Origin of the sequence: Providencia huaxiensis (genome assembly GCF_002843235.3) — a bacterium.
GTDB classification, from domain to species: Bacteria; Pseudomonadota; Gammaproteobacteria; order Enterobacterales; family Enterobacteriaceae; genus Providencia; species Providencia huaxiensis.
Genome location: NZ_CP031123.2, coordinates 3344951 through 3402621 on the forward strand (window position 1 = coordinate 3344951; position 57671 = coordinate 3402621).

The 57671-nt window shown below is 42.4% G+C and carries 56 protein-coding genes and 1 pseudogene (2 of these 57 running past the window's edge); 28 read left to right on the forward strand and 29 right to left on the reverse strand.

The genetic code is table 11. From position 1 onward, the window contains the following. Together ampH and CYG50_RS17060 are read left to right on the forward strand one after the other, a co-directional pair. A protein-coding gene (gene ampH / locus CYG50_RS17055) for a D-alanyl-D-alanine-carboxypeptidase/endopeptidase AmpH (protein WP_102138165.1) crosses the window boundary here: on the forward strand, positions 1–739 show its 3' portion. 485 nt of this gene lie to the left of the window's left edge; the window shows 739 of its 1224 coding nt (coding positions 486–1224); its start codon lies beyond the left edge, outside the window; the stop codon is at positions 737–739. Positions 740–1108: 369 nt separating this feature from the next. Beyond that, positions 1109–1555, forward strand: coding sequence for a hypothetical protein (locus CYG50_RS17060; RefSeq protein ID WP_102138166.1), 447 nt, complete (start codon positions 1109–1111; stop codon positions 1553–1555). Positions 1556–1611: 56 nt separating this feature from the next. On the opposite strand, the gene lptG is transcribed toward CYG50_RS17060, so the two are convergent. Together lptG and lptF are read right to left on the reverse strand one after the other, a co-directional pair. Next, complete coding sequence (gene lptG / locus CYG50_RS17065; protein ID WP_102138167.1) at positions 1612–2688, reverse strand: LPS export ABC transporter permease LptG; 1077 nt, start codon at positions 2686–2688, stop codon at positions 1612–1614. Then, on the reverse strand, positions 2688–3785 hold the full coding sequence (lptF, locus tag CYG50_RS17070) for an LPS export ABC transporter permease LptF (RefSeq protein WP_102138168.1): 1098 nt from the start codon (positions 3783–3785) through the stop codon (positions 2688–2690). The genes lptG and lptF overlap by 1 nt, the downstream gene beginning before the upstream one ends. A gap of 339 nt (positions 3786–4124) precedes the next feature. Between lptF and pepA the strand changes: the two genes are divergently transcribed. The 5 genes from pepA to CYG50_RS17095 all read left to right on the forward strand — a co-directional run bounded on the left by pepA (position 4125) and on the right by CYG50_RS17095 (position 12392). After that, entirely contained in the window at positions 4125–5636 is a 1512-nt protein-coding gene (gene pepA / locus CYG50_RS17075; protein ID WP_102138169.1) for a leucyl aminopeptidase, read from the forward strand. A 349-nt stretch (positions 5637–5985) separates the two neighbouring features. Then, the gene (locus CYG50_RS17080) at positions 5986–6435 is read left to right on the forward strand and encodes a DNA polymerase III subunit chi (protein ID WP_102138261.1); all 450 of its coding nucleotides are present in this window, start codon (positions 5986–5988) and stop codon (positions 6433–6435) included. Between the two features lie 37 nt (positions 6436–6472). Further along, positions 6473–9343 carry a valine--tRNA ligase gene (locus CYG50_RS17085; RefSeq protein WP_181490177.1) on the forward strand — a complete coding sequence of 957 codons (2871 nt, stop codon included), beginning with the start codon at positions 6473–6475 and terminating at the stop codon, positions 9341–9343. Positions 9344–9501: 158 nt separating this feature from the next. Continuing rightward, positions 9502–9996, forward strand: a complete 495-nt coding sequence (locus CYG50_RS17090; RefSeq protein ID WP_102138171.1) for a GNAT family N-acetyltransferase — start codon at positions 9502–9504, stop codon at positions 9994–9996. Positions 9997–10535: 539 nt separating this feature from the next. Continuing rightward, positions 10536–12392, forward strand: coding sequence for a glycerophosphodiester phosphodiesterase family protein (locus CYG50_RS17095; RefSeq protein WP_102138172.1), 1857 nt, complete (start codon positions 10536–10538; stop codon positions 12390–12392). 37 nt (positions 12393–12429) lie between these two features. On the opposite strand, the pseudogene CYG50_RS17100 reads toward CYG50_RS17095, so the two are convergent. The 3 genes and pseudogenes from CYG50_RS17100 to CYG50_RS17110 form a co-directional block, all read right to left on the reverse strand. After that, positions 12430–13118: pseudogene (locus tag CYG50_RS17100) on the reverse strand (MgtC/SapB family protein). Between the two features lie 21 nt (positions 13119–13139). Then, complete coding sequence (locus CYG50_RS17105) at positions 13140–14390, reverse strand: MFS transporter (RefSeq protein ID WP_102138173.1); 1251 nt, start codon at positions 14388–14390, stop codon at positions 13140–13142. A 10-nt stretch (positions 14391–14400) separates the two neighbouring features. Next, positions 14401–15222, reverse strand: a complete 822-nt coding sequence (locus tag CYG50_RS17110; RefSeq protein WP_102138174.1) for an MBL fold metallo-hydrolase — start codon at positions 15220–15222, stop codon at positions 14401–14403. A 302-nt stretch (positions 15223–15524) separates the two neighbouring features. Between CYG50_RS17110 and CYG50_RS17115 the strand changes: the two genes are divergently transcribed. Next, on the forward strand, positions 15525–17705 hold the full coding sequence (locus CYG50_RS17115) for an extracellular solute-binding protein (protein ID WP_102138175.1): 2181 nt from the start codon (positions 15525–15527) through the stop codon (positions 17703–17705). 37 nt (positions 17706–17742) lie between these two features. On the opposite strand, the gene CYG50_RS17120 is transcribed toward CYG50_RS17115, so the two are convergent. Continuing rightward, positions 17743–18792, reverse strand: coding sequence for a UDP-glucose--hexose-1-phosphate uridylyltransferase (locus CYG50_RS17120; RefSeq protein WP_102138176.1), 1050 nt, complete (start codon positions 18790–18792; stop codon positions 17743–17745). 8 nt (positions 18793–18800) lie between these two features. After that, entirely contained in the window at positions 18801–19841 is a 1041-nt protein-coding gene (gene galE / locus CYG50_RS17125) for a UDP-glucose 4-epimerase GalE (RefSeq protein ID WP_102138177.1), read from the reverse strand. Between the two features lie 384 nt (positions 19842–20225). On the opposite strand from galE, the gene CYG50_RS17130 reads away from it, so the two are divergent. Continuing rightward, positions 20226–21794 carry a hypothetical protein gene (locus tag CYG50_RS17130; protein ID WP_102138178.1) on the forward strand — a complete coding sequence of 523 codons (1569 nt, stop codon included), beginning with the start codon at positions 20226–20228 and terminating at the stop codon, positions 21792–21794. A gap of 246 nt (positions 21795–22040) precedes the next feature. Here the strand turns inward: CYG50_RS17130 and rraB are convergent, their stop codons facing one another. Then, complete coding sequence (rraB, locus tag CYG50_RS17135) at positions 22041–22454, reverse strand: ribonuclease E inhibitor RraB (RefSeq protein WP_004907524.1); 414 nt, start codon at positions 22452–22454, stop codon at positions 22041–22043. Between the two features lie 169 nt (positions 22455–22623). Here rraB and argF point away from each other — a divergent pair, with 169 nt between their 5' ends. Beyond that, positions 22624–23649, forward strand: coding sequence for an ornithine carbamoyltransferase (argF, locus tag CYG50_RS17140; protein WP_102138179.1), 1026 nt, complete (start codon positions 22624–22626; stop codon positions 23647–23649). 47 nt (positions 23650–23696) lie between these two features. Here the strand turns inward: argF and phnX are convergent, their stop codons facing one another. Beyond that, positions 23697–24506: a phosphonoacetaldehyde hydrolase gene (phnX, locus tag CYG50_RS17145; protein WP_102138180.1), complete on the reverse strand. Its 810-nt coding sequence runs from the start codon at positions 24504–24506 to the stop codon at positions 23697–23699. 9 nt (positions 24507–24515) lie between these two features. Further along, complete coding sequence (gene phnW, locus CYG50_RS17150) at positions 24516–25619, reverse strand: 2-aminoethylphosphonate--pyruvate transaminase (protein ID WP_102138181.1); 1104 nt, start codon at positions 25617–25619, stop codon at positions 24516–24518. A gap of 138 nt (positions 25620–25757) precedes the next feature. Between phnW and phnR the strand changes: the two genes are divergently transcribed. The 13 genes from phnR to nrdG all read left to right on the forward strand — a co-directional run bounded on the left by phnR (position 25758) and on the right by nrdG (position 37256). Continuing rightward, the gene (gene phnR / locus CYG50_RS17155; protein ID WP_102138182.1) at positions 25758–26477 is read left to right on the forward strand and encodes a phosphonate utilization transcriptional regulator PhnR; all 720 of its coding nucleotides are present in this window, start codon (positions 25758–25760) and stop codon (positions 26475–26477) included. Positions 26478–26603: 126 nt separating this feature from the next. Beyond that, entirely contained in the window at positions 26604–27617 is a 1014-nt protein-coding gene (locus tag CYG50_RS17160; RefSeq protein WP_102138183.1) for a 2-aminoethylphosphonate ABC transporter substrate-binding protein, read from the forward strand. A gap of 6 nt (positions 27618–27623) precedes the next feature. After that, on the forward strand, positions 27624–28733 hold the full coding sequence (phnT, locus tag CYG50_RS17165) for a 2-aminoethylphosphonate ABC transport system ATP-binding subunit PhnT (protein WP_102138184.1): 1110 nt from the start codon (positions 27624–27626) through the stop codon (positions 28731–28733). A gap of 1 nt (position 28734) precedes the next feature. Then, positions 28735–29595: a 2-aminoethylphosphonate ABC transporter permease subunit gene (phnU, locus tag CYG50_RS17170; protein ID WP_102138185.1), complete on the forward strand. Its 861-nt coding sequence runs from the start codon at positions 28735–28737 to the stop codon at positions 29593–29595. 2 nt (positions 29596–29597) lie between these two features. Further along, complete coding sequence (gene phnV, locus CYG50_RS17175; protein ID WP_102138186.1) at positions 29598–30395, forward strand: 2-aminoethylphosphonate ABC transport system, membrane component PhnV; 798 nt, start codon at positions 29598–29600, stop codon at positions 30393–30395. 403 nt (positions 30396–30798) lie between these two features. Continuing rightward, positions 30799–31302, forward strand: a complete 504-nt coding sequence (locus CYG50_RS17180; RefSeq protein WP_102138187.1) for a fimbrial protein — start codon at positions 30799–30801, stop codon at positions 31300–31302. A 109-nt stretch (positions 31303–31411) separates the two neighbouring features. Further along, positions 31412–31927: a hypothetical protein gene (locus CYG50_RS17185; RefSeq protein WP_102138188.1), complete on the forward strand. Its 516-nt coding sequence runs from the start codon at positions 31412–31414 to the stop codon at positions 31925–31927. 192 nt (positions 31928–32119) lie between these two features. After that, positions 32120–32251, forward strand: coding sequence for a hypothetical protein (locus CYG50_RS23275; protein ID WP_256372920.1), 132 nt, complete (start codon positions 32120–32122; stop codon positions 32249–32251). 34 nt (positions 32252–32285) lie between these two features. Next, positions 32286–33221: an aspartate carbamoyltransferase gene (pyrB, locus tag CYG50_RS17195; RefSeq protein ID WP_102138190.1), complete on the forward strand. Its 936-nt coding sequence runs from the start codon at positions 32286–32288 to the stop codon at positions 33219–33221. A 13-nt stretch (positions 33222–33234) separates the two neighbouring features. Continuing rightward, entirely contained in the window at positions 33235–33699 is a 465-nt protein-coding gene (pyrI, locus tag CYG50_RS17200) for an aspartate carbamoyltransferase regulatory subunit (protein ID WP_102138191.1), read from the forward strand. A gap of 162 nt (positions 33700–33861) precedes the next feature. After that, complete coding sequence (gene ridA, locus CYG50_RS17205; protein WP_004907508.1) at positions 33862–34248, forward strand: 2-iminobutanoate/2-iminopropanoate deaminase; 387 nt, start codon at positions 33862–33864, stop codon at positions 34246–34248. 400 nt (positions 34249–34648) lie between these two features. After that, complete coding sequence (gene nrdD, locus CYG50_RS17210) at positions 34649–36787, forward strand: anaerobic ribonucleoside-triphosphate reductase (RefSeq protein ID WP_102138192.1); 2139 nt, start codon at positions 34649–34651, stop codon at positions 36785–36787. Between the two features lie 4 nt (positions 36788–36791). Further along, positions 36792–37256 (forward strand): anaerobic ribonucleoside-triphosphate reductase-activating protein, encoded by a 465-nt coding sequence (gene nrdG, locus CYG50_RS17215; RefSeq protein ID WP_102138193.1) that lies wholly within the window; start codon positions 36792–36794, stop codon positions 37254–37256. Here nrdG and CYG50_RS17220 read toward each other — a convergent pair. Next, a complete protein-coding gene (locus tag CYG50_RS17220; protein WP_102138262.1) occupies positions 37253–37690 on the reverse strand; it encodes a YhbP family protein in 438 nt (145 codons plus the stop codon). The genes nrdG and CYG50_RS17220 overlap by 4 nt on opposite strands. A gap of 306 nt (positions 37691–37996) precedes the next feature. Then, positions 37997–38248 carry a multiple stress resistance protein BhsA gene (gene bhsA, locus CYG50_RS17225; RefSeq protein ID WP_102138194.1) on the reverse strand — a complete coding sequence of 84 codons (252 nt, stop codon included), beginning with the start codon at positions 38246–38248 and terminating at the stop codon, positions 37997–37999. A gap of 269 nt (positions 38249–38517) precedes the next feature. Between bhsA and CYG50_RS17230 the strand changes: the two genes are divergently transcribed. Continuing rightward, positions 38518–38856, forward strand: coding sequence for a GIY-YIG nuclease family protein (locus tag CYG50_RS17230; RefSeq protein WP_102138195.1), 339 nt, complete (start codon positions 38518–38520; stop codon positions 38854–38856). Here the strand turns inward: CYG50_RS17230 and CYG50_RS17235 are convergent. Then, positions 38829–39332, reverse strand: a complete 504-nt coding sequence (locus CYG50_RS17235; protein WP_102138196.1) for a GNAT family N-acetyltransferase — start codon at positions 39330–39332, stop codon at positions 38829–38831. The genes CYG50_RS17230 and CYG50_RS17235 overlap by 28 nt on opposite strands. Then, the gene (gene ubiT / locus CYG50_RS17240) at positions 39326–39850 is read right to left on the reverse strand and encodes a ubiquinone anaerobic biosynthesis accessory factor UbiT (protein WP_102138197.1); all 525 of its coding nucleotides are present in this window, start codon (positions 39848–39850) and stop codon (positions 39326–39328) included. The genes CYG50_RS17235 and ubiT overlap by 7 nt, the downstream gene beginning before the upstream one ends. A gap of 513 nt (positions 39851–40363) precedes the next feature. Here ubiT and ubiU point away from each other — a divergent pair. Next, a complete protein-coding gene (ubiU, locus tag CYG50_RS17245; RefSeq protein ID WP_102138198.1) occupies positions 40364–41359 on the forward strand; it encodes a ubiquinone anaerobic biosynthesis protein UbiU in 996 nt (331 codons plus the stop codon). Positions 41360–41376: 17 nt separating this feature from the next. Beyond that, on the forward strand, positions 41377–42252 hold the full coding sequence (locus tag CYG50_RS17250; RefSeq protein WP_102138199.1) for a U32 family peptidase: 876 nt from the start codon (positions 41377–41379) through the stop codon (positions 42250–42252). 39 nt (positions 42253–42291) lie between these two features. Here the strand turns inward: CYG50_RS17250 and CYG50_RS17255 are convergent, their stop codons facing one another. From CYG50_RS17255 to CYG50_RS17275, 5 genes are all read right to left on the reverse strand, one after another. Then, positions 42292–42609, reverse strand: coding sequence for a type II toxin-antitoxin system YafQ family toxin (locus CYG50_RS17255; RefSeq protein WP_102138200.1), 318 nt, complete (start codon positions 42607–42609; stop codon positions 42292–42294). After that, on the reverse strand, positions 42590–42877 hold the full coding sequence (locus tag CYG50_RS17260) for a type II toxin-antitoxin system RelB/DinJ family antitoxin (RefSeq protein ID WP_004905876.1): 288 nt from the start codon (positions 42875–42877) through the stop codon (positions 42590–42592). Before CYG50_RS17260 ends, CYG50_RS17255 begins: the two co-directional genes overlap by 20 nt. A gap of 130 nt (positions 42878–43007) precedes the next feature. Beyond that, positions 43008–44162, reverse strand: coding sequence for an ABC transporter permease (locus CYG50_RS17265; RefSeq protein WP_102138201.1), 1155 nt, complete (start codon positions 44160–44162; stop codon positions 43008–43010). Further along, entirely contained in the window at positions 44162–45307 is a 1146-nt protein-coding gene (locus CYG50_RS17270) for an ABC transporter permease (RefSeq protein ID WP_102138202.1), read from the reverse strand. Before CYG50_RS17270 ends, CYG50_RS17265 begins: the two co-directional genes overlap by 1 nt. Positions 45308–45318: 11 nt before the next feature. After that, positions 45319–46290: an HlyD family secretion protein gene (locus CYG50_RS17275; RefSeq protein WP_102138203.1), complete on the reverse strand. Its 972-nt coding sequence runs from the start codon at positions 46288–46290 to the stop codon at positions 45319–45321. 633 nt (positions 46291–46923) lie between these two features. Between CYG50_RS17275 and CYG50_RS17285 the strand changes: the two genes are divergently transcribed. Next, entirely contained in the window at positions 46924–48609 is a 1686-nt protein-coding gene (locus tag CYG50_RS17285) for a sensor histidine kinase (RefSeq protein WP_102138263.1), read from the forward strand. Positions 48610–48628: 19 nt separating this feature from the next. After that, positions 48629–49345 (forward strand): two-component system response regulator BtsR, encoded by a 717-nt coding sequence (gene btsR / locus CYG50_RS17290; protein ID WP_102138205.1) that lies wholly within the window; start codon positions 48629–48631, stop codon positions 49343–49345. A 4-nt stretch (positions 49346–49349) separates the two neighbouring features. On the opposite strand, the gene CYG50_RS17295 is transcribed toward btsR, so the two are convergent. From CYG50_RS17295 to infB, 10 genes are all read right to left on the reverse strand, one after another. Continuing rightward, entirely contained in the window at positions 49350–49679 is a 330-nt protein-coding gene (locus CYG50_RS17295) for a helix-turn-helix domain-containing protein (RefSeq protein WP_102138206.1), read from the reverse strand. Beyond that, positions 49669–50178, reverse strand: a complete 510-nt coding sequence (locus CYG50_RS17300) for a type II toxin-antitoxin system RelE/ParE family toxin (RefSeq protein WP_311136305.1) — start codon at positions 50176–50178, stop codon at positions 49669–49671. Before CYG50_RS17300 ends, CYG50_RS17295 begins: the two co-directional genes overlap by 11 nt. A gap of 33 nt (positions 50179–50211) precedes the next feature. After that, positions 50212–52152: a DEAD/DEAH family ATP-dependent RNA helicase gene (locus tag CYG50_RS17305; protein WP_102138207.1), complete on the reverse strand. Its 1941-nt coding sequence runs from the start codon at positions 52150–52152 to the stop codon at positions 50212–50214. Continuing rightward, positions 52142–52222 (reverse strand): hypothetical protein, encoded by an 81-nt coding sequence (locus CYG50_RS23700; protein WP_490049685.1) that lies wholly within the window; start codon positions 52220–52222, stop codon positions 52142–52144. The genes CYG50_RS17305 and CYG50_RS23700 overlap by 11 nt, the downstream gene beginning before the upstream one ends. Positions 52223–52322: 100 nt before the next feature. Next, on the reverse strand, positions 52323–53189 hold the full coding sequence (gene nlpI / locus CYG50_RS17310; protein WP_102138265.1) for a lipoprotein NlpI: 867 nt from the start codon (positions 53187–53189) through the stop codon (positions 52323–52325). Between the two features lie 144 nt (positions 53190–53333). Continuing rightward, positions 53334–55457 carry a polyribonucleotide nucleotidyltransferase gene (pnp, locus tag CYG50_RS17315; protein WP_102138266.1) on the reverse strand — a complete coding sequence of 708 codons (2124 nt, stop codon included), beginning with the start codon at positions 55455–55457 and terminating at the stop codon, positions 53334–53336. 279 nt (positions 55458–55736) lie between these two features. Then, positions 55737–56006 (reverse strand): 30S ribosomal protein S15, encoded by a 270-nt coding sequence (gene rpsO, locus CYG50_RS17320; RefSeq protein WP_004905890.1) that lies wholly within the window; start codon positions 56004–56006, stop codon positions 55737–55739. A gap of 112 nt (positions 56007–56118) precedes the next feature. Continuing rightward, positions 56119–57072: a tRNA pseudouridine(55) synthase TruB gene (gene truB, locus CYG50_RS17325; RefSeq protein WP_102138208.1), complete on the reverse strand. Its 954-nt coding sequence runs from the start codon at positions 57070–57072 to the stop codon at positions 56119–56121. After that, the gene (gene rbfA / locus CYG50_RS17330) at positions 57072–57482 is read right to left on the reverse strand and encodes a 30S ribosome-binding factor RbfA (RefSeq protein WP_004905894.1); all 411 of its coding nucleotides are present in this window, start codon (positions 57480–57482) and stop codon (positions 57072–57074) included. Before rbfA ends, truB begins: the two co-directional genes overlap by 1 nt. Before the next feature lie 86 nt (positions 57483–57568). After that, positions 57569–57671, reverse strand: the final stretch of a protein-coding gene (gene infB, locus CYG50_RS17335) for a translation initiation factor IF-2 (RefSeq protein WP_102138209.1). 2636 nt of this gene lie beyond the right edge of the window; only the last 103 of its 2739 coding nucleotides appear in the window; its start codon lies off the right edge, out of view; it ends in the stop codon at positions 57569–57571.

A 57671-nucleotide genomic window follows, 5' to 3' on the forward strand; every position in this document is an offset into this window, starting at 1 on the left:
CCATACCAGTGGGTTACCTCGTGAACAACCCGGTGGGAAATGGGGACGTCCTGTTTTTATTTGGCCAACTCAAGATAACCGCTGGACATGGCTAAAAACTGGCAAGTTAGATGCAACACCGGGTACAGAAGCCTCCTACTCCAACCTTGCATATGATTTACTCGCTGATGCGATGGTTAAAGCGTCAGGGCACTCATACCCACAGTTATTTAGCCATTACGTGACTTCTCCGGCTAAGATGACAAATACCACTTACACGCCAAATAATGCTCAATGTGCCCGCTTAATGGAAGGAACGAAACCCAGCCCTTGCCATAACACACTCGCAGCAGCAGGCAGTGGTGGCGTGTATTCTACCCCTGCAGATATGCAAAAATGGATGCAACAATTTTTATCGACAGACAGTAACTTAAGAAAAGTCACCGCAGCCCGTGAACAAGGTATCTATTTCCCACGTGAAAAGCTTTTAGAAATTAAAGGGATGGATGTTGCAGGCCATGCTGATGGACTCGGCCTTGGGTGGGTGTATATGAAACCTAAAAATGGCACTCCGGGAATTTATCAGAAAACCGGTGGTGGCGGTGGGTTTAATACCTATATGGCGATGATCCCACAGCAAAACATTGGGGTATTTGTGGTAATGACCCGAAAAGATAACAGTAAATTCAGTAAATTAACGATTGGCGTTAACGAACTAGTCGCTTCATTGTCTACTAACCATGCGTATGGGAAACATTGAAGGAGTACCGCCGAAGCGTTACAAGCAATGGCGAGTTACACCCCAACCTTAAAACGTGGATTTACCCGTGTTATCACGTTAATTGCGACAACAGCCTGAGATATTCAGGCTGTTGAGGTTGTTGACAAAGCGGGATAAAAGCGTGGTTTTTCCCACTTTGTGTTATCAGCCGAAAATCAATAATTTGATTTTCCTAGTTTATTTTAAAAACCTATTCGACTTGCAGCCAAACATTATATGTTTGGCTGCAGTCTGGACAGCCTGAGATATTCAGGCTGTTTTTAATAAATTTACTATCCATTTTTAAAATCAATTCTCTAATCTTCTCGGTAATCTTTTAGCTACTTTATCCACAACCGCAAAGCTAAAATGAGAACTAAAAATTACGCTACATCACCCAGTAGCCATTCCACTCTGGCCCATAAAACAAGTCAATCAGAATTGGCGAGTATCCTAAATGACATTAAAAGCCATAAAGTTAAATATTCCCAACAGATAGAAGATAAATCAATTAACCCTCAATTTACCTGTAAGTATTTAGGCGATTTTGAAATGCAGGCTATCCGAGCTTATCGGCAAGAAGAGAGACGAATTTATCGTGAAAAATGTCAGAAAGCGTTTAAATTCAAAACCCATAATAGCCTATGCGGGGGAATGTTTTCTCTTGCTCAACAACTAGCTAATCGCAGTGGCGAAAATATTTTAGCTATTATTGATAACCCAGCAAATACATCTATCGTCAGGAAAAAGTTATTCCAACCACAAACTGGGTTATTAACCTATATCAGCGCTCTAGGTTACGCACTGTTTGGCTAAAAAAAAACGGTAGATTTTCAATTTACTACCGTTTTTTATTTTTCATTGGCCTACCGTTATTTTCGCTTAACTAGCAAAACAATACTCACTATCAAAAATAGCAAGCTCGGTAAAACAGCAGCAATGATAGGGGGAACCGAATAGACTAAACTCCAGTTACCAAACCCTTGGTTAAGTACGTAGAAGAGGAACCCCCCCACGATACCTGAAATAACACGAACACCCATAGGAACGGTACGCAGTGGCCCAAAAATAAATGAAACTGCCATTAGCATCATGACGGCTGCGGATAATGGCGCGAGTATTTTTTTCCACATACTAAGCTCATAAACAGCAGCCACTTGGCCACTCTCTTTTAAATACGAGACATATTGATACAAGCCGCGAATGGATAGCGAGTCCGCATTCAGTGAAACTATTCCCAGTTTTTCTGGGGTCAGATTAGTTTTCCAATCTACTGTTAGTCGCTGTGAACCTGTGATTTTTTTCTCACTACTTAAAATTGACTCATCCACTTGAGATAACACCCAAAGTTGATTTGTTGAGTCGTACTCGCCATTTGCGGCAAACATGACTGACTTCAACTTGCGTTGTTCATCAAAGCGATAAACCGATACATCTTGAATCGAGGTCGCATTATTAATCCGCTGAATATGGATAAAATCATTGGCATCTTTTGCCCACATCCCCTCATCTGTCACCACTAATGAGTTACCCACAATTTTTTCTGCCCGATAGTTTCTTGCCCACTGCTCTCCCGCAGGCGCAATCCACTCACCGATAAACATCGCGACAATGACCAATGGAACAGCCGTTTTCATCACCGATAATGCAATTTGTAAACGGGTAAAGCCGGAAGCTTGCATGACCACCAGCTCACTACGTGAAGCCAGTGCGCCTAACCCCATTAGTGCTCCCAACAATGCCGCCATTGGGAAGAAAATATCAATATCTTTTGGGACAGTTAATAAGGTGAATACACCTGCACTCAATGCCGTGTAGTCGCCATCGCCCACTTTGCGAAGCTGCTCGACAAATTTAATGATCCCTGCCAGTGAAACGAGCAGAAATAGCGTCACTAAAATCGAATTTAAGATGGTTCGACCGATATACCTATCTAAAACACCAAACATCAGGCAACCCCTTTACTCAATTTAAGACGCATACGGCGCATTGGGACAGTATTCCACGCATTTAAAACTATCGCTAATATCAAATACCCCACATTTACCGCCCACATGGTATACCTTGGGTCGAGGTCGCCTTTATCGGCACTATTCCGCAATGTGCTCTGTAATAGAAAGAAAATAAGGTACAGCAGCATCGCAGGAAGCATACTCAACACCCGCCCCTGACGTGGGTTAACCTCGCTTAACGGCACAACCATCAAAGCCATGACAACAACAGAGAAAACAATCGTTAAACGCCAATGGAACTCCGCGTTTACTTCAGGCGTATTTTCAGACCACAGTTGCAACATATTTTTTTGCTCGACTCGGTCACTACGCGTTTCTGCAGTTTGGTGATCAACAATGGCTTGGTAATTAACAAAGTCCGTTATGCGAAAATCGCGCAGTAGCGCTGTTCCTTCATAACGAGTTCCTTCATTTAGAACAACGACTTGACGGCCATCAGGGTCTTCTTTCATATAGCCGCTATCAGCTACCACAACAGAAGGTCGTTGTTCATTTGCAGCACGTAACTGAGCAAGAAAAACGTTCTTGAAGTTATTCCCTTTTACATCACCGATATACAGCACATAGTTGCCATCTTTAGTGGTTTTAAATTGCCCTTCCACCATGGCTGCTAGCCCAGGATTCGCTTTCGCATCCGCCAATACTTGCTCTTGATATTGAGATGACCATGGCAGCATCCATGTAATGTTAGCAACGGCGACCATCGCGGTAATCACCGCAAGGACTAACGCGGCTTTCACTAAAACACTTTTGCCTAAACCGCAGGCGTGCATTACCGTGATTTCACTTTCAGTATAAAGTTTACTGTAAGTCATCAAAAGCCCAAGGAATAGGCTCAAAGGCAAGATAAGCTGCGCCATTTCAGGCACACCTAACCCCAGCAAAGGAAGTACTAAGTTTGAAGGAATGTTACCCTGAACCGCTGCGCCAAGAATATCTATCGACTTCTGACTAAAAAAGATTAGCATCAATACAAAAAGTATGGCTAACTGACTTTTCAGGGTTTCCCGTACCAAATATCTAATAATGATCACGCTTATTACGCCTGTGAAAACTTGTCTTTTGGGAAGAAAATGGCTAAGTTCGTTCGATGTCTGCCATTTACTAACATATACTCTAGTTTATTGTATGGCTACAATGATATAAAAGCATTCTCTGTACTGATAGAAATATCAGAACATGCTTAATATTCGAGAAACCAGATATACCCGCCATACTTCATGGTGTATCGCAATTAACAGCATACAACGTGAGCTATTTCGCGTATAGATGGTTAGTTTAACATAAAGAGTTCATTCTCTATGAGGTAGATCATGCGAAACGCTAATTTTAGCGGGAGCATCGGCCTTTGTCTTTAAGATTCAGGAGAACGCATGGAGTTTAGTGTAAAAAGTGGTAGCCCGGAAAAACAACGCAGTGCGTGTATTGTTGTCGGAGTCTTTGAACCACGCCGTCTGTCCCCAATTGCTGAACAGCTGGACAAAATAAGTGACGGATATATCAGCGCCCTGCTGCGCCGCGGCGAACTTGAGGGTAAAGTGGGGCAATCCCTGCTACTCCATCATGTACCCAACGTTCTGTCTGAACGCATTCTACTTATCGGCTGTGGTAAAGAACGCGAATTAGATGAGCGCCAATTTAAACAAATTATTCAGAAAACAATCAGTACGTTGAATGAAACGGGCTCAATGGAAGCCGTCTGTTTCTTAACTGAATTACATGTCAAAGGCCGCAATAACTACTGGAAAGTTCGTCAAGCTGTCGAAACAGCGAAAGAATCGCTGTATGTGTTTGATCAACTGAAAAGTAATAAAACAGAACATCGCCGCCCACTGCGTAAACTGGTATTCAATGTACCAACACGCCGTGAATTAACCAGTGGTGAGCGTGCTATTTCTCACGGATTAGCTATTGCATCTGGGGTTAAAGCAGCGAAAGATTTAAGTAATATGCCGCCAAACATCTGTAATGCAGGTTATTTAGCGTCCCAAGCACGTCAATTAGCAGATATTTCAGACAGCAAACTCACCACTCGAGTCATTGGTGAAGAGCAAATGAAAGAGTTAGGAATGAACGCCTATCTCGCGGTGGGTCAAGGTTCACAAAATGAATCGCTAATGTCCATCATGGAATATAAAGGCAGTTCAGACCCTGAAAGTAAGCCAATCGTTTTACTTGGTAAAGGTCTAACCTTTGACTCTGGCGGTATTTCAATCAAGCCATCCGAAGGCATGGATGAAATGAAATACGATATGTGTGGTGCCGCAAGTGTATATGGCGTCATGCGCTTTATCACTGAGTTGCAACTGCCAATCAATGTGATTGGGGTATTAGCTGGCTGTGAAAACATGCCAGGCGGTCGCGCTTATCGTCCGGGTGACATCCTAACGACGATGTCAGGGCAAACCGTTGAAGTCCTCAATACCGATGCCGAAGGCCGTTTAGTTCTGTGTGATGCTCTCACCTATATTGAACGTTTTGAGCCTGAGCTGGTTATCGATATCGCAACCTTAACAGGGGCTTGCGTGATTGCATTAGGTAGCCACTACACCGGTTTGATGTCAAACCATAACCCACTGGCTCACGAACTGTTAAATGCATCTGAGCAAGCGGGTGACCGTGCATGGCGTTTACCATTAGCCGATGAATATTTTGACCAAATCACACCGAACTTTGCGGATTTAGCCAATACAGGTGGTCGTCCTGCGGGGGCTATCACTGCAGGCTGTTTCCTATCTCGCTTTGCCACGAAATATAACTGGGCACACCTTGATATCGCAGGGACTGCTTGGCGTTCTGGCGCAGCGAAAGGGGCAACTGGTCGCCCTGTTTCTATGCTCGCACAGTTCTTATTGAACCGTGCCGGTCTTAATGGTGATGATTAATCCCATTTAGTGATTTAGCTGTATATCACTCGTAAAAATATCCCGATGAGCAATAGCGATTCGGGATATTATTTTTTGGTTTTTGATGTCCCAAGAAAGCCATTTTGAGCCAGCTATAAAAAAGGTTATAATTCAGCATAGAAATAATCTGGCTTTCAGTCACCAAAAGAACATAACCAACAACCCTGCAAATTGAAGGGTAGCTATTTACGCTATACCCTAAATAATTCAGTTTGTAGGTAGGCGGCAAGCGGTTGAGACCTTGGGAGCATACAAAAGTATGTGACTAAGGTGAAAACGTGTAGCCAACACCCCTACAGATTGAAGTATGACGGGTATAGACGGGTATATGAAAAAAGCAATATTCTATCAACTTGAACTTCCCTCGCCGTCATCAGAACTCGATGGCCACGAATTGTTAGCTTGTGAGCTTGCGGCTCAGCTATGGCGCAGTGGAAAACGCGTTTTGATTGCTTGCGAAACACAACAACAAGCTGAAAAGATTGATGAAGCCCTGTGGCAACGCGACCCGCACCAGTTTGTCCCGCATAATCTGGCAGGTGAAGGGCCACGTTATGGTGCTCCGATTGAAATTTGTTGGCCAGCTAAACGGGGAAATACTCCTCGTGATGTTCTGATTAATTTACAAAATCAATTCGCAGATTTTGCCACGGCTTTCCATGAAGTGGTAGACTTCGTACCTATTGATGAAACTTTAAAACAGTTGGCGCGTGAACGGTATAAAACTTACCGTAGCGTCGGCTTCAATTTGACTATGGCGGCGCCGCCAACTTACTGAATACAAAAAGACAATGGAAAAGAAACCAGATAGCCCAATGAATGAGCCTTCGCTCGATAAAACGTATAACCCCGCTGAGATTGAGCAATCTCTGTATGCTCACTGGGAGAAAAGCGGTTATTTTAAACCTAATGGGGATACCACCCAAGACAGCTTCTGCGTCGTCATTCCACCACCGAATGTCACTGGTAGCCTGCACATGGGGCATGCCTTCCAGCAAACCATCATGGACACCATGATCCGCTACCAACGTATGCAAGGTAAAAACACCTTATGGCAAACGGGGACAGACCATGCGGGTATCGCAACTCAGATGGTCGTTGAGCGTAAAATCGCAGCAGAAGAAGGTAAAAACCGCCACGACTACGGCCGCGATGCATTCATTGACAAAATCTGGGAATGGAAAGCGGAATCTGGCGGTACCATTTCACAACAAATGCGTCGTTTAGGCGACTCTGTTGATTGGGAACGTGAACGTTTCACTATGGATGAAGGCTTATCTAAAGCCGTTAAAGAAGCGTTCGTTCGCCTTTACAAAGAAAACTTAATTTATCGTGGTAAGCGCTTAGTTAACTGGGACCCGAAACTGCACACGGCAATTTCTGACTTAGAAGTTGAAAACCGTGAAGTTAAAGGCTCTATGTGGCACCTGCGTTATCCATTAGCTGATGGCGCAAAAACCGCTGAAGGCAAAGACTATTTAGTGGTCGCAACTACCCGCCCTGAAACCATGTTAGGGGATACCGGTGTCGCAGTTAACCCGGAAGATCCACGCTATAAAGATTTAATTGGCAAAGAAATTATTCTGCCAATTATCAATCGCCGTATTCCAATTGTGGGTGACGAACACGCCGACATGGAAAAAGGCACCGGTTGTGTGAAAATCACCCCTGCTCATGACTTTAATGACTATGAAGTCGGTAAACGCCATCAGTTAACCATGATTAACATGATGGACTTAGACGGTAACGTCCGTAATGAAGCAGAAGTTTTCGATACTAACGGTAACCCATCGACTGCATATAGCTGTGAAATCCCAGAAGCTTACCGCGGTATGGAACGTTTTGCGGCTCGTAAAGCTATCGTGGCAGAGTTCGAACAACTTGGCCTGTTAGTTGAAGTTAAACCACATGACTTAACTGTGCCTTACGGTGACCGTGGCGGCGTGGTTATTGAACCAATGCTGACCGACCAATGGTATGTACGTACCGAACCTTTAGCGCGTGATGCCATTAAAGCTGTTGAAGATGGCCGTATTCAATTCGTTCCACGCCAATATGAAAACATGTATTTCTCTTGGATGCGTGATATTCAAGACTGGTGTATTTCTCGCCAACTGTGGTGGGGTCATCGCATCCCTGCATGGTATGACGAAAAAGGCAATGTCTATGTGGGTCGCGATGAAGACGAAGTTCGTCGTGAAAACAATCTAAATGCGGATATCGCTCTGCGCCAAGATGATGACGTACTGGATACCTGGTTCTCTTCCGGTCTGTGGACATTCTCTACCCTAGGCTGGCCAGAAAATACCGATGCACTGAAAACTTTCCATCCAACCGATGTATTGGTCAGTGGTTTCGATATTATTTTCTTCTGGATCGCCCGTATGATCATGATGACCATGCATTTCATCAAAGATGAAAACGGTGAGCCACAAGTGCCATTTAAAACCGTCTACATGACAGGCCTGATCCGTGACGAAGAAGGCCAAAAAATGTCGAAATCCAAAGGGAACGTTATCGACCCACTGGATATGATTGACGGTATTTCTCTGGAAGACTTACTTGAAAAACGTACTGGCAACATGATGCAGCCACAACTGGCTGAGAAAATTGCTAAACGTACCCGTAAAGAGTATCCAGAAGGGATCGAAGCCCACGGTACTGATGCTCTGCGCTTTACTTTAGCAGCACTCGCATCAACAGGCCGTGATATTAACTGGGATATGAAACGTCTGTCAGGCTACCGTAACTTCTGTAATAAATTATGGAATGCGAGCCGTTTCGTCCTGATGAATACGGAAGGCCAAGACTGCGGTCAAAACGGTGGCGAAATGAGCTTCTCATTGGCTGACCGCTGGATCATGGCGCAATTTAATCAGACCGTGAAAGCTTACCGTGAAGCGTTAGATACTCACCGTTATGATATCGCAGCGGGTATTTTATATGATTTCACATGGAATGAATTCTGTGACTGGTACTTAGAGCTGTCTAAGCCTGCTGTTCATAAAGGTAACGAAGCGCAAGTCCGTGCAGCGCGTTTCACCCTGATTGAAGTGCTAGAAGGTTTACTGCGCCTTGCTCACCCAATCATTCCGTTTATCACTGAAACTATCTGGCAGCGTGTGAAAGTGGTTAAAGGCATTGATGCCGATACCATTATGTTGCAAGCGTTCCCTGAGTTTGATGCGGCTAAAGTGGATGAACTTGCGCTGAGCGACCTTGAGTGGATCAAAGAAGCCATTATTGCTGTCCGTAATATTCGTGCGGAAATGAACATTTCTCCAGGTAAGCCACTGGATGTGATGCTGCGTGGTGCTTCTGCTGATGCGAAACGTCGTATCGAAGAAAACCAAAGCTTTATCAAATCAATGGCACGTTTAGAAAGCATCCGCGTACTGGCTGATGGTGAAGAAGCACCGGTTTCCGTCACTAAACTCGTTGGCGGTGCAGAGCTGCTGATCCCAATGGCTGGCTTAGTCGATAAAGACGCAGAACTGGCTCGTTTAGATAAAGAGCTGGAAAAAGTGGTGAAAGAAATCGAAACCATTGAAAGCAAATTAGCTAACGAAGGTTTTGTGAGCCGCGCGCCTGCTGCCGTTGTTGAAAAAGAGCGTGAACGCTTAACTGCTAATATTGAAGCAAAAGCTAAAATTGAAGCGCAAAAAGTGACTATCGCCTCTTTATAATTATTAAGTAACTCATCATTTTTAAGCCCTTATCGATTCGTTGATAAGGGCTTTTTATTCGAGTATCATCAAATGACTGCGTTCGCAGTTCTCAGATTGAAGTTCCCTTCTGGTTCTCTCTACACTGAGTTGTACACAATAATAATCAAGAGTTTCACATGACAACACAAAACTACAAAATTCGTCTTATCGAACAACAAGATAACGCAGGCATTGCCGCAGTGATCCGCGAAGTTTCTGCTGAACATGGCTTAACCGCAGACAAAGGATTTGCCGTTGCAGACCCTATCTTAGATACCTTATTTGAAGTTTATAGCAAACCGCGCAGTGCTTACTGGGTGGTGGAAATGGATGGCGAAATTGTTGGCGGTGGCGGTGTTTCGCAAGTCGCAGGTGGTGATAGCCAAACAGCTGAGCTACAAAAAATGTACCTATCTTCTGTACTCAGAGGCAAAGGCCTAGCGAAGCAAATCGTACAAATGTCACTGGCGTTTGCTAAACAGCAAGGCTATACCCGCTGCTATTTAGAGACAACCAAAGAGCTCCAAGCGGCCATTAAGCTGTATGAAAAATTAGGTTTTGAATTTATTGATGAGCCACTGGGTAATACTGGCCATAGTGACTGTGAAATTCGCATGTTGAAAGCGCTATAGCTTTGCTATAAGTAAAATAGCGCCTCGAGAAGAGATGGCTTTAAGTTGGGCCTCCTACGATAAGGGGGCTATATTCTTTATTAATCCCCGAACAGTTCCATTTGTTGGCCGAGTTCCTGATCGACTTTATCCTGATACCATAATAACGCCTGATGACCGTTTCATTATCCCCTACTGTATCAGTAAAATACTCCCTACCCCCAAAATGGTTATTCATTGTCTTCAAATCAGTGCTAATAAATACCACTAAATACGCTTAAGGTTAGAGGAATTCTAACCAAGCTCGATACCATATAAACCAACTTTGCTGATTTATATCCCTCCACAATTTGTGTATTTCTTTTGGAAATAGCCAATAACTAAACTCAATAATAATGTGAGACACGTCACTTAACTAAAATTTTCCCCTTCCCCGCGACCAATGCGGCTGGTTGTTCAGTTTTTCCATGCTGTACTGAATAGACCAAATATCTGGGATAGTGATCTATCGATTTATCTCAATCATTTAATTGTTCAATACCTAATAATTAAGGAACAGAATGAATCTGCAATTCGCTAATTTCAAAAAAAACACATTGCTCTTACTCAGCACAGCCGTATTGACTTTAATTCCTATTACAGCAAATGCAACATGCCCTACAGGGCAAGAACAATATGACCGTTTAGATTTCATAGGTAAAGATGACACCGTTGTTTCAGTGGATCATAGGGGAGATATGAATGGCAAAGTTCCCGAAAATAGTCTGCTAGCGTTCCAAGGTTCATACAAGAAATGCAGGCACGCGATAGAAACGGATGTCAGACTTTCTAGTGACGGGGCTCTAATGGTTTTTCATGATGCTAATATTGGTCGTGTATTGGAAATGGATTACAACCCTGAAACAAATAGCGGCCCGAATCCCCCTATATCAAGTCTTACTCAACGTGAAATTCAATCAAAACAAATGCATTCTGTTAACTGGGATGCGACGAATCAATATGTACCAACGGTTGAAGAAGTTATCACAGATTACATAGCAAACAATGGTCAATCTCTTTTTTATTTTGATATTAAAGATGAAAAAGCAATTATTATGGTTGCGAAAGCGATTTCTGAAGAAGCTAAAACACATCCTGATGTTCTAAAGCGATTTATTGTCAAATTTGGTATGGAGCATGTGCCAACTTATGAAAAGTGGCAAGAACTGCTTATAAAGGAAGGCGCGAACTCCGCCGTTATGGCAAACCCTTATATTAGTCCCTGGGGAGCGGAAAAAATCAATAAAATGGATATACCTAACCCTCCAGGTGAACAATATGAGGACAATACCAGTCGAGCGGTTGCTTCTTGGGCTCGGCAACCCGCTAAATTGGTGCCAAATGTTGAGGTTGTGATTAAAAACTCAGATGATTTTATTACAACTACGAAGCGTCTTTCAGATCAAGGTATGTATGAAAAGCCAACTAGCTTAGAAAGTGATAACACTTTTAAAGGCTCAATGGCTCGAATGATCTCAATTATTAAAAGCAAACAAAAAGCACTAGGGTTATTTGTGCCCAATCCAGATTTCATTCAATGGAAAAGAGACAAAGTTACTCAAGGAGTAACCATTAAGAGCACTACGGATGGTCGGCAGTTAAATATTGAAAGTGCCTATATTCTTAATACTGGTAACTGTTGTTACACAATGGAAGAGCGATTAGGTCCTAACGAACAAAAAGATATCCGCATGAACCTAGCATGGGCCAGAAGTATTGGTGCAAATGTAATTACGGTTGATGACCCTGACTCCGTTGATACTTATTACAAAATGCAAGGCGAGTTGGATAAAGTCGCGATTCCAGTTACTGTAAAACCGTCAAAAGAGATGAACTCCGTCCTTTCTCGTCAACTTAATTTGCTAGACAATTTTCCAAAAGAAAACAGCATATTTATCAAGCCCTGGTTAGGTGAAGCAGCATGGGGCTGGGGAGGTGTAGTCTGTCTTTGGGATAACTTTGATGGCGATCATTATGCTTGGACCTATCGGTGCGATTATTCCAATGCGACAGCTGATGGTTATCATAAAGTATTTCATACAAAAGTGATTGAAAAGCATAAGTATTCTTCAGAAGCAGGCGCTGCTATTCAAATTTTTAATGAAAACTCAGAATACTGCCTAACCGTAGATAGAGATGCAAGAAGGCGACTGCTGTGGGAAAAAGGCTGTAAAACCGCGGAAGAGCAATCTCTATTTATTTTCGATAGAAACCATTTAATTCCTATTCAGTATTATCACTCAGAAACTGGGCGACAAATGGTTAGAAATATGAACGAAGGCATGTATGGGACTGATATGTATGGCTCTTTGGCAACTGGTAATTATGTAGAAGATGACACATGGGGACTGTGGGGGATATATAACAGTAGTAATTGATAGTAATATTAGGCCAGATAATTTGTCTGGCCTAATATTAATGCTCTAAAGTCACCGCCTGCACATGTGGGAGCTGTTTGAGTGCTATGTAAAACTCAGTTAACGTCATTTTTTGCCTGACATTCACTCTCAAGTTAACTTCAACACGCTCCTTTTTTAAATCCCGAATATTTAGACTGTCTATTATATTTTTGTTCGATTTCAGGTAGTCAATCATTAACTGCAAGCCATCCTCATCATTGAACAACATTCGGATATTTAATTTACCAAGTTTTTTGCTCTTTGCTTGATAGAGCAAGACTTGTGGGCTAATCCATATTGCAACAAAAAATAAGACCGTCACTGCGATAGCATGAATATAAAAACCATTTCCTGACGCTATACCAATCCCAGCTGAAGCCCACACAATTGCAGCGGTTGTTAAGCCTGAGATGGCATCATCGCTGCGGTGCATGATGACCCCTGCACCTAAAAAGCCAATCCCACTAATAATCTGCGCCGCTAGCCTCATGGGATCGCTACGTATATTGTCGGATATCCCTGCGTAGTATTCGTTAACAGGCAGCTAGCAACAGAAATGATAACACATGTGGTAAAACCAACCGGTTTACCTTTTGCTTCCCTTTCTAAACCAAGGAGGCCGCCTAAGACAAAGGCGACCATCAACTTGATTAATGTAGGAGGGAAGCTGCTTAACTGCTCATAAATATAGGTTAAGCCTTCCATTTACCTCTCTCCTCACTCCATTTATTTCTCAACAACAGCATCCACATTGTGATTATCTTGCTGCGTTGTTTTCTTTTTTGAAACATCATCTTTAAAGAAAATAAGGAAGAAGACTAATACAACGGCTGCAACTACTGTTGGGTAGTGCCAATAGGTAACCCATTGAGGCAGTGACGCGGCTCCTGTCTCTGTGACTGTATTGTTGAAAATATAACCACAGACAGTTGAAGCAAATAATAAGCCTGCACCATTAGAGACGATAAAGCGGATCCCTTGAGCCTGAGCTCGGATTTCTGGGCGCGCCTTTTTATCAACATAGATGTCGCCTGCAGTAAAGAAAAAGTCCCAACACAAACCTTGCAGTAACAGGCCGATGATAATGAACATCGTGCCAGTATCCATTGCTGCATAAGAGAAAAGGATTGTTCGGATAATCCAAGAGCCAATACCTAATGCTAATGTAATTTTAAACCCGAATTTTAACAGCACGAATGACAGCACAAACATGAAGACGATTTCACAGGCCACGCCAATCTGCATCATAGATGCTGCGTTATCGAACCCAAGCGCCTTAATGAATACCGGAATATAAGCGGAATAAGCTGTTTTTGGGATCATGAGCACAAAGATGCTAAACATGAGAATTGCGAAATAGCGGTCTTTAAATAAAGAAAGTGCGTCAAGACATAGAATATCCCTAGGCTTAAATGGTTGGTCTTTTGCTTTCGGAGGCGTGTCCGGCAGTGTTAAACAGTATAGAGCTAGCACAACACCTGCACCCGCAGCAATATACCAAGTCATGGTACTACCAGAGAAGCCCATTTCACCCATGATGAATCCCACAACCATGAAACCGAAATTTCCAAACACTCGGATAACCGGGAACATTTTCACGCCGTTAATGTGCGAGAAAGTAATACTATTGGAGAGTGCTGTGGTAGGGTAAAACAGCAAACCGACGATAAAGATCAGTAACAAGGTCATTCCAACATTCTGTGTTTCCACAAATTGAGGCACCGTTAGCAACACACCTGCATTGATAATGTGAAGTACAGCCATAACCTTTTGTGATGAAAAGAATCTATCCGCAATCATTCCGATGAAGAGTGGTGACATGATAGTCGCCAGTCCCAGTAAAGCATAAGCATTACCAATGATGTTAGCCATTCCATAAGAACTCAATACCAGTCCCATCGTCATATTCCATGCGCCTTGCATGAAATATTGGACAAACATCATAATCAACAGCCTGGAAGTTATATTCACGCTCATAGTGATCTCCTTAGTTTGCTTCAACCGTGAGGCCGTCAGAAGCAACTAAAATGTTATGTTCAGCGCAAATACTTTCCAGATTTTCATGTAATAAACGCGCGCTGTGTGAGATATGGGAAACCAATGTTTTTGTCTTCGAGTGTATACAGCCTTGATCTTCCAGCTTCTGTTTGGCTGCAAACACGGTTTCCAAACTCATGTGATTGTCCGTTCTATCATCACCATTCAAGCCATAGGTACATTCTAAAACAACGATATCCAACGGCTTATCGACAAGCCAGTTCCAAGTCAATTCAGGGAACCAACCGGAGTCATGTCCATAAAAAATACTCTTTCCACCTTTCTCTACATGATACACAAAACAATATTCCCACTTTGCATGATTAGCCAGCAAGGGGGTGATTTTATAGCCATTATGCTCAACGGTTTCATAGGGAACCATACAATGAAAGCCGAAGCGCTCTTTGCTGTAACCAGGTAAAACACTGATAGAGCCATTAATTGCTCTGTCGTTACCAAAAATGTGCAAAGGGTGACATATTTCGTAGCCATAACCTTCCATACGGCTATATAAATCGCCAACATTAAAGTGGTCAGGGTGAGTATGCGTAAAAAGAAGCGTTTCAATATCAGTCGCATCACGACCATCTCGCAATAACTGATGACTGAACGTCGGAGACATATCTACTAGCATAACATCATCAATGATAGCGGATGACTGGGTTCGAATATCTTTTCCGCCTAGCCGGCGTGCCTCTAAACAATGTTCACATCGACAAAATGGATTTGGGATACCTTCGGAAGCAGCTGTACCTAAAAAATGGATTTTCATAGTGAATTCCTTTTATTTGTAATTATCATGCTTATCTGCATTTGATACGTATCAATATATATAATTTAAGATAATCACAAAGCTTTTATAGTGAATTAAGTGATCATGTTCAAAGTAAAATTCACTAATACCAAAAATATCAATGCAATAAGTCAAAGTTAATTAGATGTAAAAGAATTGAATTCATTATGTTCTTAGTCATACAATAAGTCCTATATGATGATACGAATCAATTTCATTTATCTTTATATAACCTCAAATTAAGGTATTATTATTGACAGTCAATTTGGAGGGGATAATCAATGGCAACGATGAGGGATATTTGTAGGATTGCTGGTGTTTCGCACGGCACAGTCTCTAATGTGTTAAATGGGCGTGGTAACGTCAGCGTAGAGAAAATGGAAGCTGTGTTAAATGCAGCCAAAGAACTGGGCTATAGCGTTAACACACAAGCTCAATTACTCAGAGCAAATACAAATATTAAGATTGCTATTGTACTCCCCCACCTAACATCAGAAAAATACACTGTACTATTCAACTCTATTCGCCAAACGATCGAAGAGTGTTCAGATTTGCCATTTGATATCTTCCTGACTGATGACCTCAAATCTAAAGAATTGAAAGTGCTGCAAAAAATCGCCTCCGGTGGATATAAAAGTGTTATCTCTGTTAGTTGTCTTGATGATGCTGCTATTTATTTTGATACGCTTCAAATTGCCCCTGAAAATGTGACTTTTGTCTATCGAAAACCCCAAAATGCTAAAATCCATTTTGGCCTTGACTACGTTCAGGCAGCTGAAGCCATCGCAAATCAGATAGCAAAAAACTCATATAAAAGAATTGGAGTTTTTGCCGAGGCCTCACATCATTTGAATAGTGAGGAGTTTGTGCGGGAAGTACGGCTATCATTACAAAAATACGTGCCGAATATCGAAATTGTTGTGTGCTACTCAAGCGACCTCGAATCCTACAATACCGCATTTGATTTTTTCGCAAATAACCAAAAGTTAGATGCAATCATTACGCAAGATCTCGAAAGAACTCGATATATCACTCAGGCTAGTTATTTCGGAAGCTCGAGAGCTGCGCCCCGTATTTTTTCATTAACTGGCAGCACACCGCCAATGGTTAATGGAATATATTGCTCCCCGATTAATTACGCCCAATTAGGTCAAGATGTTGCTATTCGCTTATTTCAAAATGAGGGGCAAAAGCTAGAACAGGAACCGCAAATCTCCAACCCTTGTAGCCGTGTTTACACCAGTGAGGTTAGAGATGGTGAACGTCTTCGAATTGATACGCTTAATTTACTAACGATCCCCAGTCCTTCAACCGACGCATTACAAAAGCTGCTTCCTAACTTTTTCGCCCAAACAGGAGTCCACGTTAATATCTCTGTTCGCCCCTTTGGTGAGATATTCAACATCCTTAATACGATAGAAGAGCATGCTTTTTACGATTTATTACGCGTTGATGTCGCTTTCTTTCCTTGGTTTGCAGAAAAGACACTCGTTCCACTTAGTGCGATAGGTAATGGATTAACAGACTTGCAATCAAAGTACACAGAACAAAAGCAAAACCGATTCTGTTTGGTTAATGGCACAGCCTATGCAATGCCGTTGGATGCAAGTGTACAACTTATGTTTTACAGAAAAGACCTATTCGAAGACCCAATTACAAAACGCATGTACTTTGAATCGACAGGCAAAGAGCTGAAAGTTCCTTCTACTTTTGAAGAATACGACAAAATAAGCCATTTTTTCTATACTCATCGAGAAGCAGGCAACGAGAATAAACCTTATGGCTCCTCTTCGACAACAGGCAGTGCTGGAATAATCTCATCAGAGTACCTGCTACGCTATTATGCCGCAGGTGGACGCTTGTTTGACACCAGTACAGAACCAAGTTTAAGCCCTTTGATTGCTGAGAAAGTGCTTACTGACTACATGAACCAACTCTCCTACACAGACCGGATTAACAGTGAGTGGTGGGGAGAATCGATAAAACGGTTTGAGTCAGGAGGCCTTGCGATGAATATCGCGTATATGAATTTATTTAATGATGTAGCTCATAGCCCCATGTCCAATAACATTGGATTCGCCCCAGTGCCTGGAGGAAAGCCTCAAATTGGCGGTGGGGTTTTAGGTATGTCACGTTGTAGTAAAAAGACAGAATTAGTCGAGCATTTTTACCGCTGGCTATACTCTGACGTCATTCAGGATCATATACTGATGCTTGGTGGGAATACTATTCAGCGTAATTATATTTACATGCAAGAGGTTAGGCAGCGTTATCCTTGGCTTTCGCTTTCATATAATGAAATTAGGACGGGAGTCCGTGAATCCACAATGCCTAATGGAGAAGCATTTAATCTTCGTCAGGCTGAAAATATCATTGGCCGTGGGGTCATTGATGCTTTAGATGGGTTAATGACCATTCAGGAAACCATTCAGAAGATAAATCTAGGGTTAAAAAATCTTTAAAAATACAGGCCACAGCCTCTCGAGGCCGTGGTCTTGTTTAATTTTTATAATGTATATCACTAACGGCTCTTAGTTTCTCTGCAGCCTGTTCTGGAGTCAAATCTCGTTGCGTTTCAGCCAACATTTCATAGCCTACCATAAATTTTCGTACTGAAGATGAACGTAGTAATGGCGGATAAAATTGGGCGTGTAACTGCCAATGGTTAATGCTCTGGCCATCCTTGAAGAAAGGTGCAAAGTGCCATCCCATCGAGTAAGGGAAAGATGTTTTGAACAGGTTGTCATAGCGTGAAGTGAGCTTTTTTAATGCAAGTGCGAGGTCACCCTGCATCTCTTCCGTTAATTCATTCATGCGATGAACAATTGATTTTGGCATCAATATTGTTTCAAATGGCCAAGCCGCCCAATATGGAACCACCGCAATCCAATGCTCCGTTTCTACCACCGTGCGTTTTCCGTCACTCATTTCAAAAGCAGCGTAGTCCAAAAGGAGATTGGAGCCATTTTCCTTATAGTAACGCTGTAGGTTTTCATCTTTTCGCTTTATTTCGTTAGGAAGAAAATCAGAGGCCCAAATCTGCCCGTGAGGGTGAGGTTGTGAGCACCCCATCATTTCACCTTTGTTTTCAAACGCTTGAACCCACAAATACTCCTCCCCAAGTTCAGAAAGCTGTTCGTTCCATGTTTTCACGACGTCTTTAATTTGTGAAACACTCAGTTCTGGCAATGTTTTACTGTGATCTGGAGAAAAGCATATCACTCGACTAAGACCTCGCACAGCTTGAGTGCGGAGCAAACGAGTTATATTTTCAGGCTGTGCAGAACCTTGCGGTGTTAAGGCAGAAAAGTCATTTTGGAAAACAAAAGTTCCTTTGTAGTCTGGGTTTATCTCACCTGAGACTCTTTTATTTGTTGGGCATAAAAAACACTTTTCATCATATTCAGGCTGTTTTGTTGCCTCAGGAGCCTCATCCATGCCATTCCACGGTCTTTTAGCTCGGTGAGGTGACACAAGCACCCACTGGTCAGTTAGCGGGTTATACCGGCGATGTGGCACCTCTGTTGGGTCGAATTTGGGTAAACTCATGTTGGACCTCATTTATTAATATTTGAATCGTTGTAGCCTTCCGGGTTATTGCTTTGCCAACGCCAAGCATCATCAGCCATATCCTGAATGTTTCGTGTTGCCTTCCAGTGGAGTTCACGTTGGGCTTTCTCCGGTGTTGACCAATACTCTGCAATATCACCTTGACGACGGGCTTTAAATTCGTGAGCAATGGGCTTGCCACAAGCAACCTCAAATGCATGAAGCATTTCTAAAACACTGGTACCTTTGCCCGTTCCCAAATTATAAACATGTAGCCCAGGCTGCTTGCTCACCACATCCAGTGCTGCAACATGTCCATCCGCCAGATCCATAACGTGGATATAATCCCGAACGCCAGTACCATCAATCGTGGGGTAGTCATCACCAAAAATTGAAAGGATAGGACGCTTACCAACAGCGACTTGAGTAATATAAGGGGTAAGATTATTGGGGATCCCTGACGGGTCTTCCCCCATCTCGCCAGACGAGTGTGCCCCGACGGGGTTAAAATAACGTAACAGGGTTATTGACCACTCAGGCGCTGAACTCTGCAAGTCCGTTAAAATACGTTCAACCATGTGCTTGCTCGTTCCGTAAGGGCTGGTCGTTGCCCCCGTACTGAAGGTTTCGTCTATAGGTACAGTGTCAGGCTCACCGTAAACAGTGGCAGACGAACTGAAAATGATGCTGTGAATGCCATGTTCTTGCATTACTTTAAGCAATACAAGCGTGCCATTGACGTTTACATCATAGTAACTAAGTGGCTTTTCAACAGACTCGCCCACTGCCTTTAAACCTGCAAAATGAATAACAGATTGAATATTATGTGCTTTAAAGATACAGCGAAGCATACTTGCTTCTCTTATATCCCCTTCGAAAAATACAGGACGGACACCTGTCAGTTTTTCAATTCGGTTTAACACTTCTATATTCGAATTTATTAGATTATCGAGTATCACAGGGATATAACCCGCTTTAATGAGTTCGACACAAGTATGACTTCCGATATAGCCCATTCCCCCTGAGACTAAAATTTCTACTTTTTCCATATTGACCTCGCTGAATCGATTTTATCAATCATACGATTTGAACGTATCAATTCCATGTGTTGGTGTTAAAAATTGAACAGAGATCACAATACATATCCAAAATTAATTTTAATTACGAATTGCCAATAGGGTTCTTTGATTGTTTTTACATGGCAGGCTTTAACTTAATTATTGCAGTCGCTGTTATGTTTATTTTTGCTTTTCTAAAGTTATACGTTCCAATTCCGAGGTGCTGAAATTGCTCTCTTGTGTTTTGCATCTACACTTTCTATTAGCGAACGGAACTATTTGATATTTTAAGTTTTATAATAATATCAACCACAGTAATCACTAAAAAAACAAACGGACTTGACCATCCAAATTATGAACCTTAAGGCGTCCAACATGGCAAACATAGTTAAGTTAATGAAGTCATTATTTTATATGACATTAATGCTCTTTATTTATGGATTACCAGTGCATGCAAATGAGATGAAGGAAACAGAATCATGGGTAAGCTGGGGGGAGCAATCCATCAGTCTGGGTAGCCCTCCAATTTATAGCTTTAAAGCCAAAAGTGATGTAAAAGTGAGAAATAACGAAAGGCCTCTATTGGTAGACGTCTATCTACATAATATGAAATACCAAGGGCCCAATTACGACCAGACACGAGTCCGAGTAACCGCATCAGCTAAACACGTGATTTCTGGAAAATTGATGCGACAAGAATCAAATGAAGTATTTGGAAAAATCAAAGAATTTAAAACTCGATTTGAGTTCCCTGCTATCCGCTCAGGGGATTACGAAATCGAAATTGAAATGATAAAAATTGAATACCTCGATGATAACTATCCTGTCTGGTCCTTCGTAATTAAAGGAGCTGATAGCCGAAAAGGAACTTCATTCATAGCAGGACAAGCTGCCTATGAAGCTAATCGAATTCATTTAGCGGCATCAGATGTACAAAAGACTAAAAAGGCAGGTCAATACGTTTTCGGTCAAAGAAAAGATCATACAGATTATTATGAGGTTCCTGTCATTCTCGGGTCGGACAGTTATACAGTTAGACTGACCGGTAGCCTTCTGATGATCCCTAAACTCATTGATAGAGTTCGCTATGTATACCCGCATCTGCTAGGAGATATGCATAAGGGTAAGTCTGAGCGCTGTGAATACAACGCTTACGCTACCGTAGATTATCAGCATCAAAACGCTGAAATCTATACGCCGTATGAAGCCTGGCAAGAACTTGATGGCCCTTTAGTGGCACTAAATGCCAATTTCTTTGATATCCGCAAGCAAGCTGCGCAAACCAACTGGAAGATGAATCGGTGTTCATCTCCAATGGGTATGTATTATGACAATGTAACAAAAGGGCCAACTCAAGGTACTCATAATTCTCCAAATAAATATCTCGCGGGCTTGCCTTATTTTATAAACCCTAACAACTATAAATCTATCAAACTCGATACAATGCTTTGGCTCGATGATGTTTATTCACATCGCATGCTGATCCATGCAGACTCACTGGAAGCAAAAAATGTCGAACAACAGATGAAAGAGTTAGACCGTGATGGATTCAAATATATTGCTGTTTCCGGTGTGGGGATTAACGACCGAATAGAGGATCCTTCTATTACCCCATCATATGCAGAAAGAGGGTTGGGTAGAGTGGCGATGAGTTTTAATGAAGATGAAAATCTGATTTATATCTATCAAGGAGGAGACGTAGATGATGGCCTAGACCGTCGTGAGCTATATGGCCTGTTCAAAGCATTACATGTAGATAATGCAATTGAGTTCTCTGGTGGCCCATACGCTGCTATCGCAATCAAAGATGATAGTTTCACTGTTTATGGTGGAATAAGAACAAAATCTTCTTGTCCTGATAACCGTGTATGGTGTTCAGCACCTACAAACGAAAATGGGAAACCTGGCGCAACACCTGCATGGTTAGGCATTTCAAACCGTTAATTTCCGCTCAACCCGAAGAAATGGCACTGTATTCGCTATGCAGTTTCTTCACCAACGGCTAAACCGACGATACGAGCTACCCACCCGTAGCTCGCTACAAAATAGACGTTCTAGGTCATATCAAACCAATCAAACTGAGGTACCGTAGAGTTAACAACCATCTCCTTAAGGAATGGTTTAATGCAGACCACAAAAAAGGATAGTTTTTAGCTATCCTTTTAAGTAATTATATGATGTGACTAATAATTAGTGTACGCGATCTTCAGGGTCGATATCGTCACCGTCTTCGTCGTCATACTCTGCATCTGGGTCTTCAAAATACGTGCCCCAACCATCATAGTTGATGCCCATTTTCTCAGCCAGTTTCATTAATTGCTCGACCTGTGCGTCAATCAGTTCTGCATTTAATGCACTTTCACTAATCACATCACAGCACATCAGGGTTTCACCCGTCTCAATTTCGAGCTCTTCCGCATCCGTGACTTCATAGCCTAGTTTAAAAGCTTCAACAGCCGCTTTTTCTAACAGCGCAAAGTTGTCCGCAGAGAAATGATGCTCAATCGCATACAATGCATCTGGATCGCTGCCATCTTCCAGTAATTCTTCGATAATTAAGCGAGTTTCTTCGTACTGCGCATCGAGTTCAGCTTTATCTACCATATCCACACCCCTTTTGTTTCTTTGTCGCTCATCTTTCTTTGCGCCATTCTCCCATACGGTTGACAGTGAAACCATATATTTAAAGATAATTTCTTTTACATTGGGGGTTGATTTTGAATTTTTATGAATATAAATTGAATATTAATTCAAAACAAAAAGGCTGCCAATTATGAATCCCCTATATAATAAACCTTTTCTAAGGTTACTTGATTTTACTTCTAGCGAAATTCATTCACTTTTAAAACTCTCTTCTTGGTTAAAATCAGAAAAAAAAGCGGGCACAGAACAGCCCCTCCTTTCAGGTAAAAACTTTGCCCTTATTTTTGAAAAAGATTCAACACGGACACGCTGTGCATTTGAAGTTGGCGCATTTGACCAAGGTGCTAGAGTCACGTATTTAGGGCCTTCCGGTAGCCAAATTGGCCATAAAGAAACCATGAAAGATACCGCTCGAGTCTTGGGCAGGATGTATGACGGTATTCAATACCGTGGATTCGCCCAAAACACAGTAGAACTCTTAGCCGCGCACTCGGGAGTGCCTGTATGGAATGGACTAACTAACGAATTCCATCCCACACAGTTATTAGCCGACCTGCTGACCATCCAAGAACACCGACCAAATACGCCATTCTCAGACATTAAATTTGCCTATTTAGGTGATGCGCGTAACAACATGGGTAATTCGATGCTAGAAGCCGCTGCACTCACAGGTTTAGATTTACGCCTTGTTGCGCCAAAAAGTTGCTGGCCAGATGAAGACTTAGTGAAAACTTGCCAAGCACTAGCTCAAAAAACGGGGGCAAAAATCACACTCACAGAAGATGTCGCCGAAGGTGTAAAAGATGCTGATTTTATTTATACCGACGTGTGGGTATCGATGGGCGAAGCCAAAGAAGTATGGGCACAGCGCATTAATTTATTGAAGCCATATCAAGTGAATATGGATGTAATCAAGCTTACTGGTAACCCGAATGTGAAGTTCTTACATTGCTTACCTGCATTTCATAATGAAGACACCACATTAGGTGCTCAATTAGCTAAAGAATTCAATATGTTTGGCGGTTTAGAAGTCACGGAAGAAGTCTTTGAATCACCTTATAGCATTGTCTTTGACCAAGCAGAAAACCGCTTACACACCATCAAAGCGGTAATGGTGGCGACATTAGCGCCAGAGCTTCCTATTAATATTTTTTAATATTTATCCCCCTCAACTCAATCAAATGAGTTGAGGGTAACCTATCATTATGGACGTTCACCTTTTGCCAAACGCTCATTGATACAATCAATAACTGATGGTAAATCAGCCAAAGTATCAATCACATAATGAGCACCAGCGGCATACAATTTCTCTGCAGCTTGCTGTTTCAATAAATTCACCGCATCAATCGACATCCCTTGATATTCTTCCCATGTTTTACCGAATTCATTACCCGAAACCGATAGCCCGATGCTCCACATCCCAGCATTGCGCCCTTCCTCAATACCAGGAACAGCATCATCCACTTTGATACAAGCAGAGACGGACCCCACGCCTAACTCAATGACATTCTGTAAAGCCATCCAAGGCCCCGGACGCCCACCAGCAAGTAGGTCATCACTCGCGACCCAGTAGTCGGGTTGGTAACCCAACGCCTTTGCTGCAGGAACTAATTTTTCCATCACGGCACGGGGGTAACCTGAACAAGAGCCAATCTTAATATTTTGGCTGCGTAATGTATTGATTGTGTCGACAACGCCAGCGATTGGTGCTGCAAAATCGACAACATTAGCAATTTGCAATGGCATAAAGGCCGCATAGATTTTATCAATGTCCTCACTGTTCATTGAACGACCAAATTTTGCTGTCCACAACGTATCAACTTCTGGTAATTTTCCTAATGCTTCAATATGTTGCCATTTACCCAGCCCCATAGGAATGCGCGCTTGAGCCAGTGTGATATCCATATCAAACACCCCTTTAAACGCTTCAATAAAAATTTGAGTGGGTGCAAAAGAACCAAAATCTACAGTGGTTCCCGCCCAATCAAGAATAACGGCTTCAATACGGTTCATTTCTTTTCCTTATATTTCCCAGTAAATGGCTTTTTCTATTGCTACCAGCAATGCATCAATGTCTTTTTCATAAACTTCACCAATGTTTCCAATACGAAAACAGTCGCTTTGCGAGACCTTGCCCGGATAAATGACAAAGCCTTGTGATTTTAAATTTTGATAAAATTGCTTAAATTGGTAATCAGGCGAATTTGGTGAGTAAAATGCGGTGATAATCGGCGAATGGAGGCTATCTTCTAACAGTGTGGTAAAACCTAATTTACGCATACCAGACACCAACTTGTATTGATTCCCCTGATAGCGTTGAAAGCGAGCTGCCACCCCGCCTTCTTGAGCTAACTCCTTGAGCGCTTGGGCAAACGCTAATACGGTATGAGTTGGAGAAGTAAATCGCCATTTACCTTGAAAATCTTCCATACAACGCCACTGCGCATATAAATCTAGCGATAATGAACGAGAGCGCCCCTTACAACGTTCAAGCGCTTCGGTACGGGCGATAACAAAAGCAAACCCCGGAACCCCTTGAATACATTTATTTGCTGAACTAATTAAAAAATCAATGTTAAGCTCAGCAATATCCATGGGGACCCCGCCAAAACTACTCATTGCATCCACGATATAGCGTTTTTGATATTGCTTCGCTAATTTCGCGACTTTTTCTATCGGGTTTAAAATCCCTGTCGTGGTTTCACAGTGCACCATCGCAATATGCGTGATCGGGTTATCCTGTTGTAATATCTGCTCAATCTGCTGTAGATCAGGCAGAGACACTTCACCACAATCATAAATACAATGGGAAATTCCTAAACCTTGAACCATTTCTGCCATTCGAGCACCATAGGCGCCATTACTGATAATTAAGATTTTTTCTTTAGGGCCAATTGCACTGCCTAGAACAGCTTCAACCGCATAACTCCCACTTCCCTGCAGTAACACCGACGAATACCCTTTTTTGTCGGTTGCCAGTGCGACTAACTGTTGGCGGATGTTTTGGACAACACCTAAATTGTAATCATCATCCCATGTACAGCTATCAAACAGCATGGCTTCCTTCACCGTTTTAGACGTCGTAAGCGGCCCCGGTGTTAATAGCAAATAATTGTTGTTTGTCATTCAATTCACCTTTGGTCTATACCAGATTGCTATTATAATGATCGTAGCCCGCCCAAAAGGTCAAAGGAAAAGTGCGTGTGAAACAAAAAATTCATATAACTATGTATAATATGGCGGAAACAATAATAGGAAATAACCATGAAATTATCCGCGGATGAAACCCCACAATACCTGCTTATCAAAGCCCAATTACAGGAAAGGATTCAAAATGGCGAGCTAAAATGTGGTGATAAACTCCCTTCAGAACGCGAACTTTGTGCTATTTTCAATACCACACGCATCACTATTCGCGAAAGTTTGGCACAGTTAGAGTCCAGTGGGGCAATTTACCGCTCTGAGCGCCGCGGTTGGTTTGTCACACCTGAGCGTCTTTGGTTGGATCCAACCCAAAATACCAATTTCCATAAACTTTGCCTCGAACAAGGTCGCCAACCAAAAACAGTTTTATTGGATGGAAAAGTTATTACCGTTCCTCTCGAGGCTATGGATCCGTTAAAACTTCAATCATTTGAACAAATTTATTTACTCACCCGCCTACGTTTTGCTGATGACAGGCCCGTTTGTTACTGTGAAAACCATTGCTTACCTGCTCGCGTTCCCGAGCTATTGCGCCATGACCTCAATGGCAGCCTGACGGAGGTATACCAAACTCATTTCAATTTAATTTATACCAGTATGCATTTGTCTTTCTACCCAACGGCAATGCCGGCTCAAGCTGCGCAAGCACTGGGCGTTACGGTTGGTCGTCCAGCCCTATTGTTGCAGCGTTTAAACTATGACCAACATGGGCGAATTTTAGATTATGATGTTGAATATTGGCGCCATGATAGTTTGCGCATCGAAGTCGATACTTTGTAAGCATTTTTGCTTATAAAAATAATTTTAGCTATTTAGCTGTATTTCATCTTTTTGTCATATAAACCCGTTAGCGTAAAAAGCATCTGGTATATACCAGAATTCATTTTACCTTAACAGGAGAAAACCATGAAACGCACCTATTTAGCAGGCCTATTAATGGCAGCCTTTTGCTCTACCTCTGTTTTTGCCGCTGATGTTGTTACTGTTTACTCCGCTGATGGGCTGCACGATGGCAACAACAGCTGGTATAAAAATCAGTTTGAGGCATTCACCAAGCAAACAGGTATCAAAGTACAGTATGTTGAAAGTGGTTCAGGGGCGATAGTTGAAAGGCTCTCTAAAGAGCGTACCAATCCACAAGCGGATGTACTCATCACTGTTCCGCCATTTATCCAACGTGCAGCAAAAAACCAATTATTAGCTGAATTTATCCCCGAAGCTGCGGCTAATATTCCTAATTCAAACCACTATTACACACCGTTGGTCAATAACTACCTGACCTTTATCTATAATGCCAAACTACTTAAATCCCCACCTGAAAACTGGAGCGCCTTACTCGATCCCCGCTTTAAAAATAAACTGCAATATTCAACCCCGGGACAAGCTGGGGACGGTACCGCAGTAATGCTACAAGTTTTCCACAGTTTTAATGGTAAAGACGCAGGGTTTGATTACCTCGGCAAATTGCAGGCTAATAACGTTGGCCCATCAGCTTCCACCGGTAAGCTCACCGCACTTGTCAATAAAGGGGAGCTTTATGTCGCTAATGGCGACTTGCAAATGAATTTATCCCAAATGGCACGTAACCCTAATGTCCAAATTTTTTGGCCTAAAGATGCCAATGGAGAGCGTAGTACGCTGGTTTTACCCTATGTTATCGGCCTAGTTAACAACGCCCCCGAAACAGAAAATGGTAAAAAACTGATTAATTTCCTTTTGGATAAACCCTCACAAAGCCGTGTCAGTGAGCTTTCATGGGGCATGCCTGTCCGTTCCGATATCACCCCATCCGATAAACAATATCATACGGCTCTTCAGATGTTAGAAGGCGTGAAAACTTGGCAACCTAATTGGGATGAAGTTGAAGTTTCCCTATCCGATGATATTTCACGTTGGCAAAAAGTCACTGACGGTGAGTAACTTAAGATGTTGATGAAACGAAAAGTCACTACAGTAATTCAGCAAACCGAACACTCAGGGATCACATTAGAGTCTTTGCGTGTCTCCTATCATAATAATGTCGTGCTTAAGCCCCTAGACTTAACCATCGAACCTGGGGAAATATTGGTGTTGATTGGCCCATCAGGTTCAGGGAAAACCACGGTACTGCGTGCTATTGCAGGGTTTGCACAACCTGATAGTGGGCGCATTTTACTCGGTGATACGGATATCACCCACCTTCCCCCGTACCAACGCGGGCTTGGTATGGTCGTGCAAAACTACGCACTCTTTCCCCATATGAAAGTGGAAGAGAATGTCGCATTTGGCTTGCGAGCACAAAAACAACCCAAAGCACTGATTAATGAACGAGTCGTTGAAGCCCTTAAAATTGTTGGAATGACGGATTACGCAACTCGCTATCCACATCAACTTTCAGGGGGGCAGCAACAGCGTGTTGCGATTGCTAGAGCGATTGCCGTAAGGCCGAGAGTTTTGTTACTCGACGAGCCGCTTTCCGCACTAGATGCGCAAATTCGTCATAATATGGTCGAAGAAATCGCCCGTTTACACCGCGAACTGCCTGAATTGACCATCCTTTATGTCACTCATGACCAAACTGAAGCACTCGCACTTGGTGATAAGATTGGCATCATGAAAGAGGGCTATTTAGTCGCACATGGTGAGAAAAATGCCTTATATCACCGCCCGCCCAACCGCTTTGCGGCTGAGTTTTTAGGCCGAGCCAATATTCTAGCCGCTACCGCGCTTGGTTTTTCAACAAGCCCCGGGAAAGTGAATGTCAGTTGTGGTGGAACATTGCTGGAAGCCCATACATTAGGTATGAGAGCGGGTACACACAAATGGGTGTGCATCCGCCCGCAACACCTCACTCTATTGCCAAATACCAATACCACTAATCAGCTACAAGCCACATTAACGTCTATTCGCTGGCAGGGGGATTTAACCCATTTAATTTGTGATGTTGCCGGGGAAACCGTGAGTGTTGCCGTTACCCATTTGGCCTCACCACCTGCAGTAGGCGATAAACTCACTTTATGGTTTTCACCTGCGGATACCGTTTTAATTGAGGAATAACATGTCACATATTAGCGTGCCAAAAGGTTCATCAATAACGATAAAGCCCATTTATTGGATATTGCCCCCATTATTGGTGTTAATTACGCTGTTTTTTTATCCCTTATTGTTGATAGCACAGCAAGCACTGCAAAATGAGGCGGGAAAATGGGGGCTGGACGCATTTTGGCAACTGATTGAGTCAAAACGCTTTATTAATGGGTTATGGAATACGCTCTATATCGCCATTTTGGCCACGTTAGGCTGCCTTGTGATAGGGAGTGTTTTATCGCTGATCTTGGTGTTTGTTCCTTTCCCTGGAAGCCGTTTTATTACTCAAGTGATTGATACTTTTATTGCTCTACCGACTTTTTTGATCACCCTCGCTTTCACCTTTATTTATGGTTCTGCTGGGCTACTCAATGGTACTTTGATGGCATTGTTTGATTTCGAGTTGCCACCCGTAGAGTTCCTTTATTCAATTCATGGCGTGATCCTAGCAGAAATTACCGTTTTTACCCCTTTGGTCATGCGTCCTCTCATGGCGGCACTGCGCCAAATAGACAAGAGCCAGCTAGAAGCCGCAAGTATTCTAGGCGCGCATCCTGCACGGGTTATCGCGAAAGTCATTTTCCCTGCGGCACTTCCCGCTCTACTAGCCGGTGGCAGCCTGTGCCTACTGTTAACCACCAATGAGTTTGGCATCGTGCTATTTATCGGGGCGAAAGGCGTCAATACCTTGCCAATGATGGTCTACAGTAAAGCGATATTAGAGTCAGATTATGCGGTGGCATGCATGATTGCCTTAATTAACATCCTGCTTTCACTCGGGTTATTTTTCCTATACAGAATAGCGACCACTCGCCTTGGGGTAAGGAATTAATTATGTTGATTTGGTCTAAAAAAGGGCGAGCCACAGCTACTATCATTGCTATCAGCTTATTTGGTTTATTATTTTTACTGCCTTTAGTGATGATTTTAATGTCGAGTTTCAGCCGACAATGGAATGGTATTTTGCCTTCAGGGTTTACTTTTGAACATTTTGTGAACGCGTTTAGTGGGCCTGCTTGGGATGCCATATTATCGAGCCTAGTGGTTGGTTTTAGCGCCAGTCTATTTGCGTTGTTTTGTGGGCTTTGGGCTGCGTTAGCATTAAGAAGACACAGCGGGAAAATACAAAAGTGGCTGAGTATCGCATTTTATCTCCCCAGCGCCATTCCTTCTGTTTCTATCGGGCTTGGGATCCTTGTGGCATTCAGCCAAGGCTATTTACAGATGAACGGTACCTTTTGGATTGTATTTAGTGCCCATTTCGTGTTGATTTCTGCCTTTACGTTTAGCAATGTTTCCACTGGCTTAGCGCGTATTTCTCCCGATATTGAAAATGTTGCTTTTAGCTTAGGCGCTTCCCCTTGGTATCGCCTCTGCCATGTGACCTTACCACTATTGATGCCATGGATGATTTCAGCATTAGCATTAAGCCTATCACTGTCCTTAGGGGAACTTGGTGCCACAATGATGTTATATCCCCCCGGTTGGGCCACTTTACCCGTATCTATTTTCAGTTTGACCGATAGAGGCAATATTGCAGATGGTTCGGCACTGACGATTGTGTTAGTTTCAGTAACATTATTCCTAATGTTTAAACTCGAAAAAATAGCAATAAAATTAGGGCAAAAATAAATACCAAGCCAGATAAAAACCCATCATGGGTTTTTATCTATTTTCTCATAACTCTAAAGTTTATTAACGATAATACACTCACATCAACACTATTATTTAATTTAAAATTAACAAACTATATTCTTAAAATTAAATTAGAAACCAATCATAAAAAAACACGCAGATTACTTAAGTAAAAAAACATAGCTATTAAAATATATAACTATTAAATAAAATATATTAGCTACGTATTTACCCCCAAACACTTAAATATGATAAACCGCCACGGTTTAAAAAAAGAGTTTTAACTCAAATTGAAATTCAAAAGCAAGATTAAATAGTTATTTAATCTCCATCTATTTAATAGAATTAATATATTTATTAGAATATAAAACTTCTCAAAATCAATAAAAGGATTTTTATTATGCATTTGCTAAAAAAAAGTGGTTTAGCACTCTTACTGTGTGTGTCTTTACCTGCTCTATCCGCCGTTCAAAATATGCCAATCAATATCAAAGGGACGTTCTCAAACGTGACCCAGCCTTGTAATGATACCAAGCTTGAAAATACAACAAATTTTGGTGCTATCAATACATTAGAAAAAGTGGGTGATGAAACCGCATACCGTAACTCGGGTTATTTAAGTTTTTCATGCGAATTCCCTGCAGATGCGAAACTCACTTTCGTCGCCAACAATGCGCCAAATTCACCTGAAGCATTTAAAACCTCAAGTGATGCATTTGGTGTGAAATTAAAATATAACAGCACCGAAATTAAACCTGGTCAATCTGATGATATTAAAGTAGTTAAAGGCGGAAATACTATTTACTTCTATACCAGTGTTGCTCGTTTATCCGCAAATGGCCCTAATGACTTTGGTAATCACACTTTTGATATTACTGGTAACTTAGCGATTACTTACCAGTAACAGATAGAAAAAAGATATTCGTGGCTGAGCAAGATTATTCCTCAGCCACACAATAATGGTTTAATAATATAAAAATAGATAAAGCATGATTTATCATTTGAGAAATACTATGAATTATGTCCCCCCTTTAAAAGCATTATTACCCTTCGTATTATTATTCGGCACGGTTTCTATTTCTCAAGCGGCGACACAAAATATGCCTATTCATATTAGTGGCTCCTTTTCAGCAACAACTGCAATATGTCAAATGTCGAGTAATACAATATCGAGCTACCGTGCATTGTCCGTTGAGAGAAATGGAAATATAGGTCAAGAAATCGCACCGCATAAAATTGAGCTCAATATTGATTGCAATATGAACGCCAAAGCACAATTATCCTTTAATACTCCATCAACGCCTTATTCGAGTAATTTATTTCAAACTTCCAGTAATGCATTCGGCGTTAAATTAAGCTGGCAAGGGGAACCTATTTCCCCTAATGAAAGCGTTGCCATTACCATGACTCAGAATCAAAAAAATTACTATGTCGATGCAGTCTTAGTCAGAGTTGCGCCAAATGGGATTGGAGATTATGGCGAACACTCGTTTAATATTGCTGGAAACTTAGCGGTAGATTACCCATAGATACTGGCTGGTTTCTACTATCGCTCAATTTTCCGTCATCTTGTTGATTTTTCCACTTTTATCTCATCGTCTAGTTTTTGTACACAATAGAAACGTAAATGCAAAAATAAAAAAAATGTATTTTTCTTTATGCAAACGCTTGCGTCATGGAGTGAGATGCGTATAATGCGCCACAATTTGCCGGGAGAAACTATGAACGCTGCTGCTCTATTTCTTACAGAGAACACCTCCACTGCACTGCCTTCTGGCGGTCTGGACAGCCTGTTTTTCCCCTTCTTATTTATAAAAAAGCCCCTCAATGAGGGGCTTTTTTTTGGCCTATAGACCTAATATGTCTTGCTGACACAGGAGAACAACAATGCCGAACCCTTTATACCACCGCGATATCATCTCGATTAATGATTTAGACCGTTCAGACCTTGAGTTGGTACTTAAAGTCGCTGCTTCATTAAAAAAACAGCCACAACCAGAGTTTCTAAAACATAAAGTCATCGCAAGTTGTTTCTTTGAAGCCTCTACACGTACACGTTTGTCATTCGAAACGGCAATCCACCGTTTAGGTGCTTCTGTTGTTGGTTTCTCTGATAGCACCAACACTTCACTCGGCAAGAAAGGCGAAACTCTGGCAGATACCATCTCTGTCATCAGCCAATACGTGGATGCAATTGTCATGCGCCACCCCCAAGAAGGTGCCGCGCGTCTTGCTAGCCAGTTTGCAGGCCAAATCCCTGTCATTAATGCAGGCGATGGATCAAACCAACATCCAACACAAACGTTACTCGACTTGTTTACTATCCAAGAAACTCAAGGTCGTTTAGAAAACCTGCAAATTGCCATGGTCGGTGACCTAAAATATGGCCGAACTGTGCATTCCTTAACCCAAGCACTGTCTAAATTTGAAGGTAATCACTTCTACTTTATTGCTCCTGAAGCGCTTTCAATGCCAAACCATATTCTGCACATCTTAGAAGAAAAAGGCGCAACCTACAGCCTGCATAATAATATTGATGAAGTGATGCCAGAACTCGACATTCTGTATATGACCCGCGTACAAAAAGAGCGCCTCGACCCTTCTGAATACGCGAATGTTAAAGCGCAATTTATTTTAAGTGCCGCAGATCTCCATTGTGCAAAACCGAATTTAAAAGTCTTACACCCACTGCCTCGAGTTGATGAAATCGCGGTAGATGTGGATAACACACCGTATGCTTACTATTTCCAGCAAGCAGGAAATGGGATTTATGCAAGGCAGGCATTGTTATCTCTGGTTTTAAATAAAGAATTGGCTATCTGAGGAGGAAATTACCATGACACACGACCATAAATTACAAGTTGAAGCAATCAGCCACGGTACCGTTATTGACCACATTCCTGCTCAAATTGGTTTCAAGTTACTAAAATTGTTTAAGCTAACAAAAACAGACGAACGCATCACGATTGGTTTAAATTTGCCATCAAGTAATCTAGGCAAAAAAGACATTATCAAAATCGAAAATACCTTTTTAACCCCAGAGCAAGCTAACCAATTAGCTATGTATGCCCCTGAAGCCACCGTTAATCGTATTGAAGATTACCAAGTGGTAGAAAAGCTTGAGCTCACACTGCCTCACTATATCGACAACGTGTTAATTTGCCCAAATAGCAACTGTATTAGCCATAATGAGCCCGTATCAAGCAGTTTCCGTGTGAAAAAAATCGGCAAAGAAGTCGCACTCACGTGTAAATTCTGTGAAAAAGAGTTCGATAGAGACGCTGTGATCAATAACCAGTAAGTTATTTTTGCGTAGACTGCGGTGTTGTCTAGGTGCAATCCATGTTTATAATAGTGCCTAACACCCCATAAAGTTATACTCAACATCATACCAAACTACAGAAACCGCTGTGGCTTGCCATATGACGAGTATTTTCTCTTTACGTGATGAAACGGAGTAGTTATGTCATACGAAATCAATACAGAAAACGCACCAGCAGCGATCGGTCCTTACGTTCAAGGCGTAGATTTGGGTAGTATGGTTATCACATCAGGGCAAATCCCTGTTGATCCTAAAACCGGTGAAGTGCCTGAAGATATCGCAGCACAAACTCGCCAATCACTGGCTAACGTAAAAGCAATTTTAGAAAAAGCTGGCTTAAGTGCGGCTAATATCGTGAAAACAACGGTATTTGTAAAAGATTTAAATGACTTTGCGACCGTGAATGCAACCTACGAAGAATTTTTCAAACAGCATAATGCACCGTTCCCAGCTCGTTCTTGCGTTGAAGTTGCTCGCCTGCCAAAAGACGTGAAAATTGAAATCGAAGCAATCGCAGTACGTAAATAACGATTAATTCGAGCCAAACACCCCATCCTTTGAGTGGGGTGTCTTTCATTACTGTCTACCTCCGATACAGAATAAATTCCCCGTCACAGTAGTCATTTTCATGCTTTGCGAATAAAGAAAATCACATCTCTTTTTTATTTAGATCACTGATATGAATACTAGCAACTGAAAAGATTTATTTCCTCTGCGCTTTTGATATTCATACAAATTATTTTTTTCCTTGTTTTAAATCAAATAGTGGTGATCTAAAAAAAAGCAAAATCCCATATATTGTGCTTTAATTACACAAGATGACACAACATATAGTATTTATTCACATTTTATCCACAGATTAGTACCCGTGATAAACATGGCGAATAGCTGAAGTCGCATTGTGGATAACTTAACAAGGAGAATGCCCGTGGGAACGGTTGTTATAAAAAGAGATGGTTGTCAGGTCGGTTTTGACCTTCCACGAATTCAAGAAGCCGTTAAACGTGCAGCGGCTGCTGTGAATGTTAAGGATGACGATTATTGTCTTCAGGTTGCTTCTGCTGTTACAGAGCAACTTTGCAGCCGTGACCGAGTGGATATCGCTGACATTCAAGATGCAGTTGAAAACCAGCTGATGGCCGGGCCTTATAAAGACTTAGCCCGTGCTTACATTGAATATCGCCACGATAGAGACAGCGAACGTGAAAAACGCAGCCAATTGACGCATGACATTCGTGGGTTAATCGAACAAAGTAACGTCTCTTTACTCAATGAAAATGCCAATAAAGACAGTAAAGTGATCCCGACACAGCGCGATTTACTCGCGGGTATTGTCGCTAAACACTATGCAAAACAACATATTTTGCCGAGAGATGTCGTTATTGCACACGAACGAGGCGAAATTCACTATCATGACCTCGACTATGCACCTTTTTTCCCGATGTTTAACTGTATGTTAATTGACCTTGAAGGTATGTTAACGAATGGTTTTAAAATGGGAAATGCAGAAATAGAGCCACCAAAGTCTATTTCAACGGCCACTGCCGTCACAGCACAAATTATCGCCCAAGTTGCTAGCCATATATATGGCGGTACGACAATTAACCGTATTGACGAAATCTTAGCGCCATATGTCGCAATCAGCTATGAAAAGCACCTAAAAGTCGCCAAAGAGTGGGGAATTGCAGATGCGGAAGGTTATGCACACAACCGTACAGATAAAGAGTGTTATGATGCTTTTCAATCCTTAGAGTATGAAGTCAATACACTTCACACCGCAAATGGCCAAACCCCTTTTGTGACCTTCGGTTTTGGCCTTGGAACGTCTAAAGAAGCGAGGCTCATTCAGCAATCAATTCTGAAAAATCGCATTGCCGGCCTTGGCAAAAACCGCAAAACAGCCGTTTTCCCGAAACTCGTATTTGCAATTAATGATGGCCTAAACCACAAATTAGGTGACCCTAATTACGACATCAAACAACTCGCTTTAGAGTGTGCGAGTAAGCGCATGTACCCTGATATTCTTAACTACGATCGCGTTGTTGATGTGACTGGGTCATTTAAAACACCTATGGGTTGCCGCAGCTTCCTTGGCGTCTATGAAGAAAATGGGCAACAAATTCATGATGGGCGCAACAATTTAGGCGTTATCAGCCTAAACTTGCCTCGCATTGCTATCGAAGCGCAAGGTAATGAAGATGCATTTTGGGCATTACTGGATGAACGTCTAGCAATTGCCAAAAAAGCCTTAATGACCCGCATTGCCCGTTTAGAAACCGTAAAAGCGCGCGTCGCGCCAATTTTGTATATGGAAGGCGCCTGCGGTGTTCGGTTAAAAGCTGACGATAACGTTGCTGAGATCTTTAAAAACGGACGTGCGTCTATTTCCTTAGGTTACATTGGGTTGCATGAAACCATCAATGCGCTTTTTGGCACACAGACTCATGTCTATGATGATGAAAAATTACGTAAAAAAGCGGTCGAGATTGTCAGCCGCTTACGCCAAGCCACTGATGAGTGGAAAGCCCAAACAGGCTACGGTTTCAGCTTATACAGCACACCAAGTGAAAACTTGTGTGACCGTTTTTGCCATATCGATACCGCTGAATTTGGGGTGATACAAGGTGTTACCGACAAAGGTTACTACACCAACAGCTTCCATTTAGATGTTGAAAAACAAGTCAATCCTTACGATAAAATTGATTTTGAAGCCTCTTATCCAGCTATCGCGAATGGTGGGTTTATCTGTTACGGCGAATATCCTAACTTACAACATAACGTTAGAGCCTTAGAGGACGTGTGGGACTACAGTTATCAACATGTGCCTTATTATGGGACTAACACTCCAATTGACGAGTGTTATGAATGCGGTTTCTCGGGTGAATTTTCTTGTACTAGCAAAGGCTTTACCTGCCCTGCTTGCGGCAATCATGACACAAATAGAGTTTCTGTCATTCGTCGAGTTTGCGGTTATTTAGGTAGCCCAGATGCCAGACCATTCAATGCAGGAAAACAGGAAGAAGTGAAGCGTCGTATCAAGCACTTAGGTAACGGCCAAATAGGTTAATGCTATGAATTATCACCAATATTATCCTGTTGATGTGGTCAATGGCCCAGGAACTCGCTGTACGCTGTTTGTCGCAGGCTGTGTTCATCAATGCCGTGGTTGCTACAACCAAAGTACATGGCGAGTGGATTCAGGCATACCATTCACCCAAGAAATGGAAGACCAAATTATCCAAGATTTGCAGGACACGCGAATCCATCGGCAAGGGCTTTCCCTTTCAGGCGGAGACCCGCTGCACCCAGCCAATTTACCTGCGGTGCTCAAGTTGGTAAAGCGCGTAAAAGCAGTTTGCCCAGATAAGGACATCTGGTTATGGACAGGATACACATTGGGTGATTTCACGCTTGAACAGCAAAAAGTGGTGAGTTTTGTCAATGCCGTGATTGACGGCAAATTCGAGCAAGATTTACATGACCCGCGCTTAATTTGGCGCGGTAGCTCGAATCAGGTAATCCACAGACTGCGTTAAATTTGCCGTTCCCAATATAGTTTGGTACCAAAACCTAATTTGTTATCCACCATTTTGACATTCTGCAAGTGAAGCTGCCAAACAGGCAGTTTCGCTGCTATTGCCACAGGAAAACGACGGCAGTAGAAACCGCGAGAGAGCTGTGCTTCCTCACTTTCTAATATTTTAATTTCACCTGTAAATTGAATACCTTGTATTGCATTCACAGCTTTGGTCTGTGCCGATATTGTGCCAGCAACCTGTGGGTTAGCCACCATCAATTGCCCATGTTTTGAATTTGGATCTGTCATTAAAATCAGGCACATCTTTTTCGCATCAAATGCATAGTAACAACTGGCAGGCCAGATATCATTGTTATGGTGAGCAAAAAGGGAAAAAACGTGTTGGCGGGCAATATAGCGTTGGATGTGTTTTAACGTTTGTTCAGGCGTCATAGCGGTTTCCATATAAACCCGTTCAGAACAAGCTTTCAGGGTATTCCCCTTAAGCTTGCTTAAACTGTTCTGAACGTAGGCATAAAATTCGCTATTACTATACTCTAACTAGCTGAAATATTAACCTAAATGTTTTTAGACTTATACGCCAACTAAATTCGAGTATTTATTCTAAATAATTCGAGTTGTAGCTAGGCGGCAAGTGAACGAGGCGCTAGGAGCATACATAAGTATGTGACTAGTGCGGATGAACGCGGCCAACAACGCTACGGCTCGAAGTATGACGAGTAAATATGACGAATAAATTTATTTGTAGATAGCCGCAGTACCACTCATGCTATTCTCACCGCCAGCTGAAATCACACGGAATGAAGTCGCACCAGCTTCATCAGCTTTTTTGGCCAATTGTGCGGTCAGGTCATTAACACTTACCGCACCAGTTACTGATACATAACCTGTTGCAGGTTGACTAGTATGTTGAACTTCTTCAGCGGCCATTGAACCAAATGAAACAGCACCTAAAGCCAAAGCAGCAGCAAATAATGTTGATTTTTTCATTGTACATTCCTTCTTGTAAACTTGATTTTTAGTTGGGATTTTTACTGTCCCTCTGTGATATGGATCATATTATGCGCTTTATTTTGAAAAGAAAATTAGCTAATTTTGCTATAGTTATTCAAATAATTTGAATGCTAACTTAAGTTGAGGTTACAAATTTGTGACAGTTTCATATCGTTTTTTATTTAAATTTTAATATGTTATAAATATCTTACTTAACGAATATATTCGTTGTAACCTTATATTTTTTTCTTATAAATCAGCACAGAATGATAAAAAAAACTCTAGAAAAAAAACAATTAAAACAAAGTGATTGGTATCTTTACTTAGTGAGAGAGAAAAATAACGCTTTGTATTGTGGTATCACCACCGATGTACAACGTCGTTTTGAACAACATAAGGCAGGAACAGGGGCAAAAGCATTGAAAGGAAAAATGCCACTAGAACTGGTATTTTCTTGTTTTATTGGTTCTCGCTCAGCCGCATCAAAAATAGAATATCAAGTTAAGCAACTGAATAAAAAGACAAAAGAAAGGCTGGTCATTGACCAGCCTGATGACCTAGTTAACTACTTAGCTAACTATAAGTTATTGAAGTGTGAAGGGTAAGTCACTAAACCTTGATGTTCCCCAATTTCGCCATTTTCTAAGCCACAAACCAAAAAGTGGGCTTGTTGTTCAGGCCATTGGCAACTTATACCGTGGGTTGCAGCTGGTTCAAAACCGAAACGTGAATAGTAGCGTTCATCGCCCAGTACAACGACCGCACCGTAACCAAACTCATTGAGGCTATCTAACCCTTCATAGACCAGTTTTTCTGCAATTCTTTGGCCTTGATGCGCTTTATTTACCGCTAATGGTGCAAGACCTACCCATTGTACGTCTTCCTCGTTAACGTCCACTGGCGTGAAGCCAACATAGCCGATCACTTCACCATCATCATTTGTTGCCACAACACCGAGCGTTAGCAAACCATCTTCACGTAAATGTTGAACAAGGTTAGCTTCCGCTTCAGTTGGAAAGGTTTCTCGCAATAATTTATCAATACCCATTGCGTCGACAGGGATTTCAACTCGGATTAGCATGATGTTAACACAGGCGATTTATGCTCTGCGTCCTCGCTTTCATGCACGGTTTTAATCACATCGGCCAATTGTAGCAAAGCAAAACGCAGTGGAGCTGGCATGTTTTCAAGCTCGAAAGCATCCATTAAATTCTTCACATAGAGGCCGAGTTCGGTATCCCCTTCAATCACCAGCCTACGCTGGAAAAAGAGTGTGTCAGGGTCTTCTTTACGTGCAGCAATCAGTACCAGATCATTCGCATTACCACTCACGCTAACATCCGCTTCTGCATGCTGTTTTACGGAGAGTTGGCCGCCCTGCAAACTGATAAACCAGACTAACGCTAAGTCACGAACCTCAACCTTTAGCCATTTGTCTTCAAGAAAATCCAGCTCCCCTTCCTTCACTGACTCACGAAATTGCCAGCTTAACAACTGTTCAAGGACCTGACGCTGCAGTGCGAATGGGGTCACTTTCAAAGGCAGTTTTAAAAATGAAGGGCCTTTTGTGATGAGTTGAGAACGAATTTTACTTAACACAGTACTGACTCCCGTAGTAATTGTCTGCCCGTTTTCGTGTAACTACTTAACAACAGTAGCAGCTCGAATTATTTAGGGTAACATATTGCATATTTAGATGGTTAAATTTTCAACGCTAATAACTCCATTTTTTGAAGTCATTAACCTAACATTTGACTCATGATGAGTTATCTTGCCAAAAAATGATATTATTGGTTTGATCCTATATCAACTTTTGCCCATCCAGCCAATATTTATTTCTCACATCCCTTTGATAAAAACTATCTCTAATTACCTATTTTCTCCAATAAACATTCAAAAATCAGTCAAAAATAATTCATACTCCATATTTATAAAACTTATTCTCTGATATTTGGTGAAGTCTCTTTATTACCCACCAGCCTCCTTATTTCCTTAACGACCTTAATTAACGAATACTGATATCCATTAACAATTTCTCTGCTCTAAATCAAAATCTATAACAGTTCTGTTGACTAGAATGTCAGCTGTTAAATTTTATACAGGGATAGGACAATGGAATTACTCTGCCCCGCAGGGAATTTGCCCGCTTTAAAAGCGGCTGTCGATAACGGTGCTGATGCCGTTTATATTGGATTAAAGAATGATACCAATGCGCGCCATTTCGCAGGGCTTAATTTTACGGAAAAAAAACTGCACGAAGCAGAGCGCTATATTCATAACCGTAAACGTAAATTACATATTGCGATTAATACGTTTGCGCATCCTAATGGTTACGAACGTTGGCAAAACTCCGTCGATCTTGCAGCAGATCTCGGTGCCGATGCGTTGATCTTAGCCGATATCGCAATGTTAGAGTACGCTGCAAATAAATACCCGCATATTGAAAGACATGTTTCAGTTCAAGCCTCTGCCACCAATACAGAAGCCATTCGCTTTTATCAACGCAATTTCGATGTGCATCGCGTCGTACTTCCTCGCGTTTTATCTATTCATCAAGTCAAACAACTGGCTAGAAATAGCCCTGTACCACTTGAGGTATTCGCCTTTGGTAGCCTGTGCATTATGGCAGAAGGACGTTGCTACCTTTCTTCTTATCTTACTGGTGAGTCACCAAATACCGTAGGTGCATGTTCCCCAGCACGTTTTGTTCGCTGGCAACAAACAGAAGAAGGAATGGAATCTCGCTTAAATAATGTGTTGATAGACCGTTACCAAAAAGATGAAAATGCAGGCTATCCAACGCTATGTAAAGGACGTTATCTTGTCGATGAACAGAAATACCATGTCCTGGAAGAGCCCACCAGCCTCAACACTATTGAATTATTACCTGAGTTGATGGCAGCGAATATTGCTTCTGTCAAAATTGAAGGCCGCCAGCGTAGCCCCGCTTACGTAACGGAAGTGACCCGTATTTGGCGACAAGCCATCGACCGCTACAAATCCAACCCTAATCACTTTGTCACCGACCCGAAATGGCTAAAAGCATTAGGTGGGCTTTCTGAAGGAAGCCAAACTACATTAGGCGCCTATCACCGTAAATGGCAGTAATTTAAAAGGTAAATATCATGCAGTACTCGTTAGGATCTGTTCTTTATTATTGGCCAAAACAGACGCTGGAAGATTTTTATCAACACGCCATGCAAAGTGATGCCGATATTATTTATCTCGGTGAGACGGTGTGCAGTAAGCGTCGAGAAATGAAGCCCAATGACTGGATAGAACTCGCCCAGCAGCTCGCTAAAAGTGGCAAACAAATTGTCCTGAGCACCCTTGCTCTCCTTCAAGCACCTTCAGAACTTAAAGAGATCAGCAAGTTAGTTGATAATGGTGAGTTTCTCGTTGAAGCCCATGATTTTGGTGTGATCAACATGTTAGCCGAAAGAAACCTGCCTTTTGTCGCGGGCCACGGTTTGAATTGCTACAACGCGCAAACCTTAAATATTCTCTTACGCCAAGGCATGGTGCGCTGGTGTATGCCTGTAGAGCTTTCTCGAGATTGGTTAGTCAATTTACTTAACCAATGCGATGATATCGGCATTCGTGGCAAATTTGATGTTGAGGTCATGAGCTATGGGCACTTGCCACTTGCCTATTCCGCGCGCTGTTTTACTGCACGCTCTGAAAATAAGCAAAAAGACGAGTGTGAAACTTGTTGTATTAATTACCCTCAAGGGCGCAAAGTGCTCTCCCAGGAGCAACAGCAAGTGTTTACGTTGAATGGCATTCAAACGCTCAGTGGCGCTTGCTATAACCTCGGCAATGACCTGCATTCAATGCATGAGCTTGTGGACATTGTGCGCATTTCCCCTGAAGGTATTGGATCCCTTGAGATAATCAAGCAGTTTAAAGCCAATGAAAGTGGGGATATTCCGCTAAATATAGCCAATCAAAACTGCAATGGCTATTGGCGGCAAATTGCAGGGTTGTTGCTAGTGCCTTGATATACAATAGGTAATGAGCTCGAACTATAGCTCATTACCTTAACCAAATAATTCACTGTGCGAACCAATATCAACGAAAGTGATTAAATTACCTTTATCTGACAAGCGATAAACCAGTAAGAAATCACCACCAATATGAAGCTCCCTAGATCCTTGCCATTCATGACCTTCTAATTCATGGTCAAGATATTCTTTTGGTATTATTTTTTGAGAAAACAGTATTTCCATAACGAGAACAGCCGCATTCATATCCCTACGGCCCGCTCGGTTATATCGTTCCCATGACTTCTTAAACGTTGGTGTATAAGCAACCTGCCTTGGTTGCTTAGCTCGCTTATTACTTGGCTTCTGAGTCAACTTTGCTTAACTCCACCATCATTTCGTTAATTGAATCGTAGTGCTGCTCAATAGCTTTAGCTTCTTTCAACGCTAGTGTAGTTTTCAGCGAAGGTTGCTTACGTTTGATTTCAAAGGGAACTCTTTGCTCTTGAACTACTTGCTCTAAAAACAAACGAATAGCTGCGCTAATAGTCAAACCACAATCTTGTAATACACTCGTGGCTTCCGCTTTTAATTGTTCATCAATTCGACTACGAACATCTGTTGTTTTCAATAGTGTTGACATATCATCCCCCCACACATATCAAACGTAGCTACATTGTGACTACATTGTGGTTGAGTTTAGCATTTGTCGATTAATTAGTCATTATTTCTTTAGGCCGCCTTTTCTAATAGACAATAAACACGATTAAATATTAATGCCGATGCCTGCGCCAACGGTTAAACATATGGCTAATATGACGTAGTTCGCCATCTCGGAGCATACCGATGAATACCCCAATGACCGTATAAATAACCCCTAAAATCAGCATCATCACGATATCCATCAGGACATCGCTAAACGGTAGCCCCATTTGATTAAGACCTGCCATGGCATTCGTGGCCCATGTTGATGGCAATGCTGAAGCAATCATACGTACCCAGTCAGGCATCGCTTGCAGTGGCCAAATCGTTCCTGACATGTAAAACACTGGGGTCGTAATGAATGCCAAAGTTAAATAAATCATTTCAACGCTGCGCAAACATTCTGTCACTAACTTGCCAAGCCCCAGAACAGCCAATAGGAATGGGAACGTGAACATCCAAATCACGTACAGTGGCGCTTCTTGCCGATACCCCAATACCCACGGCCAAAGGGCAAAAAATACGGTAGATAAAAATAACCAAATCGGAATTAAAGCAGATAACGCCCCTAAATAAACGGCTAATGGCGGTTTTCCTTTAGGTGTAGAACGCACCGCGATACTAACTCGCACACAGGCAATCAGCAGGGAGTGCTGCAATAACATCACCAAAAGGCCAGGAAACACAATCGCTGCAAAGCTGATCCCTGGGTTATACAATGGCTCAGTTTCACTGCGAATAGGGGTAATAATCACTTTGGCTTGCTCTTGGCTATAGCCTGCTTTAGTGAGTAACTGGGTGTTATAGGCATTGAGCAGTGTTTGATAGGCTTTTGATAACTCTTGCTGAATTTGCCCACTCGCTAGCCGGTTGGTTCCATCACCATACACTGGCACAGTGATATTTTTACCGCTCAGTAAGTGTTGTTGAAAATCCGTTGGAATAATAATTATCGCAAATAGCTTTCTCGCAATCATATCCTGCCGCGCTTGAGCAAGGTTGTCATAACTCTGCAATTGCACTTTTGGTGTTGCATCGAGATCACGAATTAGCTCACGGCTTGCCGTACTGTGGTCCATATCAATCACGGCAACAGGTAAATCCCAAAGAACAGGCTTTGCATAAACTAAGCTCATAACACACAGAGAAACCAACAATAACAACCACATCGGTTTTTCCAGCATCCCCAGTAGCACTTTACGAAAGGTTGCAAAATAGATGGACATCAGACAGCCCCCCCTTGGTTTTCTAACCGTTTTATTAATCGCTTACGGATTAAAAAGCCAATCACAAAGGGGTAAATCAATAAGAATAGACACACTTGAACGATGCGAGAAAAGGAAATCTCCCGCAAGAAAATATCAAACATAGCATTTAATGTATGAGTAAGTGGTTCAATATTCGAAATAATTTGCGCAGGCAATATCATTGATAGCTCCGGTACCGCCATACCCGAAAAGGCCAAAGCGATACTCACCAACATCCCTATCAAGCTATATGCCATGATGGCACTTGAGGTAAAACTAAACAGTAATAAGCCGATACTTTGTGCTGCTATCACATAGAAAAACCCTAATACAATCATATATAACGGGTTCCCTACCACTTTAGCATCAAAGATAGTGACCAATGCCGCAATCTCTACAGCAAGTAATATACTGAAAAATAAGGTGTAAGGAGCTAGCTTCCCGAGCAGCGCCATGATAAACGGTTTAACACTTTGTAAGGTGGAACCCCGTGACATCGTATAGATTGTTGCGGTAACAACAAACAGCTGCAGCATATGAATAGTTGCGGCAAACTGTTGATAATAAATATAACTACCACTCGGGTTGAATAAGCTGTCATAAGAGAGTGTCACTTGAGCTAACGGTGGCAATGCCTTTCCCATTGACTTCGCCATTTCTTGGCGATACTTCGCATTCAGCTCTGCCACCAGCCCACTAAAATCTTGAATGGCATAACTGCCTGATGCATAAAAGAGTGCATTATAATACATACGAAGTTCAGGCTGACGACCCCGTAAGACATCTTCTTCAAAGTTATGAGGAATATACAATAACGCGTAATCTTTTGAACTACCGAGTCGTTTTAATGATGTACTGAGATTGTCATCAATGGTTTTCACATCCGCATGTGGGCCCGCGTCGAGGTCACGAATAATCTGCCGAGACACCGGGCTATGGTTATTATCCACCACAGAAACGGGCAAATCCATTAATGTCCCCTCTGAGAAGTTAGCACTAACTAACGTAAACAGCATTAATGGAAACAGCCAACTTAACCAATGAAAAACAGGGCTACGAATAGCCATTTGGGTTTCACGGCTAAAGGCGTGCTCAAAACCGTGCCAAGCGAACTTAAATTTCATGGCAACACCTTTTACTTATCCCAGTGCCATAACACACTCATGCCAGGCCTTAGCCCTTCAATCGGCTCTACAGGATATAAGCGAATTTCAAATGTTTTTAAATCGAAGTCACCGGTTGCACGTGTCGCTCGTTTTGTCGCATAGTCACCTTTCGGCGCAATATAGCGAACCTCAGCTTCAATCAACTTGTTCCCCAAGGCAGGTACATCCAGCTGCACTTTGTCGCCTTTTTTTACATCAACTAAAATATCTTCACGCAAGTTATAGACAAAATAAGCTTGCGGTAGACGTATTAATGAAACTAGAGGACTTCCGGCATTAAATAGCTCACCAATTTCTGCTGGGATAGGTCCTACCTCCCCATCTACAGGGGCTTTAACTTGCAAATCATCAACCTGTACTTGCAATTCAGCCAATTTCTGTTCTGCCTGATTAAGTGCGGCTTCATATTGATGGCGTAATTCAATACGGTCACCATTCTGGCCTTCTTCTAATCGGGCTTTTGCCCCTTGTACTTGCGAAAATGCCACTTCTTTGGCCTTACGTGCGTTATCTAACTCATTCGCTGAAACATACCCTTTGTTTTTTAAATTACTCAAACGTGCATATTCACGAGATGCATTTTGATACTGGGAGTTGGATTGCGCCAAGGTGGCCTGAAGATCACGAATAGTTTCTTCACGAGTGCCATTAATAGAGAGCTCTAGCTGTGCTTTTGCTTGGTCTCTTGCGGCTTTTGATGCTTCATATTGCGCTTGCAGCTCAGGGCTTTCTAATGTTAATAAGAGTTGCCCTTGTTTTACGTCATCACCTCGCTCAATATGACGCTCAATCACCCGCCCTTTTGCTTTCGACGTGACGATGACTTCAGGTGCATCCACTTCCCCCTGCAACAATAAATATTGGTTATGAGAATGAAAAAGTGCCGCTGCTGCGATTAAGATAAGCATCAGCAAAATCAGTGCTATTGTTCTTTTTTTCATTATTGATGTGAACCTTAAATAATAACGGGGGAAACTATCATCCCTAGAGTATGACAAGAAAGTTAAATACAGTGTTAATAAATTCGTGCGCAAGATCACGAAAAGGTAGGACATTGATTAATATTGAAACGATTTTGGCCTTATGTCAAATAATGATGAACGTACTTTTCTCAAATGTCGATTACTTAACCAATGGCTTACGGTATAATAGCCAGCCAAATAAAAACTAATAAAAGATAGTTAACGTGAATAACCCTCCCCCAATTCAGCGCTAAAAAGTAATTCGGTGAGATAGAAAACGACAAGAGAAGATAGCTTGGTGAGCATACACAAGTATGTGACCCAAGGAGCTGAACGCAGTCCCCCCAGTATGTGAAATGTGACGAGCCATGCTCTAAAGAGTTCGCATTGTGGGTAGGCGACCAGAGAAGATAGCTTGGTGAGCATACACAAGTATGTGACCCAAGGAGCTGGACGCAGTCCCTCCCAGAATGTGAAATGTGACGAGCCATGCTCTAAATAGTTCGCATTGTGGGTAGGCGACAAGAGAAGATAGCTTGGGGAGCATACACAAGTATGTGACCCAAGGAGCTGAACGCAGTCAACACCCCCAGAATGTGAAATATGACGAGCATGTACGAATTTGACTTAATATTACTCCTCCTCCAGCAAATGTGCGTCTACTTAGTGATCGCATGGGTCCTCAGTCGCACCCCGCTGGTTATCCCCTTACTTAAAGTTACCATCCGCTTACCTCACAAGGTAATGTGCTACCTAATTTTTTCAGTATTTTGCATTATCGGTACTTATTTTGGTTTGCATATCAATGACTCTATTGCGAACACTCGCGCCATTGGTGCCGTACTTGGTGGCTTATTAGGTGGCCCTGCGGTAGGCTTTGCCGTCGGTTTTACTGGCGGATTACATCGTTACTCATTGGGTGGCATGAGCGCCTTTGCCTGTATGGTCTCAACGATTGTTGAAGGGTTGATTGGTGGGCTAGTTCATCGTCACTTTATGAAACGTGGCGAAATTAATAAAATTTTTAATCCTGTGATCGCCAGCTGTGTCACTTTTATTGCTGAAATCATACAGATGCTAATTATTTTGTTGTTAGCAAAACCTTTCGATGAAGCCCTCGAACTCGTTAAAAATATCGCGGCACCGATGGTTATCGCGAACACGATTGGCGCAGCCATGTTTATTCGTATTTTACTCGACCGCCGCGCTATTGTTGAAAAATACACCACTGCATTCTCTGCTCAGGCGCTAAAAATCGCCTTAACTACTGAAGGAATTCTGCGTAAAGGCTTCAATGCTGACAACAGTATGAAAGTCGCTAAGATTATTTATCAAGAATTAGAAATTGGTGCCGTTGCTATTACTGATCGTGAAAAAATACTCGCATTTATTGGTATTGGTGCTGATCACCATCGGCCCGGAACACCGATCTCATCCATTCAATCAAGACAAGCCATTGAAAATAATGAAGTTGTATATGCTGACGGTAATGAAACCCCGTATAAATGTTCATTAAGCCCTACCTGCAAGCTTGGTTCTGCATTAGTGATCCCATTACGTGGAGAAAACGAAAAGGTCATTGGCACAATAAAACTGTATGAAGCGAAAAATAGCCTGTTTAGTTCCATAAATCGGACTCTAGGTGAAGGGATCGCTAGCTTATTTTCTGCACAAATTTTAGCGGGCCAATATGAGCGCAATAAACAATCACTTTTACAGTCAGAAGTGAAGTTACTTCATGCGCAAGTGAACCCTCACTTTTTGTTCAATGTGCTCAACACGCTGCAAGCTGTGATCCGCAAAGATAGCCAGCAAGCAGGCCAGCTTGTGCAGTATATTTCGACATTTTTTCGCAATAATTTAAAACGGCCTGAACAAAATGCCACGCTTGGTGAAGAAATTGAACATATCAACGCCTATTTGCAGATAGAGAAAGCCCGTTTTCAAGAAAACTTACAGATCCATATCGAAATTCCTGAGGAAGTTAAACAGGTTGAACTTCCTGCATTTACCTTGCAACCCCTTGTTGAAAATGCAATTAAACACGGTACCTCACAGTTATTAGAGACTGGATATATTACAATACGCAGTTATATCGGTAGCAAGCACGTCTATATTGAAATAGAAGATAACGCGGGGCTCTACCAACCAGCGAAGCAAAGTGATGGCTTAGGGATGGGCTTAGTCGATAAACGCTTACGTTTAAAATATGGCGAACAATATGGTATCAGTGTAGAACATGAGCCGGAAAAATTCACTCGAATGAAAATTCGCCTGCCTTATTTGGCTACAACATAATAATGATAAAATTACCTCTATGAATGTATTGATTGTTGATGACGAACCTCTGGCACGTGAAAACGTGCGTTGCCTACTCGAAGAGCACGATGATATTGAAATTATTGGTGAATGCGCCAATGCGATTGAAGCAATTGGAATGATCCACAAAAAAAAGCCTGATGTGGTTTTTCTGGATATTCAAATGCCACGCTTAACAGGCCTTGAAATGGTGCGCATGTTAGACCCAGAAGACCGCCCCTATATTGTGTTTCTTACCGCTTTTAATGAATTTGCCATTCAGGCTTTTGAAGAACATGCATTTGATTACTTGTTAAAGCCGCTTGAAACGGAGCGACTGGAAAAAACCTTGAATCGCTTACGTCAAGGTAAGCAAAAGCAGAACCTTGAACTTCTAGCCAATAACGAACCGCTAAAATTTATTCCATGCACAGGGCACAGCCGCATTTACTTAATGAAGCTTGATGAGGTGCTATATGCCACTTCGCGTATGAGTGGTGTGTATGTGATGAGCACACAAGGGCAAGAAGGCTTTACTGAGCTCACCTTGCGCACATTAGAAATGCGCACACCATTAGTGCGCTGCCATCGCCAATATTTGGTCAATATGACTCAGCTGAATGAAATTCTGTTTGGTGATAGTGGGCAAGCAGAGTTAGTACTTAGTTCCGGTGAACATATACCTGTCAGCCGTCGTTACCTCAAACCACTGAAAGAGGCACTGGGCTTGGTTTGAATTACTAAATAATTAAAATCTCAGGCCCTCGTTGCTCTATAAGATGTAACATGCGAAGAGCTGGGCCGCTGGGTTTTTTTTCTTCTCTTTCCCACTTAGAAACGCTTTCCTTAGACATACCTAAAACTAAAGCTAATGTTGCTTGCGACATTCCATATTGAGCACGGAGTTGCTTTATTTGTGCACCACTCATCATAGGTATAACTTTTATTTTTTTATTTATATTTCGAGCTCTAACTTTCCTTTCTAAATCATTAACTAAACTTTCTGGTGCCGCATCAACATTATGTAATTCTTTAGCTAGCTCAAGCATGTTTTCTAATTTATTGCTCATCAGTAAGTTCCTCCAAAATATTACACAAAACTAAATCAGCAATTTTATCATCCGTATAGCTAAGAAAAAGTCGAGATAGGCCCTTATATGCATCTAACTCATCTTCTGCAATTTCCTTTGCTCCTTTGGAACTTATATTACTTTTATCCCACCCATCAGCAAAAAAGAGATGGTGGCTTGCTTTAAAGAAGATAATAACTCTGATCCCACCACTTTTCCCTTTCCCATTAATCGCGATCCTTTTTTTAATTACACCGCTCCCTAAGTCTGCCTCATAAAACCCCTGTAAAACTTCATTTGCAGCCTTAAGTAACTGTTTATCTTTTATATTGATTTTTTTAGTGCTTCGCTTAAATGATGAAATTTTATAGAACGCCACAACTACTCTCCATGTAGTACTCATTACTATAGTAGCAAGTGCTATTTTTGAAGGCAATCTGTATCGTTCATTTTTAAGGCAACAAAAAAACCCGCATTTCCAAGAAATACGGGTTTTCATTTATTAGGAATTAAATTCCCTAAAACCTAGCAATTACGCGTTATGGCTGCTGCTACGACGACGAGGTGCCGCATTGGTGCCATCTTGGCGTGGAGCAGAGTTACCACGGTCACGGTTACCACCGCCACGACGCTCACCACCGCCACGACGTTCGCCACCGCGCTCACCACCACGGTCATTACGACGACCTGCCCCGAAACCACCTTCGCTACCGCCTTCACGACGTGGACCACCACGACGCTCACCGCCACCACGACGTTCGAACGGTTGTGCATCACCGATCAGCTGCATTTGAGTGGGTTTATTCAAAATACGTGCGCGACTTAAATGTGTTAACACGTCAGTTGGCATGCCTTTTGGTAATTCAATTGTCGAGTGAGTTCCGTACAATTTGATATTACCGATATAACGGCTGCTGATATCCGCTTCGTTAGCAATCGCCCCAACAATGTGACGAACTTCCACACCATCATCACGGCCAACTTCAATACGGTACATTTCCATGTCACCCACATCACGACGCTCACGACGACCGCCACGCTCACCGCGCTCAGCACGGTCAAAACCATTGCCGTTGCTGTTACGGTCACGACGATCACCACCACGACGGTCATCACGGTCATTAAATTCACGACGTGGACGACGTGGCGCATCAGGTGGCAGGATCAGTGCACGCTCACCTTGAGCCATTTTTAATAATGCCGCTGCCAATGTTTCCATGTCGACATCTTCTGATGGAGACATTTTCGCTAACAGTGAACGATATTGGTCTAAATCGCTGCTTTCTAATTGCTGTTGAATTTTCTCAGCAAATTTCGCCTGACGACGTTGGCTCAACAGATCTGCATCTGGTAATTCAACTTCAGGGATAGTCAGCTTCATCGTGCGTTCAACATTACGCAGCAGACGACGTTCACGGTTCTCAACGAACAGTAACGCACGACCTGCACGGCCTGCACGACCTGTACGACCAATACGGTGAACGTAAGACTCAGCATCCATTGGGATGTCATAGTTAACAACTAAACTAATACGCTCAACGTCCAGACCACGTGCTGCAACGTCAGTTGCGATCAAGATATCTAAACGACCATCTTTTAAGCGCTCTAAAGTTTGCTCACGCAGTGCTTGGTTCATGTCACCATTAAGTGCAGCACTGTTGTAGCCATTGCGTTCTAACGCTTCAGCCACTTCTAATGTCGCATTTTTGGTACGCACGAAAATAATCGCTGCATCGAAGTCTTCCGCTTCTAAGAAACGTACTAATGCTTCATTTTTACGCATGCCATACACTGTCCAATAGCTCTGAGCAATGTCTGGACGAGTGGTAATGCTAGCCTGAATACGAATTTCTTTCGGGTCTTTCATAAAACGACGTGTAATACGACGAATTGGCTCAGGCATTGTTGCAGAGAACAGCGCAGTTTGGTGCTCAGCTGGAATTTGGCTCATGATGTTTTCAACATCTTCAATGAAGCCCATACGCAGCATTTCATCAGCTTCGTCTAAGACTAAGCCTTTTAATTTAGAAAGATCTAACGTGCCACGTTTTAAGTGATCAAGAAGGCGACCCGGTGTACCCACAACAATTTGTGGTCCTTGGCGCAGTGCACGTAATTGTACGTCATAACGTTGACCACCATACAGGGCAACAACGTTAACGCGGTTCATATGTTTAGAGAAATCGCTCATTGCTTCCGCCACTTGAACAGCCAACTCACGAGTTGGAGCAAGTACTAAAATTTGCGGAGCTTTTAAATCTGGGTCGATGTTATGCAGTAATGGCAAACTAAATGCAGCCGTTTTGCCGCTACCCGTTTGTGCCATACCTAAAACATCATTGCCATCCATTAACAATGGAATACATTGTTGCTGGATTGGAGATGGTTTTTCATATCCCAGGTCATTCAGTGCTGTCAAAATAGATGCTGATAAACCTAACTCAGCAAAAGAAATATCGGTCTCAGTAGTCATGTAAAGGTGCCTCATACTTAATGGCAGCCAGTTTACATAACCATGGGAAAATCATTTCGGTCATTTTCATTTAAAATGTGAACTGGCTCAAATTGTGTTTATTAAACGAACAAATAGGCCGTCACCCCGAGGGATGATGACTTAAAAAAATATCGTGAAATGTTCGTCAGCTATTGCTGGCCCGATTCTAAAAGGTCGTCTTGTTCTTGGCCTAACAGCGCCAATTCCAACAATGCATAGCGGTGTTCAACAAAGCTGTGAGCGTTGTTAGCCACCGTCAGTTTGAATAACGCAACTGCGCTATTCTTATCCCCCAGACTTAGGTAATGTTTACCTAAATAGAAGTTAGTTTCACTGAGATGCTCAGCGAGCGAAGTGTTATCCGTAGATGTTTCTTTCAAACGCTCCATCAATGTCGTTTCATTGATGTTGCCAAGATAGAATTCTACGATATTCCAGCCCCATTGCCCTTTCTCCGCTTGGTTGTAGCGGGCGGCAAGATTATCTTGCGCCATACGCGGGTCTATGTCTTTCTCTACGAGATAAAGCCACAGAGTACGAAAAGGATCATTTGGATCTATCTGATAATACGCCAGCAGATCATCCTGCGCTAGTTTGTATCGTTCACCGTAATATAATGCGATGCCACGATTCATTCGCGCGAAATTGTAAGTTGGATCAAGCTCTAAAACAGAATCAAACGCTTCATAGGCAGCATCATAATTCCCTGCCTGCGTAAAATATATCCCTAAAAAATTAAAAACTTCAGGAATATCAGGACGAATGGCTAACGCAGTTGAAAAATCATTACGCGCCAGCGCCCTTAAACCGAGACTATCATACAACACACCGCGCTCATATAAAAGCTGTGCGTATTCATCATCGGTTAAAGACCGGCTCGCAAGGATTTGTTCCATACGAGCCAGTATCACTTCTTGTTGCAATGAAGGTTGAAGTGGAACGGCAAATACCTCGTTCTTTCGCCAATCTTTGCTACTACATCCAATAATAACAAAAAAGATAAGCGCCAAGAGCACACGCGGTAACGTGCGATAATCTCTCACCCGAAGACAGATACTGTTCAACATACTCCGCCCTTACATTACCACGCTTTACAAATTATGGTTTCAGCAAACTTAGGCTGATAGCGCCCTAACTTAATAGAGCACTGTTAGGCCAGCTTACTCTGCTGAGTCCTGCGGTTGCGCTGCTTGTTCTTCAGTTGCTACCGCTTCTTTCATGCTAAGACGGATACGCCCTTGACGGTCGATTTCCAATACTTTAACAGGAACTTCTTGACCCATTTGCAGGTAATCAGTCACTTTCTCAACACGTTTGTCCGCGATTTGAGAAATGTGAACCAGACCTTCTTTACCGCCACCGATAGCAACAAATGCACCAAAGTCGACGATGCGAGTTACTTTACCTGGGTAAATGCGGCCCACTTCAACTTCTGCAGTAATGTCTTCGATACGACGAATAGCTTCTTTCGCTTTTATGCCATCCGTTGCTGCAATCTTCACAGTACCGTCATCTTCGATTTCGATTGTTGTGCCTGTCTCTTCCGTTAACGCACGGATCACAGAACCACCTTTACCGATGACATCTTTGATTTTGTCTGGGTTGATGCGGATAGTGTAAATACGTGGAGCAAATTCAGAGATTTCTTCACGTGGACCATTGATTGCTTGTTCCATCGTACCAAGAATGTGCAAACGCGCACCTTTTGCTTGGTTTAATGCAACTTGCATGATCTCACTAGTGATACCTTCGATTTTGATGTCCATTTGCAGTGCGCTGATACCTTCACGGCTACCAGCTACTTTAAAGTCCATATCACCTAAGTGGTCTTCATCACCTAAGATATCGGACAGAACAACGAAGTCGTTGCCTTCTTTTACCAGACCCATGGCAATACCAGCAACCGCTGCTTTAATTGGTACACCAGCATCCATCAGAGCCAGAGACGCACCACAAACAGACGCCATTGAAGACGAGCCGTTAGATTCAGTAATCTCAGACACCACACGTACGGTGTATGGGAAATCTGCGTGGTCAGGCATAACAGCTAACACACCGCGTTTCGCTAAACGGCCATGGCCAATTTCACGACGTTTTGGTGAACCGACCATGCCGGTTTCACCGACAGAATATGGAGGGAAGTTGTAGTGGAACAAGAAACGGTCAGTGTACTCGCCCATTAATTGGTCGATAACCTGTGCATCACGCTCTGTACCTAATGTTGCAGTCACTAACGCCTGAGTTTCACCACGAGTGAACAACGCAGAACCGTGAGTGCGTGGCAGAACACCAGTACGTACATCCAGTGCACGGACCATATCTTTTTCGCGACCATCGATACGTGGCTCACCACGAATAACACGGCTACGAACCACTTGTTTTTCTAAGTTAGCTAAAATATCACCCACTTCAGAAACATCAACGTTTTCATCTTCTGCAACTAATACCGCAGTGACTTCTTCTTTGATTAAGTCAACTTGTGCGTAACGTTCTTGTTTCTCAGTAATGCGGTATGCATCACCCATACGGCTTTCTGCTAATGCAGCAACACGGTCGTTCAGAGCTTGGTTAACTGGCTCTGGCTGCCAATCCCATTTCTCTTTACCGGCTTCTTTCACTAATTCATTGATATTCTGAATAACAACTTGTTGTTGATCGTGGCCAAATACCACCGCACCTAACATTTGTTCTTCACTTAATAAATCAGCTTCAGATTCAACCATTAATACCGCGTTATCAGTACCTGCAACCACTAAGTCTAAACGGCTATTTTTCAGCTCGTCCGCTGTTGGGTTCAGAACATATTGGTCGTTGATAAAACCAACACGAGCCGCACCGATTGGGCCATTGAATGGAACACCAGACAGCGCTAATACCGCAGATGCACCGATCATCGCAACGATATCTGGGTTAACTTGTGGGTTAACAGAGACAACGGTCGCAATGATTTGAATTTCGTTGTAAAAACCTTCTGGGAACAGAGGACGCAGAGGACGGTCAATCAAACGTGCGATTAACGTTTCGCCTTCACCAGGACGACCTTCACGACGGAAGAAACTTCCCGGGATACGGCCCGCTGCATATGTACGTTCTTGATAGTTAACCGTTAAAGGGAAGAAGTCTTGGCCTTCTTTCACTTTCTTCTGTGCAACTGCAGTTACAAATACTGCAGTGTCATCCATGTTAACCATAACAGCAGCAGATGCTTGGCGTGCAATCATACCTGTTTCAATCGAAACAGTATGTTGACCATATTGGAATTTACGAACAATAGGATTTAACACTATATTACCCTTTTTGTAAGGCACCTTGAGATTCTCAGGGTGCATTGGCTTACTCTTCCTACTACAGCCTCGCGACTAATGAGAATACTGATATTCCCGTGATCAATTCTCTCATTAGCCGCGCGAATCGGATGTAGCGAAGAGGCATTAATAAAACTGCTTACTACGACTTATAGCTTAGCATTTAAGTTAAGTATAATTCGAGTATTACTTCAACTTTCAAAACAACTTTTAGAAGAAAAGGGGCCATTTGGCCCCTTTCCCCTGAAACTGACAAGATTAACGACGCAGACCTAAACGCTCGATAAGAGCTGTGTAGCGCGCGATATCTTTACCTTTCAAGTAAGCTTGTAAGCGACGACGCTGAGCAACCATACGCAGCAGACCACGACGGCTGTGGTGATCTTTTTTGTGCTCTGCAAAGTGGCTTTGCAGGTGGTTGATTTGTGCAGTCAGCAGAGCGATTTGAACTTCGCTTGAACCAGTGTCATTTTCACCGCGGCCGAACTCAGCAACGATTTTAGCTTTCGCTTCATTACTTAGAGACATAATAAACTCCAAAATGATTAATGTAAGTGATGAGAGCCAATCTCTAATTTAGCATCTCAAGATTAAGCGCCGCTATTCTACGCTGCTTAAGGCAGCAAAGCAATAAGCGCCACTATGCGGACGGTTCATTTTCCACGACCAAACGCTTCGGTGCAAGTCTGCCATCTTCGCTGATAAGAGCAATACCGATAAACCGTTGCGCTTCACCGCAGGTGACACGTACCATACAACCCTCTTCAAGGGCTTGGACTGCGGCTCTCACAGGTTGACCCTGTTTGAAATAAGCCGCTGTTTCTTCTGTAATATTTACTGCTGGAAAATGAACAACTGCGGTATCCATTGGCAATAATAAAGAGTCAAGCAAGGACTCAAAAGAACCTTCACCCGCATCGACTTTTGCCCGTAAAGCGGCTAGTTGCTCCAATGTTACCATTCGCTCATAAGGATAGTTAGCCACTTGCACTCGACGCAGGTAAATGACATGCGCACCACAGCCTAACATCTCACCTAAATCATCGATAATTGTACGAATATAGGTGCCTTTAGAACAGTGTATTTCCAGTTCTAATTCGTTATTTTCTAAACGAATAAACTGTAATTCATACACTGTAATTGGACGAGCTTCACGTTCAACGGTAATACCTTTACGTGCATATTCATACAATGGACGACCTTGGTGTTTCAACGCTGAATACATTGAAGGAACTTGTAATGTATCACCACGGAAAAATTCTAAAGCATCATCCAGTTGCTGCTGTGTAAACTCTACGTTACGCTCACTAATAATTTCGCCATGTGAATCTGACGTATCAGTACGCTGCCCAAGACGAGCAATGACGCGATAACGTTTATCTGAATCGAGTAAAAACTGGGAAAATTTCGTCGCTTCGCCGAGACAAACAGGCAACATTCCTGTTGCTAGAGGGTCAAGTGCCCCCGTGTGCCCAGCTTTATTGGCATTAAAAAAGCGCCGCACTTTCTGCAGCGCATCATTTGAAGAAATATCCGTGGGTTTATCCAGCAGCACTACACCGTCAATATTACGGCCGCTACGACGACGCCCCATTATTTTTCCTCTTTATCACTAACATCCGCACGACGTTTTTCATCATCGCGGATCACATTTGACACTAAATTAGACATCCGCATACCGTCAACAAGTGAATTATCATATTCAAATGTTAACTCAGGAATAATACGCAAGCGCATTGCTTTCCCAATTAATGAACGTATAAAACCAGACGCTTCATTTAATGCTTTAATGCCATCTGCAACCATTTCTTCTTCGCTTTTATCATTAGCGATATTGAAAAAAGTCACAAAGACTTTACCGTATGCAAGGTCACGAGATAACTCGACACCTGAAACAGTAGCCATACCAATACGCGGATCTTTGATCTCGCGCTGTAAAATGATCGCAATTTCTTTTTGCATCTCTTGTGCTACGCGTTGTGCACGACTGAATTCTTTTGCCATCGTTATATCTCCTGACAATAAAGGGGGCAAGCGCCCCCTCATTCATACTGGTTTGTCACCACGACATTTCGTGGGTACTCACAAAATTAACCGTCGATAGAACGTTTAACTTCAATGATTTCGAAGACTTCGATCATATCGCCGACACGGACATCATTGTAGTTCTTAACGCCGATACCACATTCCATG

Excerpts from the sequence above, each read along its gene's own strand:
- CYG50_RS17120 (WP_102138176.1), bottom strand. The coding sequence starts at position 18,792 with ATGAGTTTACCCAAATTCGACCCAACAGAGGTGCCACATCGCCGGTAT.
- phnR (WP_102138182.1), top strand. The coding sequence starts at position 25,758 with ATGAAATTATCCGCGGATGAAACCCCACAATACCTGCTTATCAAAGCC.
- argF (WP_102138179.1), top strand. The coding sequence starts at position 22,624 with ATGAATCCCCTATATAATAAACCTTTTCTAAGGTTACTTGATTTTACT.
- btsR (WP_102138205.1), top strand. The coding sequence starts at position 48,629 with ATGAATGTATTGATTGTTGATGACGAACCTCTGGCACGTGAAAACGTG.
- CYG50_RS17275 (WP_102138203.1), bottom strand. The coding sequence starts at position 46,290 with ATGAAAAAAAGAACAATAGCACTGATTTTGCTGATGCTTATCTTAATC.
- CYG50_RS17285 (WP_102138263.1), top strand. The coding sequence starts at position 46,924 with ATGTACGAATTTGACTTAATATTACTCCTCCTCCAGCAAATGTGCGTC.
- phnT (WP_102138184.1), top strand. The coding sequence starts at position 27,624 with ATGTTGATGAAACGAAAAGTCACTACAGTAATTCAGCAAACCGAACAC.
- CYG50_RS17060 (WP_102138166.1), top strand. The coding sequence starts at position 1,109 with ATGAGAACTAAAAATTACGCTACATCACCCAGTAGCCATTCCACTCTG.
- CYG50_RS17110 (WP_102138174.1), bottom strand. The coding sequence starts at position 15,222 with ATGAAAATCCATTTTTTAGGTACAGCTGCTTCCGAAGGTATCCCAAAT.
- phnW (WP_102138181.1), bottom strand. The coding sequence starts at position 25,619 with ATGACAAACAACAATTATTTGCTATTAACACCGGGGCCGCTTACGACG.
- rpsO (WP_004905890.1), bottom strand. The coding sequence starts at position 56,006 with ATGTCTCTAAGTAATGAAGCGAAAGCTAAAATCGTTGCTGAGTTCGGC.
- truB (WP_102138208.1), bottom strand. The coding sequence starts at position 57,072 with ATGGGGCGTCGTCGTAGCGGCCGTAATATTGACGGTGTAGTGCTGCTG.
- CYG50_RS17080 (WP_102138261.1), top strand. The coding sequence starts at position 5,986 with ATGAAAAAAGCAATATTCTATCAACTTGAACTTCCCTCGCCGTCATCA.
- rbfA (WP_004905894.1), bottom strand. The coding sequence starts at position 57,482 with ATGGCAAAAGAATTCAGTCGTGCACAACGCGTAGCACAAGAGATGCAA.
- CYG50_RS17265 (WP_102138201.1), bottom strand. The coding sequence starts at position 44,162 with ATGTCCATCTATTTTGCAACCTTTCGTAAAGTGCTACTGGGGATGCTG.
- CYG50_RS17115 (WP_102138175.1), top strand. The coding sequence starts at position 15,525 with ATGGCAACGATGAGGGATATTTGTAGGATTGCTGGTGTTTCGCACGGC.
- CYG50_RS17090 (WP_102138171.1), top strand. The coding sequence starts at position 9,502 with ATGACAACACAAAACTACAAAATTCGTCTTATCGAACAACAAGATAAC.
- pyrI (WP_102138191.1), top strand. The coding sequence starts at position 33,235 with ATGACACACGACCATAAATTACAAGTTGAAGCAATCAGCCACGGTACC.
- phnX (WP_102138180.1), bottom strand. The coding sequence starts at position 24,506 with ATGAACCGTATTGAAGCCGTTATTCTTGATTGGGCGGGAACCACTGTA.
- CYG50_RS23275 (WP_256372920.1), top strand. The coding sequence starts at position 32,120 with ATGAACGCTGCTGCTCTATTTCTTACAGAGAACACCTCCACTGCACTG.
- pyrB (WP_102138190.1), top strand. The coding sequence starts at position 32,286 with ATGCCGAACCCTTTATACCACCGCGATATCATCTCGATTAATGATTTA.
- phnU (WP_102138185.1), top strand. The coding sequence starts at position 28,735 with ATGTCACATATTAGCGTGCCAAAAGGTTCATCAATAACGATAAAGCCC.
- CYG50_RS17085 (WP_181490177.1), top strand. The coding sequence starts at position 6,473 with ATGAATGAGCCTTCGCTCGATAAAACGTATAACCCCGCTGAGATTGAG.
- CYG50_RS17130 (WP_102138178.1), top strand. The coding sequence starts at position 20,226 with ATGGCAAACATAGTTAAGTTAATGAAGTCATTATTTTATATGACATTA.
- nrdG (WP_102138193.1), top strand. The coding sequence starts at position 36,792 with ATGAATTATCACCAATATTATCCTGTTGATGTGGTCAATGGCCCAGGA.
- CYG50_RS23700 (WP_490049685.1), bottom strand. The coding sequence starts at position 52,222 with ATGAAAATGACCGAAATGATTTTCCCATGGTTATGTAAACTGGCTGCC.
- CYG50_RS17235 (WP_102138196.1), bottom strand. The coding sequence starts at position 39,332 with ATGCTAATCCGAGTTGAAATCCCTGTCGACGCAATGGGTATTGATAAA.
- CYG50_RS17295 (WP_102138206.1), bottom strand. The coding sequence starts at position 49,679 with ATGAGCAATAAATTAGAAAACATGCTTGAGCTAGCTAAAGAATTACAT.
- ridA (WP_004907508.1), top strand. The coding sequence starts at position 33,862 with ATGTCATACGAAATCAATACAGAAAACGCACCAGCAGCGATCGGTCCT.
- CYG50_RS17160 (WP_102138183.1), top strand. The coding sequence starts at position 26,604 with ATGAAACGCACCTATTTAGCAGGCCTATTAATGGCAGCCTTTTGCTCT.
- CYG50_RS17305 (WP_102138207.1), bottom strand. The coding sequence starts at position 52,152 with ATGACTACTGAGACCGATATTTCTTTTGCTGAGTTAGGTTTATCAGCA.
- ubiU (WP_102138198.1), top strand. The coding sequence starts at position 40,364 with ATGGAATTACTCTGCCCCGCAGGGAATTTGCCCGCTTTAAAAGCGGCT.
- phnV (WP_102138186.1), top strand. The coding sequence starts at position 29,598 with ATGTTGATTTGGTCTAAAAAAGGGCGAGCCACAGCTACTATCATTGCT.
- CYG50_RS17180 (WP_102138187.1), top strand. The coding sequence starts at position 30,799 with ATGCATTTGCTAAAAAAAAGTGGTTTAGCACTCTTACTGTGTGTGTCT.
- lptG (WP_102138167.1), bottom strand. The coding sequence starts at position 2,688 with ATGTTTGGTGTTTTAGATAGGTATATCGGTCGAACCATCTTAAATTCG.
- bhsA (WP_102138194.1), bottom strand. The coding sequence starts at position 38,248 with ATGAAAAAATCAACATTATTTGCTGCTGCTTTGGCTTTAGGTGCTGTT.
- pepA (WP_102138169.1), top strand. The coding sequence starts at position 4,125 with ATGGAGTTTAGTGTAAAAAGTGGTAGCCCGGAAAAACAACGCAGTGCG.
- CYG50_RS17095 (WP_102138172.1), top strand. The coding sequence starts at position 10,536 with ATGAATCTGCAATTCGCTAATTTCAAAAAAAACACATTGCTCTTACTC.
- CYG50_RS17270 (WP_102138202.1), bottom strand. The coding sequence starts at position 45,307 with ATGAAATTTAAGTTCGCTTGGCACGGTTTTGAGCACGCCTTTAGCCGT.
- CYG50_RS17185 (WP_102138188.1), top strand. The coding sequence starts at position 31,412 with ATGAATTATGTCCCCCCTTTAAAAGCATTATTACCCTTCGTATTATTA.
- CYG50_RS17105 (WP_102138173.1), bottom strand. The coding sequence starts at position 14,390 with ATGAGCGTGAATATAACTTCCAGGCTGTTGATTATGATGTTTGTCCAA.
- rraB (WP_004907524.1), bottom strand. The coding sequence starts at position 22,454 with ATGGTAGATAAAGCTGAACTCGATGCGCAGTACGAAGAAACTCGCTTA.
- CYG50_RS17300 (WP_311136305.1), bottom strand. The coding sequence starts at position 50,178 with ATGAAAACCCGTATTTCTTGGAAATGCGGGTTTTTTTGTTGCCTTAAA.
- CYG50_RS17220 (WP_102138262.1), bottom strand. The coding sequence starts at position 37,690 with ATGACGCCTGAACAAACGTTAAAACACATCCAACGCTATATTGCCCGC.
- CYG50_RS17250 (WP_102138199.1), top strand. The coding sequence starts at position 41,377 with ATGCAGTACTCGTTAGGATCTGTTCTTTATTATTGGCCAAAACAGACG.
- CYG50_RS17230 (WP_102138195.1), top strand. The coding sequence starts at position 38,518 with ATGATAAAAAAAACTCTAGAAAAAAAACAATTAAAACAAAGTGATTGG.
- CYG50_RS17260 (WP_004905876.1), bottom strand. The coding sequence starts at position 42,877 with ATGTCAACACTATTGAAAACAACAGATGTTCGTAGTCGAATTGATGAA.
- galE (WP_102138177.1), bottom strand. The coding sequence starts at position 19,841 with ATGGAAAAAGTAGAAATTTTAGTCTCAGGGGGAATGGGCTATATCGGA.